Source organism: Flintibacter sp. SJQ-8, assembly GCF_054108085.1.
The window spans coordinates 56,757-114,122 of record NZ_JBPJWR010000007.1 but is presented as its reverse complement, the minus strand read 5'-3'; the positions used below and the strand labels follow the sequence as shown (position 1 = coordinate 114,122).

The 57,366-nt window shown below is 56.1% G+C and carries 56 protein-coding genes, 5 pseudogenes and 1 riboswitch (2 of these 62 running past the window's edge); of the genes and pseudogenes, 45 read left to right on the top strand and 16 right to left on the bottom strand.

The window, feature by feature from the left end; translation table 11 throughout:
- Positions 1–15, bottom strand: partial view of a sodium-dependent transporter gene (locus ACSAMP_RS04715; protein WP_457799701.1) — the start only. Its footprint begins 1,419 nt before the window's first position; only the first 15 of its 1,434 coding nucleotides appear in the window; the start codon lies at positions 13–15; its stop codon lies beyond the left edge, outside the window.
- A 203-nt stretch (positions 16–218) separates the two neighbouring features.
- Between ACSAMP_RS04715 and ACSAMP_RS04710 the strand changes: the two genes are divergently transcribed.
- From ACSAMP_RS04710 to ACSAMP_RS04690, 5 genes and pseudogenes are all read left to right on the top strand, one after another.
- The gene (locus ACSAMP_RS04710; protein ID WP_457799700.1) at positions 219–863 is read left to right on the top strand and encodes a hypothetical protein; all 645 of its coding nucleotides are present in this window, start codon (positions 219–221) and stop codon (positions 861–863) included.
- Positions 864–1,238: 375 nt separating this feature from the next.
- Complete coding sequence (locus tag ACSAMP_RS04705; protein ID WP_441795744.1) at positions 1,239–2,084, top strand: DMT family transporter; 846 nt, start codon at positions 1,239–1,241, stop codon at positions 2,082–2,084.
- A 34-nt stretch (positions 2,085–2,118) separates the two neighbouring features.
- Positions 2,119–3,189: a tyrosine--tRNA ligase gene (gene tyrS, locus ACSAMP_RS04700; RefSeq protein WP_457799699.1), complete on the top strand. Its 1,071-nt coding sequence runs from the start codon at positions 2,119–2,121 to the stop codon at positions 3,187–3,189.
- On the top strand, positions 3,161–3,343 hold the full coding sequence (locus tag ACSAMP_RS04695; protein WP_457799698.1) for a S4 domain-containing protein: 183 nt from the start codon (positions 3,161–3,163) through the stop codon (positions 3,341–3,343). The genes tyrS and ACSAMP_RS04695 overlap by 29 nt, the downstream gene beginning before the upstream one ends.
- A gap of 150 nt (positions 3,344–3,493) precedes the next feature.
- Positions 3,494–4,097: pseudogene (locus tag ACSAMP_RS04690) on the top strand (Type 1 glutamine amidotransferase-like domain-containing protein).
- A gap of 338 nt (positions 4,098–4,435) precedes the next feature.
- On the opposite strand, the gene ACSAMP_RS04685 reads toward ACSAMP_RS04690, so the two are convergent.
- The 4 genes from ACSAMP_RS04685 to asd all read right to left on the bottom strand — a co-directional run bounded on the left by ACSAMP_RS04685 (position 4,436) and on the right by asd (position 8,078).
- A complete protein-coding gene (locus ACSAMP_RS04685) occupies positions 4,436–5,104 on the bottom strand; it encodes a tRNA threonylcarbamoyladenosine dehydratase (protein WP_457799697.1) in 669 nt (222 codons plus the stop codon).
- A 165-nt stretch (positions 5,105–5,269) separates the two neighbouring features.
- Positions 5,270–6,025 (bottom strand): 4-hydroxy-tetrahydrodipicolinate reductase, encoded by a 756-nt coding sequence (dapB, locus tag ACSAMP_RS04680; RefSeq protein WP_441795748.1) that lies wholly within the window; start codon positions 6,023–6,025, stop codon positions 5,270–5,272.
- A gap of 12 nt (positions 6,026–6,037) precedes the next feature.
- Complete coding sequence (gene dapA / locus ACSAMP_RS04675; RefSeq protein ID WP_457799696.1) at positions 6,038–6,928, bottom strand: 4-hydroxy-tetrahydrodipicolinate synthase; 891 nt, start codon at positions 6,926–6,928, stop codon at positions 6,038–6,040.
- Between the two features lie 58 nt (positions 6,929–6,986).
- Positions 6,987–8,078 (bottom strand): aspartate-semialdehyde dehydrogenase, encoded by a 1,092-nt coding sequence (gene asd, locus ACSAMP_RS04670; RefSeq protein ID WP_457799695.1) that lies wholly within the window; start codon positions 8,076–8,078, stop codon positions 6,987–6,989.
- A 164-nt stretch (positions 8,079–8,242) separates the two neighbouring features.
- Positions 8,243–8,423, bottom strand: a riboswitch (Lysine riboswitch).
- A gap of 78 nt (positions 8,424–8,501) precedes the next feature.
- On the opposite strand from asd, the gene ACSAMP_RS04665 reads away from it, so the two are divergent.
- The 24 genes and pseudogenes from ACSAMP_RS04665 to ACSAMP_RS04550 all read left to right on the top strand — a co-directional run bounded on the left by ACSAMP_RS04665 (position 8,502) and on the right by ACSAMP_RS04550 (position 33,500).
- Positions 8,502–10,337 (top strand): SpoIID/LytB domain-containing protein, encoded by a 1,836-nt coding sequence (locus ACSAMP_RS04665; RefSeq protein WP_457799694.1) that lies wholly within the window; start codon positions 8,502–8,504, stop codon positions 10,335–10,337.
- Between the two features lie 42 nt (positions 10,338–10,379).
- A complete protein-coding gene (gene queA / locus ACSAMP_RS04660; protein ID WP_457799693.1) occupies positions 10,380–11,402 on the top strand; it encodes a tRNA preQ1(34) S-adenosylmethionine ribosyltransferase-isomerase QueA in 1,023 nt (340 codons plus the stop codon).
- A 23-nt stretch (positions 11,403–11,425) separates the two neighbouring features.
- Positions 11,426–12,564: pseudogene (tgt, locus tag ACSAMP_RS04655) on the top strand (tRNA guanosine(34) transglycosylase Tgt).
- A gap of 115 nt (positions 12,565–12,679) precedes the next feature.
- Positions 12,680–12,958, top strand: coding sequence for a preprotein translocase subunit YajC (yajC, locus tag ACSAMP_RS04650; RefSeq protein ID WP_457799692.1), 279 nt, complete (start codon positions 12,680–12,682; stop codon positions 12,956–12,958).
- Positions 12,959–13,031: 73 nt separating this feature from the next.
- Entirely contained in the window at positions 13,032–13,457 is a 426-nt protein-coding gene (locus tag ACSAMP_RS04645; RefSeq protein ID WP_441795755.1) for a TIGR04086 family membrane protein, read from the top strand.
- An 80-nt stretch (positions 13,458–13,537) separates the two neighbouring features.
- Positions 13,538–13,678, top strand: a complete 141-nt coding sequence (gene scfA, locus ACSAMP_RS04640; RefSeq protein WP_008980862.1) for a six-cysteine ranthipeptide SCIFF — start codon at positions 13,538–13,540, stop codon at positions 13,676–13,678.
- Positions 13,679–13,792: 114 nt separating this feature from the next.
- Positions 13,793–15,214: a thioether cross-link-forming SCIFF peptide maturase gene (gene scfB, locus ACSAMP_RS04635; RefSeq protein ID WP_457799691.1), complete on the top strand. Its 1,422-nt coding sequence runs from the start codon at positions 13,793–13,795 to the stop codon at positions 15,212–15,214.
- 516 nt (positions 15,215–15,730) lie between these two features.
- Positions 15,731–16,114 carry a stage II sporulation protein M gene (locus tag ACSAMP_RS04630; protein WP_457799690.1) on the top strand — a complete coding sequence of 128 codons (384 nt, stop codon included), beginning with the start codon at positions 15,731–15,733 and terminating at the stop codon, positions 16,112–16,114.
- A gap of 33 nt (positions 16,115–16,147) precedes the next feature.
- Positions 16,148–17,041 (top strand): site-specific tyrosine recombinase XerD, encoded by an 894-nt coding sequence (gene xerD / locus ACSAMP_RS04625; protein ID WP_457799689.1) that lies wholly within the window; start codon positions 16,148–16,150, stop codon positions 17,039–17,041.
- Between the two features lie 546 nt (positions 17,042–17,587).
- The gene (locus ACSAMP_RS04620; RefSeq protein WP_457799688.1) at positions 17,588–18,529 is read left to right on the top strand and encodes a DUF6017 domain-containing protein; all 942 of its coding nucleotides are present in this window, start codon (positions 17,588–17,590) and stop codon (positions 18,527–18,529) included.
- Positions 18,530–18,590: 61 nt separating this feature from the next.
- The gene (locus ACSAMP_RS04615; RefSeq protein WP_036630767.1) at positions 18,591–19,400 is read left to right on the top strand and encodes a ParA family protein; all 810 of its coding nucleotides are present in this window, start codon (positions 18,591–18,593) and stop codon (positions 19,398–19,400) included.
- Positions 19,357–20,298, top strand: a complete 942-nt coding sequence (locus ACSAMP_RS04610) for a ParB/RepB/Spo0J family partition protein (RefSeq protein ID WP_457799687.1) — start codon at positions 19,357–19,359, stop codon at positions 20,296–20,298. Before ACSAMP_RS04615 ends, ACSAMP_RS04610 begins: the two co-directional genes overlap by 44 nt.
- Positions 20,295–21,143, top strand: coding sequence for a hypothetical protein (locus ACSAMP_RS04605; protein ID WP_457799686.1), 849 nt, complete (start codon positions 20,295–20,297; stop codon positions 21,141–21,143). The genes ACSAMP_RS04610 and ACSAMP_RS04605 overlap by 4 nt, the downstream gene beginning before the upstream one ends.
- Entirely contained in the window at positions 21,140–21,586 is a 447-nt protein-coding gene (locus ACSAMP_RS04600; protein ID WP_457799685.1) for a DUF3846 domain-containing protein, read from the top strand. The genes ACSAMP_RS04605 and ACSAMP_RS04600 overlap by 4 nt, the downstream gene beginning before the upstream one ends.
- Positions 21,583–22,230, top strand: a complete 648-nt coding sequence (locus ACSAMP_RS04595; RefSeq protein WP_457799684.1) for a YodL domain-containing protein — start codon at positions 21,583–21,585, stop codon at positions 22,228–22,230. The genes ACSAMP_RS04600 and ACSAMP_RS04595 overlap by 4 nt, the downstream gene beginning before the upstream one ends.
- Before the next feature lie 94 nt (positions 22,231–22,324).
- Positions 22,325–23,047 (top strand): annotated as a pseudogene (locus ACSAMP_RS04590) (LPD28 domain-containing protein); the annotation flags it as partial.
- Positions 23,048–23,692: 645 nt separating this feature from the next.
- Positions 23,693–24,241: a TnpV protein gene (locus tag ACSAMP_RS04585; protein ID WP_457799683.1), complete on the top strand. Its 549-nt coding sequence runs from the start codon at positions 23,693–23,695 to the stop codon at positions 24,239–24,241.
- A gap of 68 nt (positions 24,242–24,309) precedes the next feature.
- Entirely contained in the window at positions 24,310–24,903 is a 594-nt protein-coding gene (locus tag ACSAMP_RS04580) for an LPD11 domain-containing protein (RefSeq protein WP_457799682.1), read from the top strand.
- A gap of 1,763 nt (positions 24,904–26,666) precedes the next feature.
- A pseudogene (locus ACSAMP_RS04575) lies at positions 26,667–30,414 on the top strand (DEAD/DEAH box helicase family protein); the annotation flags it as partial.
- A gap of 673 nt (positions 30,415–31,087) precedes the next feature.
- A complete protein-coding gene (locus ACSAMP_RS04570; RefSeq protein ID WP_457799681.1) occupies positions 31,088–31,345 on the top strand; it encodes a hypothetical protein in 258 nt (85 codons plus the stop codon).
- Positions 31,346–31,389: 44 nt separating this feature from the next.
- Entirely contained in the window at positions 31,390–31,593 is a 204-nt protein-coding gene (locus tag ACSAMP_RS04565; RefSeq protein ID WP_005936356.1) for a hypothetical protein, read from the top strand.
- The gene (locus ACSAMP_RS04560; RefSeq protein ID WP_005936359.1) at positions 31,590–31,730 is read left to right on the top strand and encodes a CD1375 family protein; all 141 of its coding nucleotides are present in this window, start codon (positions 31,590–31,592) and stop codon (positions 31,728–31,730) included. Before ACSAMP_RS04565 ends, ACSAMP_RS04560 begins: the two co-directional genes overlap by 4 nt.
- 277 nt (positions 31,731–32,007) lie before the next feature.
- Complete coding sequence (locus tag ACSAMP_RS04555) at positions 32,008–32,196, top strand: transposase domain-containing protein (RefSeq protein ID WP_457799680.1); 189 nt, start codon at positions 32,008–32,010, stop codon at positions 32,194–32,196.
- Positions 32,197–32,309: 113 nt separating this feature from the next.
- A complete protein-coding gene (locus ACSAMP_RS04550; protein WP_457799236.1) occupies positions 32,310–33,500 on the top strand; it encodes an IS256 family transposase in 1,191 nt (396 codons plus the stop codon).
- 513 nt (positions 33,501–34,013) lie between these two features.
- Here the strand turns inward: ACSAMP_RS04550 and ACSAMP_RS04545 are convergent.
- Positions 34,014–35,516, bottom strand: coding sequence for a xylulokinase (locus ACSAMP_RS04545; RefSeq protein ID WP_457799679.1), 1,503 nt, complete (start codon positions 35,514–35,516; stop codon positions 34,014–34,016).
- Positions 35,517–35,904: 388 nt separating this feature from the next.
- On the opposite strand from ACSAMP_RS04545, the gene ACSAMP_RS04540 reads away from it, so the two are divergent.
- The 3 genes from ACSAMP_RS04540 to ACSAMP_RS04530 all read left to right on the top strand — a co-directional run bounded on the left by ACSAMP_RS04540 (position 35,905) and on the right by ACSAMP_RS04530 (position 38,531).
- Positions 35,905–36,378 carry a sodium/glutamate symporter family protein gene (locus ACSAMP_RS04540; protein ID WP_457799678.1) on the top strand — a complete coding sequence of 158 codons (474 nt, stop codon included), beginning with the start codon at positions 35,905–35,907 and terminating at the stop codon, positions 36,376–36,378.
- Positions 36,379–36,385: 7 nt separating this feature from the next.
- Entirely contained in the window at positions 36,386–37,255 is an 870-nt protein-coding gene (locus ACSAMP_RS04535; RefSeq protein ID WP_457799677.1) for a sodium/glutamate symporter family protein, read from the top strand.
- 151 nt (positions 37,256–37,406) lie between these two features.
- Entirely contained in the window at positions 37,407–38,531 is a 1,125-nt protein-coding gene (locus ACSAMP_RS04530) for a tyramine oxidase subunit B (RefSeq protein ID WP_457799676.1), read from the top strand.
- A 188-nt stretch (positions 38,532–38,719) separates the two neighbouring features.
- Here the strand turns inward: ACSAMP_RS04530 and ACSAMP_RS04525 are convergent, their stop codons facing one another.
- Positions 38,720–39,820 (bottom strand): ROK family transcriptional regulator, encoded by a 1,101-nt coding sequence (locus tag ACSAMP_RS04525; protein WP_457799675.1) that lies wholly within the window; start codon positions 39,818–39,820, stop codon positions 38,720–38,722.
- Positions 39,821–39,962: 142 nt separating this feature from the next.
- Here ACSAMP_RS04525 and ACSAMP_RS04520 point away from each other — a divergent pair, with 142 nt between their 5' ends.
- Positions 39,963–41,039, top strand: coding sequence for an ethanolamine utilization protein EutH (locus tag ACSAMP_RS04520; protein WP_457799674.1), 1,077 nt, complete (start codon positions 39,963–39,965; stop codon positions 41,037–41,039).
- Between the two features lie 159 nt (positions 41,040–41,198).
- Here ACSAMP_RS04520 and ACSAMP_RS04515 read toward each other — a convergent pair whose 3' ends face one another.
- Positions 41,199–41,585: a hypothetical protein gene (locus tag ACSAMP_RS04515; protein WP_457799673.1), complete on the bottom strand. Its 387-nt coding sequence runs from the start codon at positions 41,583–41,585 to the stop codon at positions 41,199–41,201.
- 50 nt (positions 41,586–41,635) lie between these two features.
- Here ACSAMP_RS04515 and tnpA point away from each other — a divergent pair, with 50 nt between their 5' ends.
- The 11 genes from tnpA to ACSAMP_RS04460 all read left to right on the top strand — a co-directional run bounded on the left by tnpA (position 41,636) and on the right by ACSAMP_RS04460 (position 47,972).
- Entirely contained in the window at positions 41,636–41,953 is a 318-nt protein-coding gene (gene tnpA, locus ACSAMP_RS04510) for an IS66 family insertion sequence element accessory protein TnpA (RefSeq protein ID WP_457799672.1), read from the top strand.
- Positions 41,950–42,303 carry an IS66 family insertion sequence element accessory protein TnpB gene (tnpB, locus tag ACSAMP_RS04505; protein WP_457799671.1) on the top strand — a complete coding sequence of 118 codons (354 nt, stop codon included), beginning with the start codon at positions 41,950–41,952 and terminating at the stop codon, positions 42,301–42,303. The genes tnpA and tnpB overlap by 4 nt, the downstream gene beginning before the upstream one ends.
- A 189-nt stretch (positions 42,304–42,492) precedes the next feature.
- Positions 42,493–42,708, top strand: a complete 216-nt coding sequence (locus ACSAMP_RS04500) for an IS66 family transposase (protein ID WP_457799670.1) — start codon at positions 42,493–42,495, stop codon at positions 42,706–42,708.
- Positions 42,678–43,469, top strand: coding sequence for an IS66 family transposase (locus ACSAMP_RS04495; RefSeq protein ID WP_457799669.1), 792 nt, complete (start codon positions 42,678–42,680; stop codon positions 43,467–43,469). The genes ACSAMP_RS04500 and ACSAMP_RS04495 overlap by 31 nt, the downstream gene beginning before the upstream one ends.
- Positions 43,360–43,992: an IS66 family transposase gene (locus tag ACSAMP_RS04490; RefSeq protein WP_457799668.1), complete on the top strand. Its 633-nt coding sequence runs from the start codon at positions 43,360–43,362 to the stop codon at positions 43,990–43,992. Before ACSAMP_RS04495 ends, ACSAMP_RS04490 begins: the two co-directional genes overlap by 110 nt.
- A 292-nt stretch (positions 43,993–44,284) precedes the next feature.
- Positions 44,285–44,725: a sigma-70 family RNA polymerase sigma factor gene (locus ACSAMP_RS04485; protein WP_457799667.1), complete on the top strand. Its 441-nt coding sequence runs from the start codon at positions 44,285–44,287 to the stop codon at positions 44,723–44,725.
- On the top strand, positions 44,706–44,960 hold the full coding sequence (locus ACSAMP_RS04480; protein WP_457799666.1) for a helix-turn-helix domain-containing protein: 255 nt from the start codon (positions 44,706–44,708) through the stop codon (positions 44,958–44,960). Before ACSAMP_RS04485 ends, ACSAMP_RS04480 begins: the two co-directional genes overlap by 20 nt.
- Before the next feature lie 466 nt (positions 44,961–45,426).
- Positions 45,427–45,639 (top strand): helix-turn-helix domain-containing protein, encoded by a 213-nt coding sequence (locus tag ACSAMP_RS04475; protein ID WP_021750123.1) that lies wholly within the window; start codon positions 45,427–45,429, stop codon positions 45,637–45,639.
- A 109-nt stretch (positions 45,640–45,748) separates the two neighbouring features.
- The gene (locus ACSAMP_RS04470) at positions 45,749–47,044 is read left to right on the top strand and encodes a tyrosine-type recombinase/integrase (protein WP_457799665.1); all 1,296 of its coding nucleotides are present in this window, start codon (positions 45,749–45,751) and stop codon (positions 47,042–47,044) included.
- 142 nt (positions 47,045–47,186) lie between these two features.
- A complete protein-coding gene (locus ACSAMP_RS04465; protein ID WP_457799664.1) occupies positions 47,187–47,552 on the top strand; it encodes a hypothetical protein in 366 nt (121 codons plus the stop codon).
- 24 nt (positions 47,553–47,576) lie between these two features.
- Positions 47,577–47,972: a hypothetical protein gene (locus ACSAMP_RS04460; protein WP_457799663.1), complete on the top strand. Its 396-nt coding sequence runs from the start codon at positions 47,577–47,579 to the stop codon at positions 47,970–47,972.
- Positions 47,973–48,247: 275 nt separating this feature from the next.
- Here ACSAMP_RS04460 and ACSAMP_RS04455 read toward each other — a convergent pair whose 3' ends face one another.
- Entirely contained in the window at positions 48,248–48,616 is a 369-nt protein-coding gene (locus tag ACSAMP_RS04455) for an SdpI family protein (RefSeq protein WP_457799662.1), read from the bottom strand.
- A 2-nt stretch (positions 48,617–48,618) separates the two neighbouring features.
- A complete protein-coding gene (locus ACSAMP_RS04450; protein ID WP_457799661.1) occupies positions 48,619–49,629 on the bottom strand; it encodes a tyrosine recombinase XerC in 1,011 nt (336 codons plus the stop codon).
- Between the two features lie 407 nt (positions 49,630–50,036).
- On the opposite strand from ACSAMP_RS04450, the gene ACSAMP_RS04445 reads away from it, so the two are divergent.
- On the top strand, positions 50,037–51,377 hold the full coding sequence (locus ACSAMP_RS04445) for an Ig-like domain-containing protein (protein ID WP_457799660.1): 1,341 nt from the start codon (positions 50,037–50,039) through the stop codon (positions 51,375–51,377).
- A gap of 80 nt (positions 51,378–51,457) precedes the next feature.
- On the opposite strand, the gene ACSAMP_RS04440 is transcribed toward ACSAMP_RS04445, so the two are convergent.
- The 6 genes and pseudogenes from ACSAMP_RS04440 to ACSAMP_RS04415 form a co-directional block, all read right to left on the bottom strand.
- On the bottom strand, positions 51,458–51,988 hold the full coding sequence (locus tag ACSAMP_RS04440; RefSeq protein ID WP_441795763.1) for a hypothetical protein: 531 nt from the start codon (positions 51,986–51,988) through the stop codon (positions 51,458–51,460).
- 2 nt (positions 51,989–51,990) lie between these two features.
- Entirely contained in the window at positions 51,991–52,497 is a 507-nt protein-coding gene (gene coaD, locus ACSAMP_RS04435) for a pantetheine-phosphate adenylyltransferase (RefSeq protein ID WP_147562314.1), read from the bottom strand.
- Positions 52,494–53,051, bottom strand: coding sequence for a 16S rRNA (guanine(966)-N(2))-methyltransferase RsmD (gene rsmD / locus ACSAMP_RS04430; RefSeq protein WP_457799659.1), 558 nt, complete (start codon positions 53,049–53,051; stop codon positions 52,494–52,496). Before rsmD ends, coaD begins: the two co-directional genes overlap by 4 nt.
- 24 nt (positions 53,052–53,075) lie before the next feature.
- Complete coding sequence (gene uvrC, locus ACSAMP_RS04425; RefSeq protein WP_457799658.1) at positions 53,076–54,896, bottom strand: excinuclease ABC subunit UvrC; 1,821 nt, start codon at positions 54,894–54,896, stop codon at positions 53,076–53,078.
- A gap of 92 nt (positions 54,897–54,988) precedes the next feature.
- The gene (locus ACSAMP_RS04420) at positions 54,989–55,252 is read right to left on the bottom strand and encodes an HPr family phosphocarrier protein (RefSeq protein ID WP_441795767.1); all 264 of its coding nucleotides are present in this window, start codon (positions 55,250–55,252) and stop codon (positions 54,989–54,991) included.
- Between the two features lie 220 nt (positions 55,253–55,472).
- A pseudogene (locus tag ACSAMP_RS04415) lies at positions 55,473–57,366 on the bottom strand (endonuclease MutS2); it runs 475 nt beyond the window's last position.

The window sequence follows — 57,366 nt, the reverse complement described above, 5'->3', positions numbered from 1 at the left end:
ATGTTGATGTTCCATTTTTTCCTCCTAATTTCTTCTCCGGCATACAGCCGTCTTTTTCAATACATGTTATGTTACCAGAATGACTATAATTTCGTCAAGGAAAAATAGGCGTTTTTTATCGTTTCTGTACATTCTCTGCGGTCGGAGGGAAGATTTTTCTTGCCAGAGGGGAGCGCCTGTTGTAAAATTAGGTATCCAGAAAAATTGGAGGGAAGGATATGAAACGAAACGTGCTCCTGGCGATCCTGGCTGTTCTGGCTGTGTGCGTCTGCGCCGGGGTATACTTTTATCTTCAGGAGGATGGCTGTCTCGCTCAGACCTCCGCAAAACCGGTGATCTACCTCTACCCCAGGGAGGAGACCAACGTAGACGTGACGCTGGACTATGACGGACGTCTGACCTGCACCTATCCCAAGTACACGGGCGGCTGGTCCGTGACGGCCCGGCCTGATGGGACCCTCACCGATGGAGCCGGACAGAGCTACAACTATCTCTATTGGGAGGGGGAGGACCGGAATGAGTACGACTTCTCCCGGGGCTTCTGCGTGGCCGGGGCGGATTCCGCCGCCTTTTTAGAGGATGCCCTGGCCCGGCTGGGCCTCACCCGGCGGGAGGCCAACGAATTTATCGTCTTCTGGCTGCCCCAGCTGGAGGAGAACCCCTATAACCTGATCGCCTTCCAGACCGATGCCTACACCGACCACGCCCGGCTCACCGTCACCCCGGAGCCGGACACGGTGCTGCGGGTATTCATGGCCTGGAAGCCACTGGACGCTCCCGTAGAGATCGAGGCGCAGCCCCTCACTGCCCCAACTCGGGAGGGCTTCACCCTGGTGGAGTGGGGCGGCAGCCGGGTGGATTGAGCTTGTATTGACGGGACAAAAATCCCGCGAACTGTGTATTGACAACGCATCCAAACTGTGCTATAAATCTAAATACTGCATACTGCGACGAAAAGGAACAGTAGCGGCGGGCAGCCTGCGCAGAGAGCCTTCGGTCTGGTGCAACGGAGGAGAGGAGCCCGCGGTGAATACCCCTTGGAGCAGCCGCCCGAACCGCTTATGGATGCGCAGTAGGGGACAGGCCGGGCCGCGCCCGTTACCGCGCCGGAGTCAAGCACTCCAAAAGGCTCTGCCCTGCGAGGGGCCAGGCGACCAGAGGTGGTACCGCGTTTTCACGCCCTCTGTCCGATTTTGCCGGACAGAGGGCGTTTTTCGTTTGAAAAGGAGGCGTGTCCCATGCAGCGGCACACGGGAACCATATGTATTTTCCTGGCTGCGGTGCTCTACAGCATCGGCGGACTGTGCATGAAGGTGATCCCCTGGAGCGGCCTGTCCATCAACGGGGCCCGCACCGGCATCGCTTTGATCGTACTGGCCATCTATCTGGCGGTCATCCGTCACCCCCTGCGGATGAACCGGTGGGTGGCCCTGGGCACCATGTTTATCTTCCTGACCAATGCGCTCTTTGCTATGGCCAACAAGATGACCACAGCGGCCAACGCCATCGTGCTGCAATTCACCGCTCCCATCTTCGTCATCCTGTTCAGCATCTTCGTCTTCCGCAAAAAACCGGGGGCACTGGATCTGGCTGCCTGCGCCCTGGTCTTTGGGGGCGTGATCTTCTTTTTCTTGGACAGCCTGACCATGGGCGGGGGACTGGGCAACGTTGTCGCCCTCATCTCCGGTGCGACTTACGCCGGGGTGTTCCTGATGAACGAGCTGCCCGACAGCGACCCCATCTCCTCGGTGTTCTGGGGGGATGTGCTGTCCGCTCTCACCGGGCTGCCCTTCCTATTGAAAGAGACGGAGTTTCCCACCACGGCCCTGGTCAGCGTCGTGGTCCTGGGCGTGTTCCAGGTGGCCTTTGCCTATATCCTGCTGACCATCGGCCTGAAAACCACCCCGCCGGTGACGGCCAGCCTGGTCTCCGGCATCGAGCCGGTACTCAACCCCATTCTGGTGGCCCTGTTCTATGGGGAGACAATGGGGCGCTTTGCCCTGATCGGCGCCGCCATCGTCGTTTTCGGCGTGGTTGGCTATAACGTGCTGCTGGCGAAGAAGCCAGCCGAAGAAAAAAGTTGAAAATCCACACACATTGAGATAAGGAGAGAATCAAATGACTTGCTATGAGGAACTGAAAGCCCGCGGCCTGATCGCTCAGGTCACCAACGAGGAGGAGATCTCCAAGATGATCAACGAGGGCAAGGCCGTGTTCTACATCGGCTTTGACCCCACCGCCGACTCCCTGCACGTGGGCCACTTTATGGCCCTGTGCCTGATGAAGCGGCTGCAGATGGCTGGAAACCAGCCTATTGCCCTCATCGGCGGCGGCACCGGCATGATCGGCGACCCCTCCGGCCGTACCGACATGCGGAAGATGATGACCCCCGAGACCATCCAGCACAACTGCGACTGCTTCAAAAAACAGATGGAGCGGTTCATCGAGTTTGGTGAGGGCAAGGCCCGGATGATCAACAACGCCGACTGGCTGCTGAAGCTGAACTATGTGGAGGTTCTGCGGGAGGTGGGCTCCTGCTTCTCCGTGAACAACATGCTGCGGGCCGAGTGCTATAAGCAGCGCATGGAGAAGGGCCTGAGCTTTTTGGAGTTCAACTATATGATCATGCAGTCCTATGATTTCTACTATCTGTTCCAGCACTACGGCTGCAACATGCAGTTCGGCGGCGACGACCAGTGGTCCAACATGCTGGGCGGCACCGAGCTTATCCGCCGCAAGCTGGGCAAGGATGCCCACGCCATGACCATCACCCTGCTGCTGAACTCCGAGGGCAAGAAGATGGGCAAGACCGCCAACGGCGCGGTCTGGCTGGACCCCAACAAGACCTCTCCCTATGACTTCTATCAGTATTGGCGCAACGTGGGCGATGACGACGTGCTCAAGTGCCTGCGGATGCTCACCTTCCTGCCCCTGGAGCAGATCGACGAGATGGACAAGTGGGAGGGCAGCCAGCTGAACACCGCCAAGGAGATTTTGGCCTTTGAGCTGACCAAGCTGGTCCACGGCGAGGAGGAAGCTACCCGCGCTCAGAACGCCGCCAAGGCCTTGTTCGTGGGCGGCGGCGACATGAGCAACGTGCCCGCCACCACTCTGACCCAGGATGACCTGACCGACGGTGCCATCGGCGTGCTGGGACCTGATGGTCAAGTGCAAGCTGGCCCCCTCTAAGAAGGAGGCCCGCCGCCTGGTGGAGCAGGGCGGCGTGGAGGTCAACGGCGAGAAGGTCGCCGCCCCCACCGTCAGCTACACCGCTGCAGATTTGACCGGCGAGGGCCTGCTCATCAAGAAGGGGAAGAAGGTCTATCACCGGGCGCAGATGTAAGCCCCTGTGGGAAAATACAGCGCATGAGAAAAGAACAGCCGCAGCAGTTCAAAAGCTTGCTGCGGCTGTTCTTGTATTCAGCCGTGCTGTGTGATACTATGAGGTCAGAGAGAACGACAAACTCGAATTTATATATAAAGGAGAATATTGATGAAACTGTTTTTATGTTCGCACTTTTCAAGTGTAGGAAGTCTGATAAAGGAAGAAATTGAAAATAAAAAAGTCACATTTATTCCAACAGCTTCGCTGCGTGAAGGCTACACCGGTTATGTCGGCTCGGCTCGAAAATTATTCAAAAAGTTGGGAGCAATCGTAACTGAAATTGATATTTCAACGGAGGCTTATTCAACGATACAGTCTGTTTTTGAAGATGCGGATGTGATATATTTTACCGGCGGGAAATTCCTTTTTCCTTATAGACCAGCTCCGTAAAACGGGAACGGATGAGCTGTTGAAGAAAGAATTGGCAAAGGGAAAACTGATGATTGGTGAATCGGCAGGCGCGATTATATGCGCTCCAAGCATCCAATATATCGAGCAAATGGATGAAAAGCCGGAGGATTACTCACAAGAAGATGATGCAGGGCTTGATTTGATTGATTTCTATGTTCTTCCGCATTATCTTACAGCACCATTTAAGAAAGTTACCGAGAAAATAATGACTGAGTTTTCGGATTTGAATCTATGCCCAATTAACAACCGTCAGGGAATTGTAATTGATGGTGAAGGTTCAAAGGTTATTTGCAAAGACTAATTTGAAAATTCCAGTTTGTAACGCTGAAAAATCAAAATATAAGGAGGTCATATCAGCTTTTCAATATTATTGCTTCTCGTATAGGTTATAACGGGTGCGGGGGCCTTTGTCGCATTTAATGGAAGGCACACGCAATCGGCATGGCATTGCTGCTTGTCATGGCGCTTGGTATTTTGATTTTGGGATATCTGTGGGTCCATTCGCCAATGTGATAAATCTCGATGTTGTTATGCACACCCGGAGTGCTGTGGCCAGACGATATAATCAGGCAAAAAATGCAAACAATGCGGTTTTTCAGCCGCATTGTTTGCGCTTGTGCCATCTACAGGCCGGGAGTCTCAAAACTGCCCGATGTCCCGCACCACTGCGCTGGCCAGGACCAGGCCGGCGGCGGCGGGGACAAAGGAGATGGAGCCGGGGGTGGCCCGGCGGGCGGTGGAGCCGGGGCGGGTGTCCTGCCCGGCCGGGGCCTCCGTCTGGATGGGCTGGGCGGGGGAGAGGGGCTCCTCCTGGGAGTAGACCACCTTCAGGTGGTTGATGCCCCGCTTGCGCAGCTCCTTGCGCATCACCCGGGCCAGGGGGCAGCCCTGGGTCTTGCTGATGTCCGTGACCTGAAAGCCCGTGGGGTCCAGCTTGTTCCCCGTGCCCATGGCGCTGATGAGGGGGATGTTCATCCGGGCACACCGCTGGGCGATGTCCAGCTTGGCGGCCACGGTGTCGATGCAGTCCACCACATAGTCATACTGCCCCAGGTCCACCGCGTGGTCTGCGTTCTGGGGCAGATAGAACATGCGGATGGCCCGGACGGTGCAGTCTGGGTTGATGTCCGCCACCCGGCGTGCCAGCACCTCTGCCTTGGGCTGGCCGATGGTGGAGCGGAGGGCGGCCAGCTGGCGGTTTAAGTTGCTCTCGGACACGGTGTCGTCATCGTAGAGGTCCAGGGCACCCACGCCCGCCCGGGCCAGGGCCTCCACGCAGAAGCCGCCCACGCCGCCCACGCCGAACACGGCCACCTTAGCCCGGGCAAGCCGGTCCAGGGGTTCGTCCGATGAGCAGGCGGGTGCGGATAAAGGGGTCAGACATAAAATAGTATCCTCCTTAAAAACGTGGGACAGATAATATCCCCGCCCCGAAAAGCTGGGGCGGGGATATGCGTTTTCTGTAAAGAGCTTTTACTTTACAAGCATGCTCATGTCATACAGTCCGGGGGCGGTGACGCCGGAGATGAACTTGGCGGCCTCCACCGCGCCCTGGGCGAAGATTTCCCGGGAGAGGGCGGTGTGCTTGATCTCCATCACCTCGTCGTGCCCGGCGAAAATGATCTCGTGCTCGCCCACGATGGTGCCCCCGCGGACGGCGGAGATGCCGATCTCCTTCTTGTCCCGGGGCTGGCGGACGCTGTGGCGCTCGAACACATACTCGGTCTCGTGGCCGCAGCTCTGGGCGGCGGCGTCGGCGATCATCAGGGCGGTGCCGGAGGGGGCGTCCACCTTGCGGCGGTGGTGCCGCTCCACGATCTCGATGTCATAGCTGTCGCCCAGCACGCTGGCCGCCTTTTTCACCAGCTCCAGCAGGACGTTGATGCCAAGGGACATGTTGGCGGAGCGGAAAATGGGAGCCTCCAGCGCGGCGGCCCCGATCTGAGCCACCTGCTCCGGGGTATAGCCGGTGGTGGCCAGCACCAGGGGGGTCTTGGTGGTTTTGGCAAACTCCAGCAGGCCGTCCAGCGCGGCGGGGGAGGAGAAGTCGATCACCGCGTCCGCCTTGCCCTGGAACTGGGCGGGGGAGGCGTAGACGGGGAAGCTGCCGTCGCCCGCGCCCATCACGTCGAAGCCCGCCACCACCTCCACCTGGGGATCGGCGGCGCACAGCCCGGCCACCACCCGGCCCATGTGGCCGTTGCAGCCGGAAACGATTATCTTCAGCATGGCAAACGCTCCTTACTTCAGCAGGTCCATCCGCTCCAGAGAGGCGCGGAGCACCGCCAGGTTCTTCTCGGAGATGTCGCACAGGGGCAGGCGCAAGGGACCGGCCTCCATGCCCATCAGGTTCATGGCCGCCTTTACGGGGATGGGGTTCACCTCGCAGAACAGGGCGTCGATCAGGTCCATGTACTGGATCTGGATCTTAGAGGCCTCCTCGAACTTGCCGTCCAGGCACAGGTGGCTCATCTTCACCATCACGTCGGGGGCGATGTTAGACACCACGGAGATGACGCCCTTGGCGCCCAGAGACATCATGGGCACCACCTGGTCGTCGTTGCCGGACCAGATGTAGAAGTCGTCGGGGCAGACATAGCGGGTGTGGGCCAGGAGGGAGAAGTTGCCGCTGGCCTCCTTCACGCCGTTGATCTTGGGGTTCTCAGACAGGACCTTATAGGTGTCGGCGGTGAAGGACACGCCGGTGCGGCTGGGCACATTATAGAGGATAATGGGCAGCTGGGTCCGGTCGGCGATGTACTCATAGTGCTTGATGAGGCCGGTCTGGCTGGCCTTGTTATAGTAGGGAGTGACGTGGAGCAGGGCATCCGCGCCGGAGTCCTCCGCGTGCTGGGACAGATAGACAGCGGCGGAGGTGTCGTTGCTGCCCGCCCCGGCGATGACCTTCACCCGGTGATCCACCCGCTTGACGCAGAACTCCACGGCGGCAATGTGCTCCCGGATGGACATGGTGGCGGACTCGCCGGTGGTGCCGCAGACGCACACGGCGTCCACCCCAGCGGCGATCTGGGCGTCGATCAGACGGCCAAAGGCGTCGTAATTGATGTTTCCGTTCTGGTCAAAGGGGGTGGCCAGGGCGCAGCAGGAGCCGGTAAATACAGGCGTTCTCATAAAAAAACTCCTCTCTTTCAATGGAAAAATATCCCGCTCCGTGGGGAGAAAGGGCAGCTTACTTGTGGTCGATGTAGCCCTTGGCGCACAGCAGCTCGGCCAGCAGCACTGCACCGCCGGCGGCGCCCCGCAGGGTGTTGTGGCTCAGGCCCACGAACTTATAGTCATACTGGGTGTCGGGACGCAGACGGCCCATGGACACGGCCATGCCGCCCTCCAGCTCCCGGTCCAGCTTGGCCTGGGGACGGTCGGGCTCCTCGAAATAGTGGATGAACTGCTTGGGGGCGGAGGGCAGCTCCAGCTCCTGGGGACGACCCTTGAAGTCGGCCCAGTCGGCCTTGATCTGCTCCATGGAGGGCTTCTTCCCGTCGGCGAACTTGACGAACACGGCGGCGGTGTGGCCGTCGGACACGGGGACGCGCAGGCACTGGGCGGTGATGGCGGGGGCGTCGGCCTTGACGATCTTGCCGTTCTCCACGTGGCCCCACACCTTCAGGGGCTCCTGCTCGCTCTTCTCCTCCTCGCCGCCGATGTAGGGGATGACGTTGTCGATCATCTCGGGCCAGCGCTCAAAGGTCTTGCCCGCGCCGGAGATGGCCTGATAGGTGCACACCAGGGCCTTCTCGATGCCATACTTCATCAGGGGGTGCAGGGCTGGGGCATAGGACTGGATGGAGCAGTTGGACTTGACGGCGATGAAGCCCCGCTTGGTGCCCAGGCGGGCGCGCTGGGCGGGGATGACCTCCAGATGCTCGGGGTTCATCTCGGGCACCACCATGGGCACATCATCGGTCCAGCGGTGGGCGGAGTTGTTGGACACCACGGGGCACTCGGCCTTGGCATAGCGCTCCTCCAGGGTGCGGATCTCCTCCTTCTTCATGTCCACGGCGCAGAAGACAAAGTCTACCATGCCGGCGATCTTGTCCACGTCGGCCTGGGCGTCCAGGACCACCATGGACTTGGCCTGCTCGGGGATGGACGTTTTCATAGCCCAGCGGTGGGCAACAGCCTCTTCATAGGTCTTGCCGGCGGAGCGGGGGCTGGCTGCGATGGCGGTGAGCTGGAACCAGGGGTGGTTTTCCATCAGGGTGACAAAACGCTGTCCCACCATGCCGGTGCCGCCAATGACGCCTACTTTATACTTTTCCATACGAAACGACCTCCAAACTATAGCTATGACGGGGGCTTTCCCTTCGTGCGTCGAACGGGGGAGAGGGCTGCGAGGGGAAAAAATAAATCAGCGGCTTTTCAAGCGGCTGATTTTGTACTATAATGTCGGCGTAGGTGTTGTCCGCCGCCGGCAAAATATTCACAAAAGCAGACAGCGCTCCATCAGACCAAACTGATGACAGTCGCAAGGCTGTTAACCTGGCGACCAGAACTCACTCTGCCGGGTGAGGAGTCCTTCGGCGGCCGTCCCCTTTCGGCATGGCTGAAACAGGAACCGGCTCCCTGACCATGCTTACTCCTGTAAGCCGCGACCTCTATCTAGCTAAATTTGAATTTATCCTACCATGTTTCAAATGGGGTGTCAATAGCGCAAACCGGACGAAACAGAGAAATGGAGCAGACCATGAAGAAAAAAATTATGCAGCTTGCCGCTGTTTTCCTTGCAATGACAATGTGTGTGCCCACTGTATGGGGGGCGCGCACAGACAGCGCCGACCAAAAGGTCCGGGTGGGTCTGGCCTCCTCCAGCAGCCACAACGCCACGGGGGAGCTGGCCTGCGCCCATCTGCAGAACAACACGGGCTTTGGCGCAGGCTATCGCTTTGGCTATTATGACAGCGACCTGAACTTTGTGGAGCTGGCCCGCACTGGGCAGAGCACCGACCAGATCGCCGTGCTGAAGGCCCGGAACATGTACTATGGCTATGACTCCTCCGCCGGAAAGTATACCTATTCCGAGAGCAACCTGGGCGGCCCGGCGGTGGGCTGCTATCACATCCAGATCCCGGGCTCCTATGTCTCTTACAGCAACGCCGCGGCGGACGCCCAGCTGTACGGCGGTTTTGTGGCCTGGATCGACGGGGCCTATCAGGTGCGGGTGGGCAGCTATCTCACCAAGGAGGCGGCACAGGCCGCCCTGGCCGATCTGCCCCAGGGCACGGTGGTGGGCACCAGTGCCTACGGCATGAACGTGGTGGAGACGGGGACGGACCGCATCCTGTTCCAGTTTGACATGGGCAAGGGGGGCGCTCTGGGTATCCTGCCCGATGTCACCGGGGCCGGTGACGTGCGCACCTGGTTCTCCGGCTATAAATACCGGGGGGGCTTTACTTACCAGCGGGTGAGCGGCAACGACCTGACTGTGGTGAACGTGCTGCCTTTAGAGGACTACATCCGGGGGGTCATCTGTTATGAGATGGGCAACTCCTGGCCCTTGGAGGCCCTGAAGGCCCAGGCCATCTGCGCCCGTACCTATGTGCTGCGGCGGCTGAACTACCACGGCAGTCTGGGTTTTGACGTGTGCAACAGCGATGCCTGCCAGGTCTACCGGGGCGTGGGCAGCAACCGGGCCGACTATGGCCCCAGCGATACCAGCGACCGGGCCGCCTCCGAGACCGCCGGGCAGGTGCTGTGGTACAACAGCACCCTGGCCGACACCTATTACTCCGCCAGCCACGGCGGAGCCAGCGAGAGCGCCTATTATGTGTGGGGCACCAGCATGACCGACTACCCCTATCTGTGCGGCGTAAAGGACCCCTACGAGGCATCTGTGGCCGACCGGAACAGCTATTCCTCCTGGACGGTGACCTACTCCGCCCAGCAGCTCACCGCCCGGCTCCAGAGCTATGGCTTTGGTACCAACACCAGCCTGGACCATCTGGAGCTGACCTATTCCGACCTGGGCAACGTGATCCAGGTGAAGCTGTGCTATGCCAACGGCCAGAGCAACACCATCACCCCCCGCACCAAGCCCCGGGGCATCCGGGCGCTGTTTGGCCTGAACTCCATCCGCTTTACGGTGAACGGCCAGGGGGCGGACGCTGCCACCTCCACCGGCACCACCGGCGGACAGAGCACTGCTCAGACCAGCTCCGGCTACCCCGTCAACGGCAGCGGGTCCCTGTCTGACCTGGACGGGATCTATGTGATCTCCGGCAGCGGGACGGTTGCCAAAGCGGGGGAGAACCTGTATACTATCACAGGGAGCGGGACCACCGCCGCCCTCCAGCCCGCCGACAACAATAACGGCAATAACAACAATGGCAATAACGGCGGCTCCACCGGGGGCAAGGGCGTGGTATCCGTGTCCGGCAGCTCCTATGTCTTCAACGGCAGCGGAAACGGCCATCAAGTGGGCATGAGCCAGTTCGGCGCCAACGCCATGGCCCGCCAGGGCTTTGCCTATGACGACATCGTGGAGTTCTATTTCCCCGGCACCCACGTGGGGAGCTGCCGTTAAACCGGCTTGATACATTCTAAAGAGAAGAAAGGCGACATACGTTTGAAAACTTCTGATTTTGACTTTTACCTGCCCGAGGAGCTCATCGCCCAGACCCCCCTGGAGCGTCGAGACGCCTCCCGGCTGCTGACCCTGGACAAGCACACTGGGGCCACCGAGCACCATCACTTCTATGAGCTGCCCCAGTTCCTCCGCCCGGGGGACTGTCTGGTGCTGAACAACTCCCGGGTGCTGCCCGCCCGCCTCATCGGCCACCGGCCCACCGGCGGCGTGTGTGAGGTGCTGCTGCTCACCGACAAGGGGGAGGGCCTTTGGGAGTGTCTGGTCCGCCCCGGCAAGAAGCTGCGCCCCGGCGCTCAGGTGATTTTCGGGGAGGGCCAGCTCACCGCCACCATCGAGGCGGAGGAGTCCGACGGCAAGCGCCTGGTCCGCTTCCACTATCAGGGCATCTTCCTGGAGATCTTAGAGCAGCTGGGCAAGATGCCCCTGCCGCCCTATATCAAGGCGGAGCTGAAGGACAACGAGCGGTATCAGACGGTGTATTCCAAGGTGATGGGCTCCGCCGCCGCCCCCACCGCCGGACTGCACTTCACCCCGGAGCTGCTGCAAAAGATCCAGGACATGGGCGTGGATCTCTGTTACGTGACCCTCCACGTGGGCCTGGGCACCTTCCGCCCGGTGAAGGCGGAGGACATCCAGGACCACGAGATGCACTCGGAGTTCTGCCAGATCAGCCAGGAGACGGCGGATGTCATCAACAGCACCAAGGCCCGGGGAGGCCGGGTCATCTGCGTGGGCACCACCTCCTGCCGGACCATCGAGAGTTTTGCCGCCGAGGACGGCACCATGACCGCCCGCTCCGGCTGGACCAACATCTTCATTTATCCCGGCTATCGCTTCAAGGTGCTGGACACCCTGATCACCAACTTCCACCTGCCCCAGTCCACCCTCATCATGCTGGTCTCCGCCCTGGCAGGCCGGGAACACGTCCTGGCCGCATACGAAGAGGCCGTAAGGGAGAAATATCGGTTCTTCTCGTTTGGCGACGCGATGTTTATTTATTAAGCAAGAAGTGAAGGAGTTTTGTTGTGTTTGAAGTATTAAAAACGGAGGGGAAGGCCCGGCGGGGGGTGTTTACCTGCCCCCACGGCACGGCCCAGACCCCGGTGTTTATGAACGTGGGCACCCAGGGGGCTATTAAAGGCGCGGTAGACGCCTTTGACCTGAAGGAGCTGGGCTGTCAGATCGAGCTGTCCAACACCTATCACCTGCATCTGCGCCCCGGCGACGGGGTGGTGCGGGACATGGGTGGCCTGCACAAGTTCATGCGGTGGGACGGCCCCATGCTCACCGACAGCGGCGGCTTTCAGGTGTTCTCCCTGTCCGGTCTGCGGAAGATCAAGGAGGAGGGCGTGACCTTCGCCTCGCACATCGACGGGCGGCGCATTTTTATGGGCCCGGAGGAGTCCATGCAGATCCAGTCCAATCTGGGCAGCGACGTGGCCATGGCCTTTGACGAGTGCATTGAAAATCCCTCCCCCGGGAATATGTGGAGCGCTCCTGCGCCCGCACCGCCCGCTGGCTGGAGCGCTGCGTGGCCGAGCACAAGCGGCTGAACGCCCTGCCCGGCTGCGTGAACCCGGGCCAGATGCTCTTCGGCATCAACCAGGGGGGCACCTATCCCGATATCCGCATCCGCCACATGCAGCAGATCGCCCAGCTGGACTGCGACGGCTATGCCATCGGCGGTCTGGCGGTGGGGGAGACCACCCAGACCATGTACGACATCATCGACGCGGTGGAGCCCTATATGCCTCAGGACAAGCCCCGGTATCTCATGGGCGTGGGCACCCCCTCCAATATCATTGAAGGGGTGGCCCGGGGCGTGGACTTTTTCGATTGCGTCATGCCGGCCCGGAACGCCCGCCACGGCAAGCTGTTCACCTGGAAGGGCTTCATCAACATCAAAAACGAGCGCTTTAAGCTGGACACCCGGCCACTGGACGACGAGTGCGGCTGCCCCATGTGCAAAAACTTCTCCCGGGCCTATCTGCGGCACCTGTTCGTCTCAGGAGAGATGCTGGCCATGCGCCTGGCGGTGATGCACAACCTGTATTTCTATAACCAGCTGATGGCCCGCATCCGTCAGGCCCTGGACGAGGGGCGGTTTGAGGACTTCCGCCGCCAGTATTCCGACCTGCTGGACCGCCAGGCCCCGAAAGATTAAAGGCTTTTACCAGGCAATTTTGTAAAAAGGCTTGTCAATCGGCCTGCAAGCCGCTATAATAAAGGAAATGCGTCTGCTGAGAGGCGGACAGTCCAAACATTTGGAGGGAAACACTTTGGAAAGTATTATCTTGATCGCGGTCATGTTCGCCATGCTCTATTTCTTCATGATCCGCCCCGAGAACAAGCGGAAGAAGGAAGCGGACAACCTGCGCAGCTCCCTGACCGTGGGCGACAACGTGCTGACCATCGGCGGCATCACCGGCACCATCTGCGCCGTGAAGGAAGGCACCGTTGTCATCGAGACCGGCGCTGACCGCGTCCGTCTGGAGATGACCAAGGAGTCCATCGCCACCCGGTTCACCAAGGACGCCAAGACCGGCGAGTCCAAGTAAGACCGAAAAACCGCATAGCTCACGCCCTCTCCGCATAGGTTTAAAACAAAACCGTGGGGGAGGGCGTTTTTCTATGAAAAAACAGGAGAACAAGCGGGGCGAGGCAGGGGAGCGCCCCTGGCTGCGGGCGACGCTGGCCGCGCTGCGGGGCGGACTGCTGGCCTGTGGGGCGGCGGTGCTGCTCCTGCTGGCGGCGGCCTGTCTCATCTCCACCGGGGCAGTGGGGGAGCGGTGGCTGGACGGGGTAGTCCCCGGGGCCTGCGTGGCGGGCAGTCTGGTGGGCGGGCTGTACGCCGTGGGCCGTGCGGGCCGCCCGGCTCTGGCCGTGGGCCTGGGGACGGGGATCACCCTGTTTTTGCTGCTGCTGTGCGTGGGGCTGCTGGCCTATGACGCCGCTGGGCTGGAGCGGGACGGGGCCGGGACCCTGTGCGCCTGTCTGTGTGGCGGGGGCCTGGCCGGGGTGCTGGCTCTGCCCCGAAAGAAAAAACGCAGAAGATGATTGAAATGCGAAAAGACTTATGCTATAATAAGCGTAAATATTGCGGGGCTTGCCCCGACAACATCAGGAGGAGATACCAAATGAAGCACATCCAGACTCTGAACGGGGCCACTCTGAAGGCCAGCGCTGCCAAGGGCGGCTGCGGCGAGTGCCAGACCTCTTGCCAGTCCGCCTGCAAGACCTCTTGCACCGTTGCCAACCAGAAGTGCGAGAATCAGTAAGATAAATAGCCTTGACAAAAGGGTAGGCGTCAGCCTGCCCTTTTTTATGCCCACGCCCGGAGGACACGGGACAGAATAAAAGGGGCAGGAATTACAGAGGAGAGGAATTCAACAATGGTACATACCTTTACTGCACTGGGCCAGTATCTGGCCGCCGACGTGAACAGCGGCGCGGTCCATGTGCTGGACGAAATGAGCTATCGGCTGCTGTCAGCCGTGGGGGAGGAGGGGCCCATGGCCCCGGAGATGCCGGAGGCGCTGGCCGAGCAGCTGCCCCAGTATCCCGCCCAGGAGCTGAAGGAGGCCTGGCAGGAGCTGCGGGGCCTTCAGGACCAGGGCCTGCTGTTCACCAACGACGAGTATATCGACCCGGAGAAGGCCATGGAGCTGCCCCGCCAGGCGGTGGTGAAGGCCCTGTGTCTCCACGTGTCCCACGACTGCAACCTGCGCTGCCGCTATTGCTTCGCCTCCACCGGCGACTTCGGCACCGGCCACCGCATGACCATGGACTTTGAAACGGCCAAGCAGGCCATCGACTGGGTGGTGGAGAAGTCCGGCAAGCGCCGGAACATCGAGGTGGACTTCTTCGGCGGCGAGCCCCTGATGGCCATGGACACGGTAAAGCGCACCGTGGAGTACGCCCGGTCTCTGGAGAAGGAGCACAACAAGTGCTTCCGCTTCACCATCACCACCAACGGCATCCTGCTCAGCGACGAGAACATCGACTACATCAACCGGGAGATGTCCAACGTGGTCCTGTCCCTGGATGGCCGGAAGAATGTGAACGACCACATGCGCCCCACCATCAACGGCAAGGGCAGCTATAACGTGATCGTGCCCAAGTTCCAGAAGCTGGTGGCGGGCCGGGGCACCAAGGACTACTATGTCCGGGGCACCTTTACCCGGGAGAACCTGGACTTCTCCGAGGACGTGATGCACCTGGCCAGCCTGGGCTTCCGCCATGTCTCTGTGGAGCCCGCCAGCGGCCCCCTGGACGACCCCTTCGCCATTAAGAAAGAGGACCTGCCCAAGGTGGACGCCGAGTATGAGAAGCTGGCCCGGGAGCTGATGGGCCGCAAGGACGTGAACTTCTTCCACTTTAACGTGGACCTGGCCCAGGGCCCCTGCGTCATCAAGCGCCTGCGGGGCTGCGGCGCAGGCTGCGAGTATGTGGCCATCACCCCCGACGGCGCATCTATCCCTGCCACCAGTTCGTGGGGAAGGAGGAAGTACTGCATGGGCAACGTGTTCGACGGCTCCTTCAACATGGACATCTCCAGCGTCTTCGCCAACCAGAACATCTACACCCGGCCCGCCTGCCGGGAGTGCTGGGCCCGGTTCTATTGCAGCGGCGGCTGCTCCGCCTCTAACCTGCTGGTGAACAACGACATCTCCAAGTCCAACGAGGTGGCCTGCGAGATGGAGCGCAAGCGTCTGGAGTGCGCCATTGCACTCAACGCCATCGCCGCCGGGATGGGGGAGGCCACTTCCACCTGTAGTAATACAGACTGTAATCAGTGCGAAGACTGCCAGTAAGTGCTGATTTCAAACGCTTTTATCTGATTTCTGTGCAAAACAATTGAATTTTATTTCGAACGCCCTGCCGCCTGGCAGGGCGTTCTTTTGTGCTGTTTTACGTAGTTAACATAATTAAGTTCACATAAAACATATCCATAACGGAAAAATTTTTGCAAATTAGCAAAAAACACTTGCGAAATCCGCCGAAAACCGTTATAGTAATTATGTCACCCGTTTTGGTTCTGTTTTCCTCTCGCCGGACATACCCTGGCAGAGGGGTGAGCAGAATGGGAAAACGGCTGGGCAAACCTGTCGGCCTCTGTTCCGGCCAGGGCCTTTGTCTGATGGTCCTGTGCGCCGCCTTTTTGCTGGGCGGCGTGGCGGGCTGTCTGTTCTCCGGCGCAGCCGGACAGGCCACCGTGGCCGAGTTGACACAGTATTTGACGGACTATCTCACGGCGGCTCGAAAGTGGGACCGCCGCCCGGTGCGGCTTTTGGAGCGCCGCCTGGCGCTATGTCCGCCTGTGGTGCGCCGTGGCCATCATGGGGCTGACGGCCCTGGGCGTGGCGGTGATCCCGGGGCTGTTCTTTGCCCGGGGCTTTCTGCTGGCCTTTTCCACCGCCTGCTTTTACCGGATATTCGGCGGGCAGGGGGTGTGGCCCGCTTTGGTGCTGTTCGGTCTGCCCGCCCTGTTTTGGGCGCCGGCCTTCTTTCTGGCCGGGTGGCAGAGCCTGTCCGCCTCTTTGTGGCATCTGCGCCGCTGGCGGGGACAGGAACGGGGCAGCGGCCCCTTTTCCCCAGTCTACTGGCTGCGTCTGGCTGTGTTGTGTGGGCTGATGCTGTTGGCGGGCGGGGTGGAGTGCTCGGTTGCCCCCGGCCTGCTTCGGGCTGCCGCCAAGCTGGCCATGGGCACATAACTTTTATCACAACGATGGAGGGAGGGAACGGTGGTGTCCGACTGGATCGACGCCTATGAGGACTATTTAAAAACGGAGAAGCAGGCATCGGCCAACACGGTCAGCTCCTATCTCCGGGATGTGCGGCAGTTTGCCTCCGCTATGGAGGAGCAGGAGCACTCCCTGGCTCAGGTCACGCCGATGGAAGTGGAGGGCTATATCCACCAGCTCACCGTTCTGGGCAAGTCCCCCGCCACGGTGACCCGCTCTCTGGCCTCCATCAAGTCCTTTTATAACTATCTGCTCCTGCGGGGCCAGGTGACGGCCAACCCGGCCAAGTCTGTGGCCCCCGCCAAGGTGGAGCGCAAGCTGCCCCAGATCCTCACCAGCCGGGAGGTGGAGCTGTTCCTGGCCCAGCCGGAGCCCACCGACGCCAAGGGCTGCCGGGACCGGGCCATGCTGGAGCTGCTCTATGCCACCGGCATCCGGGTCAGCGAGCTGATCTCTCTGGACGTGGACGATTTGAATCTCCCCGGCGGGGTGCTGAAGTGCGTCAGCCGGAACAAGGAGCGGATCATCCCCCTGTATCCCGCCGCCATCCAGATCCTGAACGACTATGTCCATCACGTGCGCCCCCGGCTGGTGGAGGACCTGAATGAGACGGCCCTGTTCGTGAACATGAACGGGGAGCGGATGAGCCGCCAGGGCTTTTGGAAGCTCATCAAGCACTATCAGGAGAAGGCGGGCATCGAGAAGGACATCACGCCCCACACCCTGCGCCACTCCTTCGCCGCCCACCTGCTGGAGAACGGTGCGGACCTGCGTTCCATCCAGGAGATGCTGGGCCACGCGGACATCTCGTCCACCCAGATCTACTCCCACCTGGTGAATCAGAAGATCAAAGATGTCTACCGTAAGGCCCACCCCCGGGCCATGAAGGCCGTATAGAATTAAATCAAGTAGATATAAAAAAGGAAACATCAAGTCCCATGTCCGCACCGTCAAGGTGTTGGCATGGGGCTTTTTGTATATCAGAAGAGCAGATACACCTCGTAAAACGGCTAAGTTCTCCTATATAGGGGTGTTCTTTCTTTGTGGATATGGTATACTCGTTTTAGTTTAACAAATCGGAATTCGCACCGCCCAAATCTTTCACCCGTTATTAGCGGTTATAAGAAGCCGTCAAAATCGGCGCAAAGCACTGAAATCACTGGGTTTATTGAGAAATCAAAACCACCCGAAATTATCTTCTTTTATACGCTGTTACCCTTGACCGCGTGAGCTGATAAGGGCAAAATCAAGGGAAAACCCCATGCGGGAAATACAATTATTTGACAAACGGCTGACAGTGATGTGTTAAGTCAAACTGAATAAGAATCCACCGGCAGGTCCGGTTACGGTAAGGGAGCATTGCGTGTCAATGCTCCCTTTTACTATACCACAGACCGCCGTTGAGAGATAGATAAAATCTGTGGCAGAACGGAGGTGTCAGATATGCCGCAGGCGATCTTTGCATACCATCTCGGCATGGACGCCGAGCAATACGCCTTTTTCCGCATCCCCAAGCTCCTGATCACCGAGCCGTACTTTCGACGGCTCTCCACCGACGCGAAGCTGCTGTACGGCCTCATGCTGGACCGCATGAGCCTGTCCATGAGAAACGGCTGGATGGACGATGACGGCCATGTGTACATCTACTTTACGCTGGAGGAGGCGTGCGAACAGCTCTGCTGCAAGACGGATAAGGCGGTCAAGCTGTTCGCGGAGCTGGACAGCGCCAAAGGCGTGGGCCTCATTAGGCGGGTCAAGCAGGGGCTTGGTAGACCGGCGAAAATCTATGTTCTCCGCTTCATGGGCATGGAGGACGAACCGGGCGAGGATACGCCGGAATCGGAGCCTCCGAACTGCCAAAATCCAGACTTCGGAAAAACCGAAGTCAAGAGTTCTGAAAAACCGAAGTCTGGGCCTCGGAAAAACAGAAGTCAAGACCTCGGAAAAACCGAGTGTAATAAGACTGATAAGAATAATACTGAGTTGAGTAATACTGATTCATCTATCCATCCGGGCGCGCAGCCGGAGGAGGTGATCGAGAGATACCGAAAAGAGATTCGGGAGAACATCGAGTATGACCACCTGCGCCGACAGCATCCCTATGACGACATCGACGAGATCGCGGACCTCATGCTGGAGGTTCTCTGCACACAGGGCAGCTTCATGCGGATCGGCGGAAAGCAGCTCTATACGGCGCTGGTGAAGGAGCGTTTTCTAAAGCTGGATTCCTCCCACATCGAGTATGTGCTGGACTGCCTGCGGGAGAGCACCGCGGACATTCGCAACATCAAAGCCTATCTGCTGGAGACGCTGTTCAACGCCCCGGCTACCTGCGGCAGCTATTACCGCGCCAAAGTGAATCACGACTTCCACGACAGCGGATAGGCAGAGCGAACAGCCCTGCTTTTTTGAAACCCATTTTACGACTGAAAGGAGCATCGAACCCGTGAAAACAATCGCACTGGCAAATCAGAAGGGCGGCGTGGGTAAGACCACCACAGCCGCCAGCCTCGGCATTGGTCTTTCTCGGCAAGGTAAAAAAGTCCTGCTGATCGACGCCGATGCACAAGGCAATCTCACGCAGATGTTGGGCTGGCCGCAGCCCGACGAATTATCCCCCACGCTCTCCACCCTGATGGAGAAGATCATCGCAGAGCAGCCCATCGCTCCCGGTGAGGGCATCTTGCATCATCTGTCCGGCGTCCACCTTGTTCCCGCCAATATCGAGCTGTCGGCACTGGAGGTCACGCTGGTCAACACCATGAGCCGGGAAACGGTACTGCGGCAATATCTGTCCACAGTAGCAGATCGCTATGACTACGCGCTCATCGACTGTATGCCGTCCCTCGGTATGCTGACCATCAACGCCCTGACTGCGGCGGACAGCGTGATCATCCCCGTGCAGGCGCAGTACCTCCCAGCGAAGGGACTGGAGCAGCTTTTGCGGACCATTACCCGCGTGAAACGCCAGCTCAACCCGAAGCTGGAGGTGGACGGCATTGTGCTGACCATGGTGGACAGCCGTACCACACTGGCGCGGGAGATCAACGCACTTGTCCGCAAGACCTATGGCGGTCATGTGTTCGCAAGCGAAATTCCCCGTTCCATCAAGGCAGCGGAGATCAGCGTGGAAAACAAAAGCATTTACGACCATGACCGCAGCGGCAAGGCGGCGCTGGCGTATGAAAATCTGACGAGGGAGGTGTTGAGCCTTGGCAAGCAAATTAAGCGGCATCGAACTGACCCGGTACGATGACCTGTTCAAAACGGACGCAGAGCGTGAAGCCGACCGGCAGGAGCGGATTCAGATCGTTCCCGCAGCAGAGGTTTTCCCGTATTCCCGCCAACCGTACACCATCGACCGTCCCACACCTGATTTGGTGCGCCTCATGGACAGCATTGAGCATATCGGCATCGCGGAGCCGTTGATCGTCCGCCCCCGCGATGCTGGCGGATATGAGATCATTTCCGGTCACCGGCGCGATTACTGCGCGAAGGCTGTGGGGCTGGATACCCGCCCCGTCCTCGTCCGCAATTACAGTGACGAGGAAGCGGACATCCTCGTGGTGGATTACAACATCAACCGTGAGGACTTACTGCCCAGCGAGAAAGCCAAAGCCTACAAGCTGAAGCTGGACGCCATGAAACGGCAGGCTGGACGGCCTTCAAGAGAAAATGGGGACCAAGTTGGCCCCCATTATTTTCGTGGCAAGTCAAAAGAAATTTTGGCAGAGCAAGTCAACGAAAGTACATCGCAAATTCAGCGCTATGTGCGCCTGAATAAGCTGATCCCTCCGCTGTTGGACGCGGTGGACGCGGGAACGCTCAAGTTCGTTCCCGCGGCGGATTTTCTCTCTCACCTGTCCGAAAAAGAACAGACCTACCTTCTGCTGGTCATGGAGCGTGACGAGGTATCCCCGTCGCTGGGACAGGCCCAACGGCTCAAGCAGCTCAGCGGTGAAGGCAAGCTGGAGAATAACATCATCGACCTCATCATGCGGGAGGAAAAGCCGTTGGAGCGCAAGGTCACCATCCGCAACGACCGCCTGCAAAAATACTTTCCCGCCAGCTACACCCCGAAGCAGATGGAGGATGTCATCATCAAGCTGCTGGAGGGCTGGCACCGCAAGCGGCAACAGGAGCAGGCGCGATGAGGAATGAACCGATGCGCAGGAACGAGCTGCCGGAAACCTGTTTTTCCATTCTGCCGTCCAGCGGGCAGCTTATTATCATCCGGTGCGGTGAGCACGGCTATTATCCCTCTGAGTGGGATACCGGAAGCCGGGAGGAAAACCGCGAGATCGCCAGCAGCCATAATGTGCGGCGCGGCATCACGGATATTCAGGAAGCGGCAATGCTGGCAGGCTCCATGTTCGGCTGGAATACACCAGGCGCGAACCCGCAATGGTATTTGGACAACGCAAGATATGTGAATTCCAACATCGTCCAAGGCCATATCAAAGACCCAATCATGAGCGTGTACTATCCCGTCAGCAGTTTCTTACTGTGCTATGAGATCATGGGCAAACAGCACTTTTATCTGCCCATGGACAAACTGCCGCAAGAACTGATGAGCCAAAGGTCGCAGTTCATCATGCTGCCGGATCTGGTGCGTGGAGTGCCGGTCATGCCGGTGGCAGCGACCTTTGCACAAAACGAGAGCTGCACCATCCAGTTAGAACACGGCAGCTATGTAGTGGGCGAAGCAGTCAATCAGGAATACCACATCACCGCTCGCGTTCACGTCGGCAGCGCGGAGTTCGTCATGGGAGAGTGCGATAAGGCCCCAGATTCATTTGTCACATGGCAGCGCAACTGCAAAAACGATGGCGATGGTCCGCCCAACTTCTTTTGGGGCCATTACCGCTCTGACCGCAGCTTCTGCATCGAGGATTTCTGTGAACGGGCCGGAAATGAATACAAAAAGCAACAAAATCGCACGGCGCAGCAAGAACAAAATCGCACCACGCCGAAAAAAGAAAGAGGTGAATCACGATGAGAGACCGTGAGCCGGTAGACATCACGAAAGAAAAGATGACCGTTTTGCGTATCAAACCAGGGGAGAAACCCAAGTGTATTGAAATTGAAAACGACCTTGATGCATTGCAGCGAGCGGTTGGCGGCTATATCGAAGCCGTATACCCGTATGAAGATCCTGTGGCTCTGATTGTAAACGAAGAAGGAAAGCTGAACGGTTTGCCGTTGAACCGCGCGCTCCGGGATGAGGATAACGATATTTATGATATTGTGGCGGGGCCTTTTCTGGTTGTCGGCCTTGGGGAATCTAATTTTACGTCCTTAGCACCTGCACTGATGGAGAAATATAAAAAGTTATTTCATTGCCCGGAAGCCTTTATTAAGATGGGTGAACGTTTGACCGTCATTCCCATGCCGGAGCCGCAGGTGAAAAAATCCACAAAAGAACGAGGTGAAGCACGATGAGTGACCGTGAGCCGGTCAATATCATGGGCGTTATCGCCTTTCCAAACCCTAACAAGGATGGGCGCATGATCCGCTTCATCGATAGCGAATACCACACGCTCTTTACCATCAAGGACGGGGAAAGCATCGTCATTACCCGCTTTGACGGTGAAAAGATGGTTTTGCCCTGTAAGTACATTGACGATTGCCATGTCTGCATCGGCAACTCCGCCTATCATATTTGCGAGTTTGCGGAAATGCAGGAACGCAACGGCAACACCTATGTTCCCAGAACGCCGAAAATCAGCGCCGAGATCGGCACCTATGAAATCTACCAAATCCCTGCAATCGCTGATGTAGACTACTGTTTCCGGCCTTATGCAGAGGCAAAGGGAAAACTCCAGAACTCTGATTATCAGCGTTCTTACGCCGGTATGTACGCAAAGGAAAACTCGCTGGAGCATCTGTGGACAAAGCACAACAGCGACCACCGACCCTTTGCCCGTCGGATGCGCTCTCTGTCCGTAAGCGACATCGTGGTACTGACGCAAGGTGGAAGGAAAACCGCCTACTACGCAGATATCATCGGTTTCAAGGAGGTCCCGGAGTTTTTAGCACAACAGAGAGTGCAAAAGAAACACAAAGAGCGAGGTGAAGCCAGATGAGCTATGACGCGCAGAAAGTGACCTACCAGGAGGTCACGATTTTTGACCGACCGGCGTTGTTTACGGAATGCCGCATTGACCGAGCACCGTACCAGAAGGCGTATATCGCTACGAGCTGCGCCATGGCGATGCAGATTGGGGTGAGCCGATAGAACTGTCACGGAGTCTCATGGTCAACTTCTATGGCACCGTTCTCACCCGTGAGCCATTCCAGCTTCCCCTTGACGGGTGGATTCCGCTGGAGAGCGGCAGCCTTTCCTTTCAAGATGGCGGATGCCGTACCCTTGCGGAATTTCAGGAGAAATATCCCGCCAGTGATAAGGATGTCATTGACTTTTACAGCGTCAATGAGCCTGCGCTGCACGCTCTCTATTTCTCCCGCAGTGAGGATCAGGACAAGACCACTGGCTGTATTGGACACCTGCGGGGTGATTTTGGCAGCGGCAAGCAGTTTTACACAACATGGTGGCCCCACCAGGCAGACAGGCTGAACACGCCGGAGTTTAAGGCCGATATTGACCGCACTGTAAACTGGCTGCGGGAACAGCCGGATTCTCCGCTGCACGATCTCAATGCCATGCAATTTTGCTATAAGCGATACCGAAATAGCTGTGAGATCAAAAATGCAGTGCTTCCGTCCTGCGCGTTTCTGGTGGAAAGCAAGCAGTATGTGTATATGCTGCGCTGTACGCCGACAAAGGGCGATTATAATTTTTATATGTACTGCTATCAGCGTGCTACCTTCGAGAAATACCGCGCACAGCTGAAAAACAAAGCGCGCTCCCATGCTAAGAAGCGAGCGGAGCCGGAGAGATAGGAGGTGCCAACTTGCCAACCAAATTTCAGCTTATCACAGAGCTATATGACCAGACCGTGCAGAGCGTCACCGGCAGCTATCAAAGCTGGACGGTTTTTCTCCGCGCAGCCTGCTATAACTACAAATGCCCCTTCGATGAGCAGCTTTTGATCTACGCACAACGCCCGGACGCCACGGCGGTCCTTGAGATGGAGCGCTGGAATCGTCAGTTTGGCCGCTGGGTCAATCGCGGGGCCAAGAGCATTGCCGTATTTGGTGATGACGGGCAAAACTGTCTGAAGCTCTACTTCGACGTGTCGGATACCCATGCGTCCCGTTTTGCCCGTCCACTGCCCATCTGGACGATGCACCCGGCCTTTGAGCCGGAGGTCATTGAAACATTAGAAGCCACCTTCGGCAACCTGACCGAAAAAGAAAATCTTGCGGACGCCGTGCGTTCCGCCTGCCACAACGCCGTAGCGGACAACATCACGGATTACCTGCAAGACCTGCGGGAGTGCCGGGAGGACAGTCTGCTGGAGGAGCTGGATGACCTCAACCTGGAGGTGTTCTACCGGGACGCGCTGGAGGTCAGCGTGGCATATATGCTGATGACCCGCCTCGGCTTACGGGCAGACGATTATTTCACCGCTGACGAATTTGCCCATGTCTACGAATTCAACACGCCGCCCACCATCAACGCCCTGGGCATCGCTACCAGCGACATCGCGGAGATGGGCCTGCGGGAGATCAGCCGAACGGTCATGCAGGCCCAGCGGGATCAGTTTTTTGCAAACCGCACGAGAATCAGTTATGATGGCCGCACAGAACAACACGAAACACCCCATGAAAGGAGCGAACAGCATGGAGGTCACTTACAGGATGCAGAACGGCTTTCAGGTGCCGAACCTGCTGATGCCGCAGACGCCGGAGGTGCATCTGGGCAAGTACGCGGAGCTGCGGAGAGAATATCTGATGAAGCACCGCAGGGTGCTTTACACCAACCTCAAGACCAGCGGCAAGCTGACGGAGCATCTGGCAGAGATCGAGCAGACCGCGCGGAAGATGGTGGAGCAGACCGTGGCGCAGATGGCACAGAACGAGGGCGTGACGGAGGAATTGAAGGCGGCCGATCCCCTGCGCTGGACGGGCCTGATGAACAATCTCCGGCACAGCGCGGAGGAACTGGCGCTGACCGACCTGATCTACGCCTGACAACCGAAGAACCCACAGAGGCAGGAAGTGATGAACTTCCTGCCTTTGTCGATCACAGCGGGGATTATGTGCTGCTGGACCGTTTGCGCGCCGACTGTGACTACTTCCTCGGCGCCGGTGGCCGGAGTGAAAAGCATTTGTGGGCAGGCAATGTCCACGCGCAGATCAAAAAAATGCGGGAGCTGTATGACGCCCTCCCGGAAAAACCGGAATGGCTGACCGCAGAAGCCATTGACCGATATGCCGCGCAGATGGCCGCACCCTATCAGGTCGCAGCCTATCACCATATTGAAAACGGCTTTGACGATAAGCTGGACTATCAAACGTTGGAAGAAGCGGAGGCTGCGGCGCAGGGCTATGTTGCCGGTACGATGGAGGAAGACGGCTTTGCATACGACGGCGCTGCCGTCTATGATGCCGAAACACACCAGTGCCTCCGCGTCTACGGTGATTACCCGGACGAAAAGGCACAGGAACAGGCAGCAGCCTTTGCACTGGAGCATGACACCGCACAGCAAAATGCCGCAGAACTGCCCGCCTTTCTGGATATGCACCTCATTGAAGCGAATCTGCTGGACAACGGCGGGCGCAAGCACAAGCGACAGGAGATTTTTGAATACTTTAAGCGCACAAGAGCCTTGCGGAACGCACGGAGTTCTTAAAAAACAGCTACAACGATATATGGGTGGAGGTACTGACCGACGGTGTTCGGACAGGCTACCATGCCGAGAAAGACGGACTTTTGATGTGGGAGGGCAGCTATCTCTCCCGCACTTCGGAGTCTGTTTTTTCATGGCCGGTCATCACCGAAATGACCGAGGGCCTGATCGAGCGCGGTGAGTACAAGATCAAGCTGGGCCTGCAAAACGCCCCAATCGTCGTAGAGCAGCTTGCCCTATTCGACATGGGCGGCGACGCTCCGGTGTACGAGGCTCCGGCAGATGCGCCCTCCGGCATTCTGGCCCCGGCGCGCACGGTTCCGCAGGAGGTCATTGACCAGGTGCTTTACACGGCCGGAAACGAACCCGGCAGCGCCGAACGCATTGCGATGTTCTATATGCGGGAGCATTCTGAACAGGAAAATATAGCGTTTCTGCGTCGGGAGTTTGGCACAGAAAATGGGCGCGGCATCGAGTACGAAGGCCGCAAATATGCCGTTTGGTTTCTGGAGGACGGCATCCACCTCGCCCAAGGCGACAGCGTCCGCACCGGATACAGCAAAACCGTGGTCTCATGGGGACTGGCGGCGGGCCGCATTTTGGGGCTGCTACGGGCCGGGATCTATCTCTCCGCCGCCGAACTGACACAGGCCCCTGACAAGGTGCTGCACGAAGCAATGGACGCCCTCCTGATGACAGCCCGTGACCTGACCAAGGAAGGCCGGGACATGGGGCTGCTCCCGCAGACTTTGGCCATCCACGACCAGCACAAGGGCTACCCGGAACTGGACGAGGACATGGTCGCGTTCGCAAAGACGGATGGTGGCCTACAAATGCTGGCGCAGGAATACCACGCTTTTCTCGACGCTTATTATGATGATCCATCCATTCTGCGTTACCGTCTTTCAGCGTATAACACCCACCGCATCGGCATCATCCTCAACGACCTGCCATACGAGGAACGACACTTTGATGCTCAGCCCAGCTTCCTGCGGCAATGCAAAATGTTCATCACGCAGGACGAGCTCGACCAGCACTTTTTGCGGGAGGGCGTCGAAAGCCGGCTGACGATCTATTCCCATTTCTGCTATCCTCACACGCCGGAGGAACGCCAGAAATTCATCAGGGGCAGCTTTGGCGAGTACAGTGGCGGAGCCCGCGCCGGGTATGGATACACCAAGACTTACAAAGGGCTGGACTACGAACGGGACTACAATTCCAAGAAATATGATACCGTCCATCTGACGATCCCCAATGTGGTCAAGGAGTATGAGCGCCTGATCGCGCAGAAACGATTCCCCGGCGAGGATGCTATCGCCAAAATCCCGGAATATGAGCGTGGGCAGTTGGCTCGGACCGTCTATAACGGTTTTTACAATGCGCCCGACGATGTTCCGCGTCCCTATCCCAAGAGTGCGGATTATTACGATGCGCTTCCCATGATCGAGGAGCAGCTGCAAGATAAGGGCAAGACTGCGGATATGCTGGCGGCACTGACTTCCCGGCTGGATGACTTGCCGGAGGATGACCGCCATTACAGCTCCGTTCAGCGCGCAAAGGATCGGCTTTCGGAGTATGTGGACGGCACTTTCAGCCTGTTCAACCATCGGCACGATACGCCACAGCAGGAACAAGCTGAATTTTCTGCTGAACCCGTGCCGCAGGAAACCACACCGACTATCGAACCAGAGCCACCGCAGGCAGGCGAACCCACCGTGGTACTTACGCCGCCGAGGAAGGAAAAGCGGAACACACTGGCGTATCCTCTGGACACGAACGGCAGCAACTATCGCATCACCGATGACCACATCGGAGAGGGCGCGCCGCTGGAGCGTTTTCAGCGCAATCTGGACGCCATCCGTACCCTGAAAACCGTGGAGGCGGAGAACCGCAGCGCCACAGCGGAGGAACAGGCGGTGCTGGCGCAGTATGTGGGCTGGGGCGGTCTGGCGGACTTCTTTGACGAAAAGAACCCACGCTACAATGAGTTGAAAGACCTGCTGACGGACGCCGAATACGCCGCCGCCCGCGAATCCACGCTGACGGCGTTCTTTACGCCGCCTGTGGTCATCCGCGGCATCTATGCCGCCTTGGGGCAGATGGGCTTCACGCAGGGCAACATTCTGGAGCCGTCCTGCGGTATCGGCAATTTTCTCGGTATGCTGCCGGAAAGCATGAGCGGCAGCAAGCTCTACGGCGTGGAACTGGACGATCTCTCCGGACGCATCGCCCGCCAGCTTTATCAGAAAAGCAGTATTGCGGTGCAGGGCTATGAGAAAACTGCCTTCCCGGATAACTTTTTTGATGTTGCCATTGGCAATGTCCCCTTCGGCCAGTTCCATGTGCCGGACAAACGCTATGACCGGCTGAATTTCCCCATCCATGAGTATTTCGTGGCCAAAGCGCTGGATCAGGTCAGACCGGGCGGTGTCATCGCCGTTGTGACCTCCAGCTACACCATGGACGCGCACCGCCAGCGCGCGAAAATACATCGCACAGCGAGCGGAACTGCTGGGGGCGATCCGCCTGCCCAACAATGTGTTCAAGGCCGCGGCGGGCACCGAGGTCGTTTCAGACATTCTGTTTTTGCAAAAGCGTGAGCGCATGGTGGATATAGAACCGGAATGGGTGCATCTTGCCACCAATGAAAACGGCATCCAGATGAACAGCTACTTCATCGACCACCCGGATATGATCTTGGGCGAGATGAAGATGGTGTCCGGGCCGTTCGGCCCCACGCCCACCTGTGAGCCGTACCCGGAGCAGCCGCTGGAAGCACTGCTGGCGGAGGCCGTTCAGAATATGCCCCAGGGCACCCTCTCTTTTGCCTTCGGCAAAATTCACCTTGTCCACGGCGAGATCACCGCCTATGACCGGGAGGAGGAGCTGGAGGGCGAGGATCATTCCATTGAGGCCGATCCTGCCGTCCGCAATTTTTCCTATACACTGGTGGACGGCCAGATCTACTACCGCGAAAACAGCCGCATGAACCCGGTGGAGGTATCCAAGACGGCAGAGAGCAGAATCCGCGGCATGATCGAGCTGCGGGACTGTGTGCGGACGCTGTTGGAATACCAGACCGAGGACTATCCCGATGAGGAGATCAAGGCGCAGCAAGCCAAGCTGAATACCCTCTACGATGCCTTTACCCGGAAATATGGACTCATCAATTCCCGCGGCAACGCCATCGCGTTTGACCAGGATAGCTCCTATTTTCTGCTGTGTTCGCTGGAAATTCTGGACGAGGACCGGAACCTGAAAAGGAAGGCGGACCTGTTCACCAAGCGCACCATCCGCAGTCACAAACCCGCTGAAAAGGTAGACACAGCTGTGGAGGCGCTGGCGCTGTCTATCGGGGAGAAAGCCCATGTGGATATGGACTATATGGGCAGGCTCACCGGCAAGGATGAGGAAACGCTGTTTTCTGACCTCAAGGGCGTGATTTTTTTGAACCCCGCTTACACCGGCGAGAACGATGGGCATGAGAAATACCTGCCCGCAGATGAATACCTCTCCGGCAATGTGCGTCAGAAATTGGCTGTTGCCCAAGGCAAGGTGGAACAGGACCCGCAGTATCAGATCAACGCCGAGGCATTGGCGCGGGTGCAGCCCACCGACCTCACTGCCAGCGAGATCTCCGTCCGACTGGGCGCAACATGGCTGGACACCGAATATATCCGCCGATTTATCTTTGAAACGCTGGGAACACCGCGCAGTGCCCAGTGGAGCATGAAAGTCCACTATTCCGGCATCACCGGTGAATGGCGCATTGAAGGTAAAAGCACGGATCGCGGCAATGTCAAGGCCATCAGCACCTACGGCACCAAACGCATCAACGCCTATGAAATCATCGAGGACACTTTGAACCTGAAAGATGTCCGTATTTTCGATTATGTGTACGATGCCGATGGCAGGAAAACCGCTGCCCTCAACAAGAAGGAAACCGCCATCGCACAGAGCAAGCAGGAGCTGATCAAGGATGCCTTTGCCGAGTGGATCTGGAAAGACCCGGACCGGCGCGAGGCTATCTGTAAGACCTATAATATTCTGTTCAACAGCAACCGTCCCCGTGAGTATGATGGCAGTCACATCAGCTTTTCAGGCATGAACCCGGAGATCACGCTCCGCAAGCACCAGGTCAACGCCATCGCCCACATTCTCTACGGTGGAAATACTTTGCTGGCTCATGTAGTGGGTGCCGGTAAGACATTTGAAATGGTCGCGGCGGCGATGGAGTCAAAGCGGCTGGGCCTGTGTCAGAAGTCCCTCTTTGTGGTGCCTAACCACCTGACGGAGCAGTGGGCCACTGAGTTTTTGCAGCTCTATCCGGCAGCGAACATCCTTGTCGCTACCCGTAAGGATTTTGAAACCAAAAACCGCAAGAAATTCTGTGGTAGGATCGCCACCGGCGACTACGATGCCATTATTATCGGGCATAGCCAGTTTGAGAAGATCCCCATGAGTGTAGAGCGCCAGCGGGCCATTCTGGAACAGCAGATCGACGAAATTATGATGGGCATTTCCGAAGCCAAGCGAGAAAAAGCGGAGAAGTTCACCATCAAGCAGATGGAGAAAACCAAGAAGGGCCTGCAAGCCAAGATCGACAAGCTGAACGACCAGAGCCGCAAGGACGATGTGGTCACCTTTGAGGAATTGGGCGTTGACCGTATCTTCATCGACGAGAGCCATTATTTCAAAAACCTCTTTCTCTACACGAAAATGCGGAATGTGGGAGGTATTGCCCAGACCGAGGCGCAGAAAAGCTCAGACCTCTTTATGAAGTGCCGCTATTTGGACGAAATCACCGGAGGGCGCGGCATTATCTTTGCCACCGGCACCCCCATTTCCAACAGCATGGTGGAGCTTTACACCATTCAGCGATATTTGCAGATGAACGCCTTGCAGGAGCAGGGCTTGCAGCACTTCGATAGCTGGGCGGCGAACTACGGCGAGACCGTCACCGCCATCGAGCTGTCTCCCGAGGGAACCGGCTACCGCGCCAAAACAAGGTTTGCGAAGTTCTATAATCTTCCGGAGCTGATGAGCGTATTCAAAAATGTGGCGGACATTCAGACGGCGGATATGCTCAAACTCCCCGTGCCGGAGGCGCATTACCACAACATCGCCTTGAAGCCATCGGAGTATCAGAAAGAGATCGTGGCGTCGCTGGCGGAGCGCGCTGAGAAAGTCCGCAACCGCGAGGTGGACAGCAGCGTGGACAATATGCTGATGATAACCAACGATGGCCGCAAGCTGGCGCTGGATCAGCGGCTCGTCAACCCCATGCTGCCCAGTGACCCCAACAGCAAAGCCGCCAAGTGCGCGGAAAATGTGTTTGAGATCTGGCAGCGCACCGCAGACCAACGCTCCACACAAATGATTTTTTTGCGACCGTGTAGCGATACGTTGCTACAAATAAACTTTATGTGGGCGAAAGCCTGTAAGGAGGTAAAAGTAGCGGGGAAAACAGAGTTTTCCCTAACTGATATTCTGAAGAGTGGAATGATGGGGTAACGCCCTGAAACGCTCACCTGATACTACGTTGGAAGCAAAGGAGTGCAATATCCTGCGCTGACACAGCACGTTGAAGTCGGCTGAGAACCGTCCAAACAGAGCCGTAAGGCAGATGTGGAAAGCTGTCCAGAGGTGGATAGTGCGGTCTATAGGTCGGGGGTCTATAAAATGCCTATGACAAGAATGTGGCTGACAACCACTGACGAAAGTCCGAATGTATGGGTCAAGAAGAAAGAACGGTAGAAATGCCGTTGCCATGAAAATGGTGTATGTGGGGTAAAGTAAGGCGGTCGCAATGAAATTCCCTATAGCATTACAGGTGCTATCCAGCATACTGGCCAAAAGGATAGTCTAAGGGCATCATGTACAGATAGGAATATCGGAACGTAGAAAGTCCCGGATGTGGAGCGATTGCACGCTATGAAGCATGAAAAGGAAATCTGTGTCGTCAGGAATGAAGGTGCAGTATAACTTTTCTTAATCCGGGAGGAAGGTGCAGCCATGGTACCGTATTCAGTCAGCGATGGTTGAATTTAGAAGCCGTGAAAAAAGTAAGCGGTGGAGGGACGGGCTGTAGTCAAGAGTAAATTGAAAATATCATTATTAACAAACACGCATAGGTTCGAGTAGGACTAAGAAAGGTTAAGCCCACGAAAGTGAGTGATGACCGACTATGGCAACAAAGAAAAAGGCTTTGAAGAAATCGAAACTGCGCCATGCTGAATATTATGATTTCCAGAAAATTCAAGATAAGCTGTATGCCGAAAGTATGGATGGCAAGATGTTCACCAAGCTGGTGGAAATTATCACCCTGCCGGAAAATATCAAATTGGCATACCGGAACATCAAGAAGAATAAAGGAAGCAAAACAGCAGGCACAGATGGCAAGACCATACAGCACTTAGATCCGTTTCACCATCACAAAGAATGAGGGCTTCGAGGGTGAAGTCTCCATCTCGGGTTTCGGAGGTGCGTATGAATAAAGCTATGAAGTATTTGACTCCGAAAAAACCTATCTCCAAGATCGCCCGTGACCGGGCAGAGGAGATGGAAGAACGGAATGTCGACCTCTACGAGGCGATCGCTGGACTCTTTGAAGAGCTGGCTGCGCTGGAACAGTCCAACGCGGAGCTGAAAGCCCGTGTTGAAATGCTTGAAAAAGGAGGTAAGCAGAAATGAAGGTTAAGACCTATATGATCGCCGTCTATGCCGTTCTCGTCAAGAACGGCAAGCGCGAGATCGAGGAGCTTCCCGAAGCCTATATCATTCCTGTTGCTGAGTATTTGGCTACTCAGGAAGAAGCTACCAACGAATGAGATAAGCGGTGAAGCAAAAACCCCGAGGTAAAGGCAGTTTGCATCTTTCCCGGGCAACCACAAAGGCTCGTCCCGCAGTACACGCAGACCACCTTGAAGGGGGGGCGCGTTTGCTGTGGGACGAGCCTAAGATTTTCTTCTTAGAACGGCGCTATTTTTTCTCAATTATCCTGTCCGAATTTCTCAAAAATCGTGTCGCGCTACAACCGTAGGGCGAAAAAACTGGCTGTTCTGTGATACGCCGAAGGGGGCAGACGCCAGTGCCATTGTTTACACAGTGGTAGAGACTGCCAAGGCGAACGGACTGGAACCGTATCGTTATCTGAAACTGCTTTTGACAGAACTGCCCTATTTGGGCAAGACTCCGAGCCAGGAGAATCTGATGCAGTTTCTCCCATGGTCCAAGACCATGCAGGCTGCCTGCACGGAGCTGAAAACAAACATCAATGCACCGAGGGATCTCTAACGGATAATGTACAATAACTTGCGCAAATTGGAAAAAGCATAAAAGAAGACATAGCTTGCAGGCTCTGGTAGAATGAAGTTACCACACAAACATTCGAAAGGAGACAGCAAACTATGTCCGAGAAAATTGTACAGCTAAACGAGGAAGTAATCAAGGGCCAAATCAAGGAATTGGTTCGCGGCAGCGTGGAGGAAACCCTGAACGAGCTGCTGGAAAAGGAGGCGGAGTCCCTGACGCAGGCGGCCCGCTATGAGCGCAGCGAGGCCCGTCAGGGCTACCGCAGCGGCCACTATGACCGTAATCTTACCACCACTTCTGGCGATGTCACGCTCCACGTACCCCGGCTCAAGGGCGTATCCTTTGAGACTGCCATCATCGAGCGGTATCGCCGCCGGGAGAGCAGCGTGGAGGAGGCCCTCATCGAGATGTACCTGGCAGGCGTCTCCGTGCGCCGTGTGGAGGACATCACGGAGGCACTGTGGGGCAGCAAGGTCTCGCCCGCCACCATCAGCGAACTGAACAAGAAAGCCTACGTTCACATCGAGGACTGGCGCAACCGCCCCTTGCGGGGCGGCCACTATCCATACGTCTACGTGGACGGCATCTACCTGCGCCGCAACTGGGGCGGAGAGTACGAAAATGTTGCTGTTTTGGTGGCGATCGCCGTGAATGAGGACGGTTTTCGTGAGGTTTTAGGCGCTGCCGAGGGCATGAAAGAGGACAAGGCCAGTTGGGTCAGTTTCTTCCAGTGGCTTCGTGGACGCGGACTGGACGGCGTGAAGCTCATCGTCGGGGACAAGTGTCTGGGTATGTTAGAGGCCGTGGGCGAGGTGTTCCCGGACGCCAAATATCAACGCTGCACGGTGCATTTCTACCGCAATGTTTTCTCTGTTGTGCCCAAATCCAAGGTCAAAATTGTAGCGAAAATGCTCAAGGCGATCCACGCCCAGGAGAGCAAAAAGGCCTCCCGCGAGAAGGCAAAAGCCGTGGTCGCCGAGCTGCGCGCCATGAAGCTGAAGGAGGCCGCCAAGAAAGTCGAGGACGGCATTGAGGAAACGCTGACCTATTGTGACTTTCCCAGCGAGCATTGGACGCGCATCCGTACCAACAACGTGATCGAGCGGCTGAACCGTGAGATCCGCCGCCGAACCCGCGTGGTGGGGACGTTCCCTGACGGCAACTCCGCCCTGATGCTGGTCTGTGCCCGCCTTCGCCATGTGGCAGGTACCCAGTGGGGCTGCAAGAAATACATGAATATGAAGCACCTGGAGGCGGCTCTGGATGACGCCTCTATTGCCGGCTGACTTCACTCAGCCGGAGCCTGCAAACAATTTTGCGCATAAATCTTGACGGGACCCTCTAACGAGATCCCTCGGCTGTCTTTTATCCCGTACGGTTATTAAGCGCTTACTCTGCTCCTGAGTGCAGACCGGGTTCCTCGACAGACTGGAAGAGGGATACCCATTTACTGGGTATCCCTCTTTTTCATTGGGCTAACAAGCTCATTATCATGATGTAGAAACTTGCACCTTTGTTTTTGCATTTCGACCAGTTTCTTTAGTCACTGGATTCCCTTTGTGAGTCAGTCGTACTTATTAAAGGCCTCTACGACCTGCTTACCATCTTCAATATCTTTATCTTTTGCTTCCTACTACTACAATATCGAGGGCACGGATTGTTCCTTCTTTGACACCATAAATCCTGTGAAGGAACAATTACTGAAAATGGGTGAACCCTTTGGGCGGAGGAGATTCTGCCGGTTTTCTCAGATGGATATGATAAAAGACGCTCATTAGGAAATCATGAAAGAGCAACGGCTACAGTTGACCGAGATGCTTACTGATGTCGGCCAATGCATAGTAACAGTCTTCAAAGGCAGGGAAAATTTCTTGATACATTTTAACATTTTTTTCGATTGGGAGAGTGATGGTTGGATTTTGCCTAAAATAGTAAACGTCCGAGTAATTGTTCAATTCGCCGAGCGCGACGCCGCAGATTACAGCGCTGCCGATACAGCCAATAAGACTGGAATGGTCAAAAGCCGTGATCTCAACTTCAAGTACATCAGACAGAATTTGCTGCCATGCCTGTGATGCGGCACTACCAACTAAGCACATACTGGAAAAAGGCTGTATCGTCGAAATCTGGTTTTTGATCTGCGCAAGCTGAAATGACACGCCCTCGAGAATGCTTCGGCACAGGTCGTACCTCGTGTGTCGGGAATTGAGACCTATGAAACCACCGCCTGCGGAGCTGCTCCACCATGGAGCGCGCTCTCCGCGAAGATAAGGCATGAACAGGAGACCGCGACTCCCGACCGGAGAGTTTTCAAGTTGTTCTTGAAGAAACAAGTCAAGGGAATCAGACTCCATATTACCCTGCTTGAGAAAAGTATTGCAAAACCAGTTGAGGCAAAGGCGACCGGATAGGGTGGTTCCACCATTAACATATAGGCCGGAACTGAGATAAGATGCCTTAGTGATCGAGTGCATGGAATCAAACTCGCGACTGTCTGTGCATTGAGAGATCCACGAGCAGGATCCTAGGTTGATATAGGCATCACCTGGAGAAAGTAGTCCGCACCCAACGGCGGGGGCACGCCCGTCGCCAACGCCCTGCACGACTGGTGTATTGACTGAAAGCCCTGTCTGCGAGGCGGCCCTTTCGGTCAATGTGCCGATAATAGAGCCGGCACGAAGTACATCGGGAAGCTTCTCCTCGTCTATGTCAAATGCGGTGAGGATTGATTTTGACCAGCACCCACTATAGAGATCATACATCTGCGTAAAGCCAGCGCAGGTCTCGTCGGTACAGAGAATGCCGGTCAGCATATAGCAGACATAGTCCTTACAGGTAATGAACTTATAAGCTTTTTCATAAATATCTGGTCGGTTTTGCTTTATCCAAAGTACCTTGGGAAGGGAAAATGAGTCACCGATACAGGTTCCGGTTATTTTATGGATCGTTTCATTTCCAAGTTGCCGCTCGATTTGCATAACCTGCCGTGATGAGCGTCGATCATCCCATGTAATGGAATCACAGATCGGGTGCAGGTCTTTGTCAACAGGCAGGCACCCCATCATTTGCCCGCACATACTTACACCTACGACACTTTTGGAAGGAATATTAGCAAGGAGTATGCGGCAGTTTTGGCAAAAGGCACTCCACCACAAATCGGGCGACTGCCATGCCCAGCCTTCGTTGCTATTTTGTGGAGAGTAATGAACAACGTTGCTTTTGATAAGAGTGCCATTCACTGAAAAGAGTGCGGCTTTACAGGAGAACAGCCCGATATCTTGCGTCAGAATATACTTTTGCATACGTGTAAACAACCTCCATTCCTTAAAGCCTTAGAATAATATCATTATAATTATTTCATTTGTAATAAGTCAAGTTATAAATATATAAAAATCAATAACAGTGGGCGAAACAAAAACAGGAAAGAGGATGTGTGATTTTAGACAAGGCACGGTGGATTTTTCAGCCGAGAGATGGTTAATTTGACGTATTCAACAAAAAATAGACCGATTTTTGTGCACTGAAATTGGGAAAGACATCTTTACAAGACTTATTATAATGATTATAATAATGCCAATAAGAAGTTGGCTGCAGACGCTTCTTAAGCATAATGCTTATGCCTAGATGAAAACACGAATACTTCGCAAAACCTTTTTTCCAATCCCATAAATAAAGAAGGAGGAGAAAATAGTGACCGTTTACGATCTATTAGTTGACTTTACTATTGCATCAGCACTTATTCTCGTTGGCCAATTTCTTCGCGCAAAAATCAAGTTTTTCCAAGAGTTTTTCATGCCAGCCAGCATGATCGCAGGCTTTTTGGGACTCTTCCTCGGCAAGCAGTTTCTCAATGCTCTCCCTTTTTCTGCCAGTGCAGGTTCCTATACGGGAGTGCTGATCATCATTATCTTTGGTGTTGTTGGACTTAACGGCTTTTCTGGATTTGGCGGCGGTATGGGTAAGCGACTTCTTGGCTTCACTATGTACCGCAATGTTATTTACTTTATGCAGTTTGCACTTGGTATCGCAGTCTGCTTAACTATTGTCAAAGCAATCGTGCCTGATATCAACCCTGCGTTTGGTATGCGGCTTTACCGGCGGACATGGTACGGCTGCCGCAGTCGGCAAGACTCTCGTGGATCTTGGCTGGGCGGAAGCTGGTGACCTTGGCATGACCTTTGCTACTGTTGGCATTCTGACAGGTATCTTTGGCGGCCTTGCATTTATTAAGATTGGCACGAAGCGCGGCTGGACGGCTTATATCAAGGATTTCAAATATATCTCAGGTGACATGAAAACCGGTATGGTTGCTAAAGAAAATCGCGGCTCCATGGGTGAGGAGACTACATCTTCGGTCAGCTTGGAGAGCCTTGCCTTCCATCTCTGCCTTGTGCTGCTGATCTCCGGCGGCGGTTATCTGGTCAATTCAAAGATTATCGCGGTCTACCTTGTCGCGGGAGCGCCGGATTTCACTGTAGCCTTTATTGTGGGCTTGATTTTCTTCTTGATCTTCAAGAACACGCCAGTCTACAACTATATAGATAAAGACGTTAACAGCCGAATTTCCGGTACAGCAACAGACTATCTGGTATTTTTCGGTGTTGCGATGATCAATGTTCAAGTTATTATCGACTATGCGGTTCCTCTGCTTATTGAGATCATTGTTGGCTTCGTTTGCGTATTTTTGACAATGATCCCGCTCGGCTCCAGCATGAATAACAAGAGCTGGTTCGAGAGATCCATTTTCTGCTACGGCTATTCTACGGGCGTTTTTGCTATTGGCTTCGTGCTGCTTCGAATCGTCGATCCGGAAAACAGATCTCTTACGGTCGATGATATTGCCTTGTCCCCGTGGATCAGCTTTGCTGAGATCGTTGTTTGGTCTCTGGTGCCAGTGATGCTTATTAACGGCAAGGGCTGGACAGTCGTGGGGGGTGCAGCTGCGATTTGCATTGTATCTCTGCTCGTGTCGATCGTTTGCAAGGCGTGGTGGGGGAAGGTTCCTCTTGCAGGCCGCGGCGGCTACGGTTTGGACGAGTAATGTGCCCTCTCTAAACCACTTGGAGAGGCGGCAATGGTTGGATTGCCGCCTCCAGGGATAGAGAAACAAAGAGCTTTGCACAATACAGTTCCATACAGGTCTATTCAGCGGAAGCTGTTGGATAAATTATGATAATGAAAGGAAAATGACTATGAGCTATCCGAAAGTTGACTTCTTATACCTTGATGAACCCTCAATGCTTAAGGCTGGCGTTTGTGATATGCCTGCTTGCATGGATATTGTAGAGGAGTGCTATCATCTGCTCGGGCAGGGCGACTATGTCATGGGCGGCAAAAATCATGACTCGCACGGCGTTAAGATCGTGTTCCCCAAAACATCCCCGTTCCCCAATATGCCGATTGAGGGTCCTGACCGCCGCTTCATGGCGATGGTAGCCTATGTTGGCGGACGCTTTAACGTTGCTGGTGAGAAATGGTATGGCTCCAATATTGCGAACAAGGCGAAGGGCCTTCCGCGTTCCATTCTGATGGTCATGCTCAACGACCCCGATACCGGTGCACCGCTTGCACTCATGTCTGGCAACCAGATCAGTGGTATGCGTACGGGCGCGGTTCCGGGCGTCGGCGCACGCTATCTTGCCCGTAAGGATGCAAAGGTTTGCGGTTTGATTGGTTCCGGCCCGATCAATCGTAGCTGCTTCATGTCCCTTGTAGAAGCGTGCAAGGAGCTTGATGAGGTCAAGATTTTTGACGTGTTTCCCGAGAATGCCGAAAAGCTTGCCAAGTGGATACTTGAAACCTATCCACAGATCAAAAAGGCGTATGCAGTTGCTACCTGCGAGGAATGCGTCCGCGGCTCGGATGTTGTTAACTCGGCAACCTCCGGAAAATCTCTACCATATATTAACGGAGAGTGGATTAAGAAGGGAGCCTATGTATCACTTCCTGCCGGGATCGTAATGGATCAAGAGTTTGTTCTCCGCGACGATATTCTGCGTGTTGTTGATAATTGGGGAATGTACGAGGCGTGGTCTGAGGAATTGACCTATCCGTGGCATGATTCTATCGAGCTGATCGGCGCTTATTATCTCGACTGGATCAAGGAGGGAACTATGAAGCGCGATCAGCTGTGTAATTTGGGTGAGATTGTCAACGGACATCGCCCGGGGCGCACGAGCGACGATCAGATCGTTATCTTCGGCCAGGGCGGTCTGCCTATCTATGATGTTGCATGGGGCAAGCAGTGCTATGACAAGGCTGTTGAAATGGGCCTTGGTGTTAAACTGAACCTCTGGGACGAGCCTTATATGCACTGATTCGGCATCGAGTGGGTCAATGTTTGATCTGCGATAAGGGGGAAGGGGGCTGCGATAAGCAGCCCCCTTCTTCGGTGGAGAAAAAGTCTATATGAGAAAAGAAATACTCTGTATAGTTGCAGCATTGTGCGTCTTCTTTGGAAAAGACACAGCGTCAGTGCATCAAAACAGTAGAAACTGAAAGAGCTTCACATCGGATTCCAATTTTTGTAGACAAGCTGGTTTATCCCGCGCTGTACCGTGTCCGCGCTATTTCTGTCGTGCTCGATATGCAGTCCATTATCGAATGCAGATGGTGACCGAACCCTCAAGACGGATAGCGCATAAGGCTCAAGCAGCTCATAAATTTCAAAGCCTCTGCCGCCGATATAGACGGTTTGGGGATCAAACAGGTTGATAAGAATAGACAACAGCTCACCAAGTTTTTTTCCACGATCTTCTAATAGCCTAGTGCGCTCATCTTCCGAAAGCTGTGGAGCCCAAAATATATCCATGCCGCGTTGTGCGAGATCATTTTCAATGCAGCCATGCGCCCCGCAGCGGGGACAAACGTTATCAGGGGCTCCGATCGGGATATGGGCGATATCCGCGGCGTTCCCATTTCTGCCGCGCAACAGGTTTCCCTCGCAAATAACGCCTACGCTGAGGATAGTCGAGGAATGAAGATAGAGGATATTTTCGGAATTATGACCTGCCTGGCTTACTGAAACAACGCAAAGATTTGCTTGGCTTTCTGTGTAGCAAGGCAACCCCGTACGCTGGCGGATTAGTTCTTCCAATGAGGTATTATCAAAATTAGAATGAAGACCATTGGTGAGCTGCCTGTTTTTATGCCCCTGCCCACCGGAAACGGAAAGCCCTACACCAACAAACACAATACCGCTAAACCCCTGAGAATGGGCCAGATCTTCATAGACCTGCTGGATATAATTGGATATGGACATAGCATCGTCATCTGCTGTAAGTGGAAGCTCTGTCTGGAACAAAAGCTTGTTTGCAAAATCCAGTGCGGATATTCTTAAAATATCCTCCTGCGGCCGCTCTACACAAAGAGAACAATACCCACCACTGTTAAAATGAAATTTGTCGGGGGTACGTCCGACAGTGGTATCACCACTCTTGGTTTCGTAGAGAATATGGAGATCTTCTAAAGCGTTACATACATTTGAAACGGTTGAGAAGCTTAGACCGGTATCAGAGGCTATCTCACGCTTTACCATTCCTGAGGAAAAACGGAGCGCATCAAGAATTTTTCGAACATTTGCTCCTTTTATATCGGTTATATCCATAGGAATACCTCCCTGCGGCAACGATTGGTCAGATCAAATGTAATATTTATGATAATAGCAGGATTTTTACTATCCTGCAAGGAAAGATTTTTGCTTTGAGTATTTTGGGTAAACAATTCTTGAGGAATTTAGGTGGAGTACAGTGGATTTGAATCAAATTATTATCAACCTTATGGTCGTATTCATGGTTGTCGCTGTTTTGGATAAGTGCATCGGATCACAGTTCGGCCTTGGAAATAAGCTGGATGAGGCCCTCGATACGATCGGGCCAATGTGTATACCAATGGTGGGGATGTTTTTGCTTGCTCCTGTGATTGGTGAGTTGCTCAGTCCTGTCGTGGGTCCTCTTTTTACTGCGATGAAGGCCGATCCAGCGATGTTTGCCGGTACAGTTCTCGCCTGTGATATGGGCGGTTATTCGCTTGCGCTGAATATGGCACAGGATCCGCAGGCAGGGCAACTCGCGGGCTGCATTCTCAGTTGCTCACTTGGTGGCGTTATTTCATTTACGATTCCTGTAGGAATCACCATGGTAAAAAAGGAGAACCTCCCTCCTTTTGCCATCGGTGTGCTTCTTGGAATTGTCACTGTTCCCATCGGCCTGCTCGCGGGTGGACTAGTCATGGACTGCTCGTTAGCGATGCTACTGCACAATGCACTCCCCGTACTTTTGATTTCGCTTATCATCGCCGTCGGCCTGTGGCGGGCACAAAAGCAGACGATCTTCGTGTTCAATGTTTTTGGCAGGGCACTTACGGCGATAGCGGCAATAGGTTTTGCAATCGGCATTATTCAGGAGCTTACACCGGTTGTGATTCTTCCAGAAATTGCGTCAGTCCTTGATGGCATTCGCGTGGTTGGCAGTGTTGCGATTGTTTTATGCGGGGCGTATCCGATGCTTGAGATAGTTAACCGTGTTTTCGGAAAGAGCATAAAAAGGGTGGGCAGCCTAATGGGAATTGATCAAGTTGCGACCCAAGGCATCATAGGAGGCTTTGCCAATATTATGCCAATACTTGGTTCGTGCAATCAAATGTCACCGGCGGGCATTACGGTAGCATCGGCATTTGCAGTAAGTGCCTCCTGCGTCTTCGGAGATCATTTGGGGTTTATTGCCAGCGTGGACAAGACTATGCTTATGCCGATGATTGTTTCCAAGTTGGTGGGCGGCGGTGCGGCGGTGCTTTTGGCGATCCATGTTAACAAGAAGAAAAGCTGAATCCTGAAAAGAGATGGTGCAGTGGAAGGAGAAAGCTTGCCTTGATAATGAAGAATCTGCCAAAGCACAATGCCTCGATAATACATTGGGAAATCATTCAACACGTCTTTGTACAGATGGATCATCTCATGTCTGTCCAGCCGCTGTCTGCTTTTACGCTTACTTTGTTTCGCTCAGAGTTGGTGCATTTCGCAGGACCCGAAGCAGATATCGGTACGGATCTAAGGTGTTCTCCTTCGCCGTTTCAATTTGGTTGTAGATTGCAGCGCTGGCCCGCACGCCTCTGAGTGGATTGGCAAACAGTCGGGATTTTCCGCCCAACACAAGTAGCTTCAGGCTGTTGTGCTGCTTGTTGATGAGATTGTTCAGGCAGGTGTCTCTTTTTACGACCGTGCTTCCGTGCCGCTTATTGAAAAATTTTGCGGGTACCCGCATTTTTTGCAATAGAATAGCCGCAGCAAAAACGAGAGCAACCCAAAAGCTCCGTAAGCGCTCAATAATGGCACGGCTGGAACAAAGGAGAAAGGTGTGCGAAAATCTTCGCATATGTCGAAAAACTTCCGGTAAGTTTTTCGAGAGAATGGGAGGAATAAGGGATGACAGAAGTCATGCAAGTACGAGAAGCATACCGAGTGGAACAGTGGCGGCAGCTTATGCAGCAGTGCAAAGATAGCCCCTTAAATAATCGGGAATTCTGTGCGCAGCAGGGGATCAGCGAAAAGAGCTATTACTATTGGCTGAAAAAACTGCGCGAGTCCGCAGTGGAACACGGGATCCCGCAGCTTGTGGCGTTAGAAGATCGTGAGAAGCCGGATGAACTGCGGATAGAGTATCATGGAGCCAGCATGGTACTGCTGGGACATGTGGACATCGATGCAGTCGCCGCAGTCCTGCGTTCGCTGCAGCAAACATGATAGACCTGAGTCGGGTAGAGAAATACTATGTGGCTTGCGGCTATACGGATATGCGCCGGGGCATAGACGGTCTTGCCGCCATCGTGTCACAGCAATTCGGGGCGCCACTGTGTGAGGACAGCCTGTTTCTGTTTTGCGGGCGGCGGACAGACCGGATCAAAGCGCTGTATTTCTCAGGGGATGGGTATGTACTGCTCTACAAGCGGTTAAACAATGGTGCGTTTCAGTGGCCAAGATCGGAGCAGGAGCTTCGGTTGTTGGATAAGCGAAGCTTTCGGTGGCTCATGGAGGGGCTGAAGCCGGAGCAGCCGAAGGCCATCCAAAAGTGTAAAAAACAAGATCTATTTTAGAGAAAGTGCTGTGCTTTAAGCTCATTTCATGGTACAATATAGCCAAGAAATGAGAGAAAAGGCGGTGGTGTTAAATGGGCAGAACAAATCCTTCTGCAGCCAATAACACTGCCGCTTTTTCGCAGCTGCAGGCAGAGAACGATGCACTGAAAAAGGGAAAACAGGGATCTGCGCCAGAAGCTCGAGCGAATGAATGAACTCCTGCTCAACGCGCAGCGTGCCCGCTTCGGTTCGTCCAGCGAGAAGCAGGACTATGTCATGCCGAATCAGGTCGGTATTTTCAATGAAGCAGAAGCGGAGCAGGATCCAAAGGCGCCGGAGCCTACGGAAGAAACGATCCTCGTGCCGGCACATACCGCAAGCCGAAGCGGACGATGGACGAGCTGGCTGCCGGTCTTCCGGTAAAGGAGATCCTTATCACCCTGCCGGAGGAAGAACTCATTTGTGATGTATGCGGCAGTAAAATGGCCATGATCGGGAAAAAGCTGGTATCCAGATGTCTGGAGGTCATTCCGCGTCAGTGCAGTCTTTTGGAGTATTATGCGGTGACCTATGCCTGTAAGCCCTGTGAGGAAAAGACCGGGTATGCCCATTTGGTAACCACGGTAACGCCGCCCTTCCTGCTCAAGCACAGTCTGGCATCGGCCAGCACAGTAGCGGATATTATGGTGCGGAAGTATGTGGACGGTCTGCCGCTGGCACGCCAGGAAAAGATCTGGGCGCGCGAAGGAGTTGCTCTGTCCCGCGCCACCATGGCCAACTGGGTCATTCGGGCGGCACAGACTTGGCTGAAGCCGCTATACCGCACGCTGAAGAAGGAATTGCTCGGCAGCAGTACCATTTATGCGGATGAGACCGTTGTTCAGGTCCTGAAGGAGGATGGAAAGGCAGCGGTCTCAGAATCGCGGATGTGGGTCTATGCCGGCAGCGAGCGGAGCGGTCAGTCGGTGCGGTACTTTGAGTATCAGCCCAACCGCAGCGGCAAGCACGCAGCAGCCTTCCTGAAGGGGGTTCCATGGCTGTCTTGTGACAGATGGCTATGCCGGATACAATCAGGTGGAAGGCGTTACAAGATGCGGGTGTTGGGCGCATATGCGGTGCAAATGGCGGGAAGCCATGCCGCCCGGTGCGACAAAGGAGAATTCCAAGGCAGCAGTAGGCTATGACTATTGCAGCAAGCTCTTCGCCGCAGAGCGAAAATATGCGCATTTGAGCAGTTCGGTGCGAAAGACAGCGCGTCAGGTGGAGGCGGAGCCTCTGCTTGAGGCTTATTGGTGGTGGGTAAATACGCTGGAGCCCACACTGGGCAGCAAGCTGGCGGAAGCCGTGACCTACGCCAAGAATCAGAAGGAATACCTGAATTCCTTTCTGGAGCATGGCGAGGTAGATATTTCCAACAATTACGCAGAGAATGCGATCCGCCCGTTCACCGTAGGGCGAAAAAACTGGCTGTTCTGTGATACGCCGAAGGGGGCAGACGCCAGTGCCATTGTTTACACAGTGGTAGAGACTGCCAAGGCGAACGGACTGGAACCGTATCGTTATCTGAAACTGCTTTTGACAGAACTGCCCTATTTGGGCAAGACTCCGAGCCAGGAGAATCTGATGCAGTTTCTCCCATGGTCCAAGACCATGCAGGCTGCCTGCACGGAGCTGAAAACAAACATCAATGCACCGAGGGATCTCTAACGAGATCCCTCGGCTGTCTTTTATCCCGTACGGTTATTAAGCGCTTACGAAAAGGGAATCACCTCTGCGCTGTCCTTTGCGCTCTTTTGCTCATATACCGTCGGCTTTCGGTGCGGTATAGGGGCGGTAGTTTTCTGCCTGATTTCTGCTTTCCAGCGACTTTTTATGTCGTTGGAAAATTTTTTTGAATTTTTTTGCCGAAAAGTGCGCAAAACCGCCCCTCCCAATCGGGATATAAGCAAAGGGGAAAATACACCGCCTCCCGCGGTTCGGGAAGGAGGTGCAAAAACTCATGGAGCTGACGCCGTCCCAGAAGGAAACCGTTCGGCATGAATTCGACAGGCTATGCAGGATGGTGCTGCGCGGAGAGACCATCGATTATGACAATCACATCGCATGGCGTTCCAAGCATGAGACTTCCCTTTCGTGGTTGTCAGAAAGTCAGGAGGGACAGTTTGGCGTACTGGACGAGTACCCATGCGAGCGGTTCTGCTTCCAGGTGCAGGGTTATACCATCCCTATCCGCAGCGAAATCCTTGCCAATGCCCTTGTGAAGCTGTCTGAGAAAAAGCGGGATATTATTCTGCTTGCGTATTTTCTGGATATGACCGATCAGGAGATTGCGGATAAGCTGGATATGGTCCGATACACCGTGCAGCGCAGACGCGCAAAGTCTCTTAAGGAATTAAAGAAGGAAATGGAGGTTGATAGCAGTGGCGAACAAACCGGGTAATGCGAATGTATCCCTGCTTCCTTTTTCCACCATTGAAGCAGCATCTTCCGGAGATGTGGATGCGATCAATGCCGTGCTGCGGCACTACGAACGCTATATGGCGGCTCTGGCGACAAGGCGGCTCTATGATGAGAACGGCGTTGAGCATCTTTGCATTGATGAGGAAAAGCTATGCAGGATGCGGACGAAGCTGATCACCAAAATCCTTGAATTCAAGGTGATCCGAACCGTGTGAATACATCTGCCGCGCAGGAATGTGTTTGCCCCTTTCCACGCTTCTGCGGCGGCATCTCCGTGCATCTGCGAGGAAAGGCTCTTATCTCAATGGATAAGAGCCTTTCCCGGCTGATACACAGCCTGATATATGCACCTTGACAATGCGCTTTGCGCTGCATAGGCAAACGGATAACGTTTCGAGCCGGACGAGCCGGCAGGCGGTGCGCCAAGACCCATCCAGATAACTGGACAGGCGAGCGAGCAAGCCGGTCTGCAACCGTGCGTGGCAGCACGGCGGCCATGACTCCGAGTTTGGGATAATGATACTCCCGCGTTGAACGCCCTCAAAGCATTGCGCGGCGCACCCATCAGCATGGGCCGGGGTGAGATTCCCGTGGGCGGCTGCCAGCCGCCGTCCGTTCTTGCCACTATTTATAGCGTGATAATAACAACTTATAACTTTTACTATTTTGGGAGGTATCCCCATGACAGATAAAATCGGCTTAACGATAGAAGAAGCCGCCGACTATACAGGCATTGGCAGAAACACCATGCGGAAGCTCGTGGAATGGGAGAAGATTCCCGTACTGCGGATCGGGCGCAGATACATCATCCGCATAGACGTTATTCATAAGTTCATGGAAGCCAACCAGGGTGCAGATCTTCTGGTGCGGGAACAGGTCCGCGCGGTCAGATGAAGGACAGTGCAACATGGAGCTTTTTATTTGCCGGTTTGTGTGCGGTCTGCTATAATAGCAGACAACACATCATAACAGCTCCGTTTGCCGCTATGAGAGGAGAAGCACTATGGCAAAAGGTTCTGTAAGAAAAAAGGGGAAGAAGTGGTACTATCGGTTCTATGTAGAGGATGCCAGCGGCAACAGCGTCCAGAGGGAGTTTCCCGGTTCTGAGAGCAAGAGCGAAACGGAAGCCATGCTCCGCAAGGCCATGGCAGATTATGAGGAAAAGCAATTCGTAGCAAAATCTGAAAATCTGACCCTTGCAGGGCTGCTGGACAAGTGGATTGAGGAGGAACTGAAGCCCGGTTCTCTGAGCAACGGCACGGTGGCCGCCTACATCGACACAGCCAGACGCATCAAGAAGCACCCCATCGCCGACCGTAAGCTGAAGAAGATCACACCGGATTATCTGCAAAGCTATCTGGACCTGTTGAGCCTCGGCGGTGAATGGCCGGACGGCACGGTGAGGAAAGCGCTGAGCAGCGGCTCCATGCGGCAATACTCCGCTGTGCTGCAAGGTGCGTTCCGCTTCGCAGTGTTCCCAAAGCAGTATCTCTCCTTCAATCCCATGCAGTATATCGTGTACCGCAAGAGGACGGAGGACTACGACCTGTTTTCGGAGGACGGTGCGGAGGAGGATGTTCCCATTATCCCGACGATCTCCTACGAACAGTTTCTTGAACTGAATGAGATGCTGTCCAAAAAGAAAAATCCCGCCCTTCTGCCCATCCAGATCGCGTACTACACCGGACTTCGCATTGGCGAGGCTTGCAGCCTGACCTGGCAGGACATTGATTTGAAGGAGCAGCGGCTGATGGTGAGACGCAGCATCCGCTACAACTCAGCGCGGCACAGGACGGAGATTGGCACCACGAAGCGCAAAAAGATCCGCTCAGTGGATTTCTGCAACACACTGGCGGAGATTTTGAAAGAGGCAAAGAAGGCGCAGATGCTTGACCGCCTTGCCTGCGGGCCGCTATACAGCCAGAATTACTACTTGAGCATTGAAGAAAAGAACCGCACCTACTATGAGGTTTACAGCCTGCCGGTTTCGGAGCATCCTCCAGAGGGTTATCAGGCGATCAGCTTTGTCTGTGTGCGGCAGGATGGCAGGTATGAGTCTCCGGCAACGGTTTCCAATATGTACCAGACAGCGAAGAAAAGAGTGGACGGTATGGAGAGCTTTCATTTCCACCAGCTTCGTCACACCTTCACCAGCAATCTGTTGTCCTACGGCGCAGCGCCGAAGGACGTGCAGGAGATTCTTGGTCATTCGGATGTGACGACCACAATGAATATTTACGCACACGCCAGTAAGGAAGCCAAGCGAGACGCCGCAAAACTGCTGGACAAGGTGCAATAAGACTTTCCCTTGTTCTTTCCTGACAAGGGAAAAAACAAGGGAAATTGAGAGCAGAGAAACATCCAGACGCCTTGAAAAGCAAGCAATTTCAGCACTTTTGAGAAAAATGATTTACAAATCGGAATTTGCGGGAGAGGTTGATATGAAAGATGTGAAGAAGCTGCTTTGGATCGCGGCTGGTATTATTCTTGCAATAGCCTTAGCTTGCGGAATAAACCTTTGGCAGAACGCTCAGGTGATCAGATGGCAGACAGACCATATGCCTGAGCTTCAGCACATACTGACCTTTGCAGAGAACAAGGGTGCGGACTGGGCAACGGATGAGTTGATGATAAGCGGAGTAGACGGATTTAGAAAAAAGAGCCTGTATAAAAAATGGGGAAATCCAACCGAGAGCGTGGAGACTGCAGAGGAAGATATTTGGGTCCTGTCGGATCAATTCCAGCTTGTCGTTGATTATGACAAACATGAACGAATTGAGAGCGTGAAAGTAGTTCCAAGCACATAGACAAATTAGAATTTGGAGGAACTTATGATGAAAAAAATGATAATGGCATTATGTATATTTATTTGTGTGTTTACTTTAGTTGCGTGTTCTGGACAACAAACAAACGAACCACTTACTTTAGGTGTCAATGCGATAATAACAGAAATTGATAAAGAAAATAAAATCATAACCACAAAAGATAGCGGAGAAGAAGGTGTTTTAGGGGATGATTGTCTTATTGATTGTTCCAAAATTCCTATGATTTATTGTAATTATGATACACAAGATGTTGTAGGTATAACACTTGATGATTTACAGGTGGGGGACGATATCATTTTGACTATTCGGAGTTCGGAAATAGAAAATCTTCAAAAGGAAGATGACAATAAAGCAAAAATAGCAGTTGAACAATTACAATTAGGTACACAAAGAATTAAATAATTTCCAGGTTGTCGTACTCGTTCCTAGCAGTGTTTGGGGCAGGCACGCCCCAACAAGAAGCAGTCCCCAAGAGGCAGAAAATTTTCAAGAATTGAAAATTTTTGGCCACGGGATGATTCTTGCTCTTACGAACAGCAGAAAACCCAGAACTGCACAGCTGATTCAGCTAGCAGTCCTGGGTTTTCTGTTATCAGATTAGAATATGTTTTACGAAGTCCCTGCATAAAAACGGCAGTCCGTTTTCATATAGAAGCACGATGGAGAAGGGGAGAGGCTCACTGCTTTTTCGCCGGGCTCCCGTCCTCGTTGAAGTTGGCCTTCAGCAGGCCGTCCACCAGAAAGGCGGACAGGCACAGAAAGATCATCTGCCCCCCGATGAGCCACAGAAACAGCGTCCCCAGCAGGCTCCGGCCAAAATACGCCGCCCCGGCGGACACCACCGCCAGGGCCAGGCCCAGCCGGACCCACAGTTTGGACAGGTGGGCGTGGGCAAAGCGCCAGGTATCCTCGTTTTGCTCCGACAGGGCGGTGCGGTAGGCCAGCCCGTTACCTTCCCGACGGGGCGGATGCTTCCGCCAGCGCAGGCCCACCACCAGCATGGCCACGGGGGTGAGCATGGTCAAAATCACTTGAAACCACATCATTTTCACTCTTTTCTATTATCGTTGTTTTCCCCTGAGTCCAAAACTTTTCGGCGTTTTTTGACACCTGCCAGGGGATTGGCCCGGGCGGCGGCCCGGAGATCATCGTTGTCCACGTGGGTGTAGATCTGGGTGGTGTTCAGGTGGTCGTGGCCCAGAACTTCCTGCAATGTACGCACGTCCACGCCGTTTTGCAGCATCAGGGTGGCCGCCGTGTGGCGCAGCTTGTGGGCGGAATACTGGGTGCTGTCCAGCCCCGCATCTGCCAGGTGCTTTTTCACCAGCTTGTGGACCGCCGCCACCGAGATGCGCCGCCGGTTTTGCAGGGTGACGAACAGGGCGTTCTGGTCGATGAGGGTCAGGGCGTTCCGATCTGTCATCCAGTCCTGAATGGCTTTGACGCAGGCGTCGTTCAGGAACAGGATGCGCTCTTTATTGCCCTTGCCCAGCACCCGCAGCTGGTTGTCTCGAACATCCGTTACATTCAGGTTCACCAGCTCAGAGATCCGCAGGCCGCAGTTTAAAAACAGGGTGAGGATGCAGAAGTCCCGGGTGGCGTTTTTGCCGTCCACAGACTCCAGCAGGTCGATGCTCTCGTCCAGACTGAGGTATTTGGGCAGGGATTTTTTCTGCCGGGGCGAGTCCAGGTCCTGGACCGGGTTTTTGGTCAGCAGCTTGGCCTTGTTGGTGAGGTATTTATAAAAGGAACGGATGGTGGCAACTTTCCGAGCCCGGGACGCGGCGTTTAAGCCACGGTCACGGTTAAGAAAATCCATATAAGCGTACACGTCGCTGAGTGTCACAGAGCCAACCAGGTCCAGCGTTACATCATCAATGGAGATGTGGTCCATGGGAACGGACTGGAGTGATTTGTCCCGTGCGCGTTTTAAGTAACGAACAAAACTGCGTAAATCTAAATAGTATTCATCCACCGTTTGTTTGGAGTGACCCTGGACAGTGGCGTGATAGCTCAAAAAGTCCCGGATCAGGGGTGGAGCCTCGGTTCGATAGTCCATTTCGCGTTTTAGCCTCCACTCAGGTCAACAAAATCTTTATTTTGTTGACCTTACACAATGTCTCTTTAAGGGCCCCGCAGGCCCCCCCTCCGGCCCTTGGCCGGTCAGTTCAGTATAACACAGCCCAGGGAAAAAATCCACGGTGAACTGTGTGCGCGAATCTCTGCGCTTAAGCTGACGCCGCTGCGCTTTAGCGCACGGTCAGCCTCGGCGTTCCTGTTGGGGTTGCTTCACGGGATCAGTATTTGTTTTTCTCCTTCGGCGATGGGATGTTTCTGTCGGAGCTGCTGTGGTCCGTTTTCTGGGTCCGATCCTGCGCTGATTTTGGCTCCGTCCTGGTTTCGCCGCATAATCCAGGCCCCGGACCTCCAAACTAATGACATCTCATTTTAAGGAGGTCCCCTTCCATGAAACGTCCCCTTTTCCCCGGGTCCCTCAGGGCTTCGGGCCGGGCGTTGGCGCTGCTGCTGACGCTGGCCCTGCTGTGGCCTGTCAGCACCCCCGTCTCCGGTTTCTTCTGGAACAAAAAGGCCGACGGGCCGAAAATGGAGGATTTCTCCAAAAACGGCCTCATCGGCAGTGTCATCGTCTTTGAGCCGGAGGACTTTGTGGTCCAGTCGGGCAGCCAGGCCGTGCTGGACAGCATCACCATCCTCAGCCTGCCCGATTCCGGCTCCGGCGTGCTGACCATGGGCGGCCAGCCTCTGGAGGAGGGCGCGACAGTGGAGCGCAGCGCCCTGGGCGGGCTGCGGTTCCAGTCGGCCCAGGCCCCCACCGAGACCACGGTGAATTTCACCTTCTCCCCCACTTTCTCCGGCTCCGGCCCGTCTGACCAGGACCCGGTCACCGTCACCCTGTATCTGCTGACCCAGGCCAACCGCGCCCCGGAGGCCCGGAACATGGACCTGTCCACCTATAAAAACGTGGCCATCACCGGCTATTTCGACGCGGCGGACCCGGAGGGCGACCCCCTCACCTTTCAGATCTCCGACTCCCCCGCACGGGGCGGCGTGACGCTGGCGGAGGACGGCTCCGGCCAGTTCGTCTATACCCCCTATGAGAACAAGACGGGCCGGGACTCCTTCACCTATGTGGCCCTGGACCAGGCGGGCAACGCCTCTGAACCCGCCACCGTGACCCTGCGCATCGAAAAACCCGGCACCAAAGTCCGCTACGCCGACATGGACGGGGACCCCGCCCACAAGGCGGCCCTGCGTCTGGCGGAGACCGGCGTCTATGTGGGGCAGCAGGTGGGTGACCGCTACTTCTTCCAGCCTGACGCCACGGTGAGCCGGGCCCAGTTCCTCACCATGGCCATGGCCGCCGTGGGGCTGGAGCCTCTGGACCAGGTCTCCCTCACCGGCTTTGCCGACGATCAGGCCATCCCCACCTGGGCCAAGGGTTCCGTGTCCGCCGCCTTGAAAGCCGGGGCGATCCAGGGCGAGCGGGACGCCTCCGGCGCGCCGGTGTTCCAGGCGGGGGCGGCTGTCACCATGGCGGAGGCCACCGTGATCTTAGACCGCCTGCTGGACGTGGCCGACGCCCCGGTGGAGACCTTCTCCTCTGACGCGGAGCACTGGGCGGCCCAGTCCGCCGCTAACTTGACCGCCTGCGGGGTGCTCCCCGCCGTGGACGCCGACCCCCAGACCCTGTTTGCTCCCCTCACCCGGGGCGAGGCGGCGGAGCTGCTGGACGGCGCTCTGGACGTGCTGGCGGAGCAGGACAGCGGCAGCTGGCTCCCCTGGTGATCTCTCATAGACAGCAAAAGCAGCCCCGGAGCGCGTCTTGCTTCGGGGCTGCTTTGAATGTCGTAAAGCCGTGGATATGGTCAGTCCTCGTCTGCCGCGGCGTCGTACATGGGCCGTCCACCGGCGGGACCGGCGGCAGGGGCGGCTCCGCCCACGCCGGACAGGGCGCGGAAGCGGGCGCGGGACTTTTTGATCTCGTCATAGGCCTCGGCCACTGCCTCTTCGGTGCGGCGCAGGGCGTCCTCGCAGTATTCGTTGGCGGAGCGCTTCAGTTCCCGGCTGCGCTCCTCCACCTGCTGCATCAGCTCGTTGGCCCGCTGACGGGCCTGGAGGGAGATGGTGTTCTCCTCCAGCAGCTGGCGGGCCTTGTCCTCCGCCGCCTTGCGGATGGTGTCCGCCTCTCGCTTGGCCGCCGCCAAGGTCTCCGCCCGGCTGGCCATGACCTTTCTGGCCTCGCCCAGCTCCATGGGGAACTGGCTGCGAATGTCGTCGATCAGGTCCAGAGCCCGGTCGCGCTCGATCACACATTTATCGCTGGACAGCGGGGCGTTCTTCGCCTCGTCAATCATTTCAAATAACATGTCCAGCAGCTCTTCCACACCGCTTGCCATGGTTATCCTTCCTTTCCTTCGGTTCCTTCCAATTCCCGCATCCGCTGGTTCACCGCGTCTACGATCTCCCGGGGGACAAAGTCCGCCAGGTCAGCTCCATAGCGGGCCATCTCCTTGACGATGGTAGAGCTGAGATAGGTGTACTTCTCGCTGGAGGCCAGAAACATGGTCTCCAGGCGGGGGTTCAGCTTGCGGTTGATTACCGCCATCTGTACCTCCTGCTCAAAGTCAGACACCGCCCGCAGGCCCTTTACCACCACGTGGGCGCGGCGGCGCTTGGCATAGGCGGCCAGCAGCTCGTTGGAGAAGTCTACTTCTACATTCTGAAACCGGGCCGTGGACCGGCGCAGCAGCTCCACCCGCTCCTCCGGGGTGAACATGCCGTGCTTTTTAGAGTTGACCATCACACAGACGATCAGCTTGTCAAAGCAGGCGCTGGCCCGCTTGATGATGTTCAGGTGGCCCAGAGTCACCGGGTCAAAGCTGCCCGGATAGATGGCAATACTCATTGGCGTTCTCTCCCCGCCCGGTGGAACAGTGTCAATTTGATCTTGCCGTATCGATACTCCCGGCCCCGCTCATAGGGGGCTTCCAGTTGGGGAATGGTCCGTTCCGCCGCAGATTCGCATACTATTATACCATGTTCCCGGAGAATGTCAAACCTTGCGATGGCCTCCAGCGCCCGGTCCAGTAGGTCGCTCTGATAGGGCGGGTCCAGAAAGATCAGGTCGAATTTCTCCCGGCAGCCAGACAGGAAGGAGATGGCGTCTCCCTGGACCACATGGGTCTGGTCCTGAAAGCCGCAGGCCTTGATGTTCTCCCGAATGAGGGCGGCGGCCTCCCGCCGCTGGTCGGTGAAGGTGCAGCGCTCCGCGCCACGGGACAGAGCCTCCAAGCCAAGCTGGCCGGTGCCGCCGAACAGGTCCAGCACCTGCCGCCCCTCGATGTCGAACTGGATGATGTTGAACAGGGCCTCCTTCACCTTGTCGGTGGTGGGACGGGTGTCCATGCCCTGGAGTTCTTTTAACCGTCTGCCCCGGGCAGAGCCGGAAATGATGCGCATATGCTCTCCTCACTTTATTCTGCGTTATTTGTTGGTACGAAAGTGCTGATACACGGCCTGGGCCGCGTTTTTGGGCAGCGTCTTCTGGAGTTCCTCCAATGACGCGGCCCGGATGGTCTTGATGCTCTTGAACTGCCGCAGCAGCTGGGCGCGGCGCTTCTCCCCCACCCCCGGGATGTCGTCCAGGGCGGAGGTGCGCATGTGGCCCGCCTGGAGCTGGCGGTGATATTCGATGGCAAAGCGGTGGGTCTCCTCCTGGATCTGCCCCACCAGGGCGAACACCGCCGGGATGGCCTGGATGCCGATCTCCCGCCCGTCCGGGTGGACCAGGGCGCGGGTGCGGTGCCGGTCATCCTTCACCATACCGAAGGCGGGGATGGACAGGTTCAGGGTCTCCAGCACCCGGGCGGCCACCTTCACGTGCTCCTGTCCGCCGTCGATGAGCAGCAGGTCGGGCTTGTCCGAAAACTTCTCGTCCCCGTCCAGATATCGCCGGAACCGCCGGGTGAGCACCTGCTCCATAGAGGCGTAGTCGTCCGGCCCGGTCATGTTCTTCAGCTTGAACCGGCGGTAGTCGCTCTTTTTGGGCCGCCCGTCCACATAGACCACCATAGAGGCCACGATGTCGCTGGCCCCGGTGTTGGAGATGTCGTAGGACTCCATCCGCTTTGGCGGCTCGGCCAGACTGAGCATCCTGGCCAGCACCTCCAGCAGCTTGTTCTGCCGCTCCTCCCGGGTGGTGGCCCGGACCACCTCTTCCTTGGCGTTTTCATTGGCCAGGTGGATGAGGTCGGTCTTGGCCCCCCGCTGGGGGCTGACCAGCTCCACCCGCCGCCCGATCTGCTCTGACAGCATCCGGGTCAGGGGCACCTGGTCGGGCAGCTCCCAGGGCAATAATATCTGCTTGGGCAGCCGGTCCCGGCCCACGTAATAGGCCCGGACCAGGGCGGACAGGGCGGCGGCGGGGTCCTCCTCCATGGGGGACTCGAAGAGCTCAAAGTCCTTGGCCGCCAACTCTCCCTCCATATAGTGTAGCACCACAAAGCAGCTTTTGGCCGTGCCCCGGAAATAGCCGGTGACGTCGGTGTCGGCCAGGGAACCGGCCACCACCTTCTGCCGCTTGCTCAAAAGCTCGATGGCCCGCAGCCGGTCCCGAATCTCCGCCGCGTGCTCAAAGCGCAGCTCCTCCGCCGCCTGCTCCATCTCCGCCGTCAGGTCGGCCTGGACCTCTTTAAACCGCCCCTCCAGCAGAGAGACGGCCTGGGCGATGGCCTGATCGTGGGCGGGCTTTAATTCGTCCCCCCGGCAATAGCCGTCGCACTTGTTCATGTGGAAGTTGAGACAGGGCCGCTCCTTGCCTATATCCCGGGGGAACTTCTTCCGGCAGGAGGGCAGGCGCAGGGCGGTGCGCAGGGCGTCGATGATGGCCTGGGTGTTTTTCCGACTGGCGTAGGGACCGAAATACCGGGCCCCGTCCTCCGCCACCTTGCCGGCCAGGGAGAAGCGGGGGTAGGCCTCGTTGGACAGGCGGATATAGGGATAGCCCTTGTCGTCCTTGAGCAGGATGTTATACCGGGGCTGGTGCCGCTTGATGAGGGCGCACTCCAGCACCAGGGCCTCGAACTCGCTGTCGGCGATGATGACGTCGAAGTGGTCGATCTGGCTGACCATGGCCCGGGTCTTCTCCGTGTGGGCGGCGGAGTCCTGAAAATACTGGGACACCCGGTTTTTCAGGGCCTTGGCCTTGCCCACATAGATCACGGTGTTCTTGGCGTCCTGCATGATATATACGCCCGGCTTTAAGGGCAGACTGTGGGCTTTTTCTTTCAGTTCGTCAAAGGTCATGGCCGTCTCTCCCCTCTCCCGCGGACGTTTTTCCTTCCGGACACGTCAAAAAAGGCGCCGCAGCGCGGCGCCTTTTTCCTTGACAATTTGGCTTACTCAGAGAAGTCGGAAGAGATCATCTTATACAGAGCCTCGACCGCTTCCTTCTCGTCGGGGCCGTCCGCGATCAGCTTAATGGGGGTGCCCTTCACGATACCCAGGGACAACACGCCCAGCAGGCTCTTGGCGTTGACCTTCCGCTCGTCCTTCTCCACCCAGATGGAGCTTTTGAACTCGTTGGCCTTCTGAATGAAATAGGTAGCGGGTCTGGCGTGCAGACCGACCTGATTATTCACGACTGCTTCCTGACTATACATAAGCTGTACCTCCGCCTCGTCGTTTTGGTTTGTGTAGCTTTAGCATACCAGATTTAGACCGTTGCCGTCAATGACAATTTTCACAAATATCGCATGGTTTTCACCAGAAACGGGAAGCAAAATCTGTCGTTTTGCGCAAAGTAAAATAAAATCAATCCCGTTTTCTAAAAAATTTAACAATTTGGCCGGGAATTTTCCGCTCCATTTCCCGGGAAAACGCTCACCGCAGCTCGGCCACGGTCACGCCGTCCTCCCCCTCGCCATAGCGGCCGGGGCGGAAGGATTTGATATAGCGGCTGCGCTTGAGATAGGTGCGCACGGCCTTGCGCACCGCGCCGGTGCCCTTACCGTGGATGATGGTCACCGTCTCCAGCTTGCCCATCATGGCCGTGTCCAAAAAGCGCTCCAGGACGGAGATGGCCTCGTCGGTCATCATGCCCCGCAGGTCGATCTGGCTGGGGACGGCGGCGGTGCGCAGGGTGTGCTGGGCCCGGGCCACGATCTTGCGGGCCTCCCGCTGGGTGCGGGTCTCCCCTTCCACCACCCGGACCTCCTCCTGCTTGGCGGAGATCTTCAGAATGCCCGCCTGCAGCTGCAACGAGCCGTCCTTGTTCACCGACAGCACCGTGGCCTTTGTCCCCATGGACACCAGCTCCACCGTGTCCCCCGCCACGGCGGGACGGGTGGGCGGCGGGGCCTCGGTCTGGGGGGCGGAGCCGCCCAGGTTCCGCTCTGCCTCGTTTAGCATCCGGCGGGCCTCCGCCCGGCTGTCGTTCACCTGCTGCCAGTCCAGGCGGTCCTGGCGCTTTTGCATCTCCTTCAGCTGGGACAGGGCCAGGTCGCTGGCGGCACGGGCCTCCTCGATGATGCCCCGGGCCTCGGCCTGGGCCTTCTCCACCACCTTGGAGCGCTCCTCCTCCAGCTTCTTCCGGTATTCCCGGGCCTTGGCGGCGGACTGCTCCATCTCCAGTTTCAGGCGGCGGGCCTCGGCGCGCTCCTTCTCCATCTCCTGGCGCTGCTGGTCCAGGCGGGTGAGCACATCCTCAAAGCGCACATTCTCCGCGTCCAGCCGGGCGGCGGCCTTGTCGATGATATACTCCGGCAGCCCCAGGCGGCGGGAGATGGCAAAGGCGTTGGACTTGCCCGGGATGCCCAGCACCAGGCGATAGGTGGGGGCCAGGGTGTCCACGTTGAACTCGCAGGAGGCGTTCTCCACCCCGGGGGTGGTCATGGCGTATACCTTCAGTTCGGCATAGTGGGTGGTGGCGCACACCTGGGCGCCCATGCCCCGCACCGATTCGATGACGGCAGCGGCCAGGGCGGCGCCCTCCACCGGGTCGGTGCCCGCCCCCAGCTCGTCGAAGAGGATCAGGCTCTCGTCGTCCGCCTCCTTTAAAATGCCCACGATGTTGACCATGTGGGAGGAGAAGGTGGACAGGGACTGGGCGATGGACTGCTCGTCGCCGATGTCGGCCAGCACCCGGCGGAACACCCGCACTGTGGAGTCAGACCCGGCGGGGATGTGCAGGCCGCACTGGGCCATCAGGGTGATGAGACCGATGGTCTTCAGGGTCACCGTCTTGCCGCCGGTGTTGGGGCCGGTGATGACCAGGGTGTCGAACCGGTCCCCCAGCTCCAGGTCGTTGGGCACGGCCTTCTTCTTGTCAATAAGGGGGTGCCTTGCCCGGCGCAGGCGCAGGAACTTGTCAGACAGCTTGGGTTCGCTGCACTCCAGCTTCAGCGACAGCTGGGCCCGGGCGAAGATGGTGTCCAGCCAGACGATGAGCTGATAGTCCTCCAGAATGTCCTCTTTGTGAGCGGCGCAGTCGGCTGACAGCTCGGCCAGGATGCGCTCGATCTCCTTCTTCTCCTTGGCGGCCAGCTCCCGCAGCTCGTTGTTGGCCTTCACCACGCCCATAGGCTCGATAAAGAAGGTGGATCCGGAGGAGGACACGTCGTGGACCAGGCCGGGAATGGCGTTCTTGTGCTCGGACTTTACGGGTACCACATAGCGGTCAGACCGGATGGTGATGATGGACTCCTGTAAATACTTGGACTGGTTGGAGGAGATGAGCCGCTGCAAAATGTCCCGGACCTTGGCCTCAGACGCCCGC

Coding starts and splice junctions, on each gene's coding strand:
- coaD (WP_147562314.1), bottom strand. CDS start 52,497: ATGAGTATTGCCATCTATCCGGGCAGCTTTGACCCGGTGACTCTGGGC.
- rsmD (WP_457799659.1), bottom strand. CDS start 53,051: ATGCGCATCATTTCCGGCTCTGCCCGGGGCAGACGGTTAAAAGAACTC.
- dapA (WP_457799696.1), bottom strand. CDS start 6,928: ATGAGAACGCCTGTATTTACCGGCTCCTGCTGCGCCCTGGCCACCCCC.
- ACSAMP_RS04500 (WP_457799670.1), top strand. CDS start 42,493: ATGAATGAACTCCTGCTCAACGCGCAGCGTGCCCGCTTCGGTTCGTCC.
- ACSAMP_RS04465 (WP_457799664.1), top strand. CDS start 47,187: ATGAAAGATGTGAAGAAGCTGCTTTGGATCGCGGCTGGTATTATTCTT.
- ACSAMP_RS04605 (WP_457799686.1), top strand. CDS start 20,295: ATGAGGAATGAACCGATGCGCAGGAACGAGCTGCCGGAAACCTGTTTT.
- ACSAMP_RS04460 (WP_457799663.1), top strand. CDS start 47,577: ATGATGAAAAAAATGATAATGGCATTATGTATATTTATTTGTGTGTTT.
- ACSAMP_RS04475 (WP_021750123.1), top strand. CDS start 45,427: ATGACAGATAAAATCGGCTTAACGATAGAAGAAGCCGCCGACTATACA.
- ACSAMP_RS04420 (WP_441795767.1), bottom strand. CDS start 55,252: ATGTATAGTCAGGAAGCAGTCGTGAATAATCAGGTCGGTCTGCACGCC.
- ACSAMP_RS04535 (WP_457799677.1), top strand. CDS start 36,386: ATGACCTTTGCTACTGTTGGCATTCTGACAGGTATCTTTGGCGGCCTT.
- ACSAMP_RS04495 (WP_457799669.1), top strand. CDS start 42,678: ATGGACGAGCTGGCTGCCGGTCTTCCGGTAAAGGAGATCCTTATCACC.
- ACSAMP_RS04710 (WP_457799700.1), top strand. CDS start 219: ATGAAACGAAACGTGCTCCTGGCGATCCTGGCTGTTCTGGCTGTGTGC.
- ACSAMP_RS04450 (WP_457799661.1), bottom strand. CDS start 49,629: ATGGACTATCGAACCGAGGCTCCACCCCTGATCCGGGACTTTTTGAGC.
- tyrS (WP_457799699.1), top strand. CDS start 2,119: ATGACTTGCTATGAGGAACTGAAAGCCCGCGGCCTGATCGCTCAGGTC.
- ACSAMP_RS04600 (WP_457799685.1), top strand. CDS start 21,140: ATGAGAGACCGTGAGCCGGTAGACATCACGAAAGAAAAGATGACCGTT.
- ACSAMP_RS04455 (WP_457799662.1), bottom strand. CDS start 48,616: ATGATGTGGTTTCAAGTGATTTTGACCATGCTCACCCCCGTGGCCATG.
- uvrC (WP_457799658.1), bottom strand. CDS start 54,896: ATGACCTTTGACGAACTGAAAGAAAAAGCCCACAGTCTGCCCTTAAAG.
- ACSAMP_RS04595 (WP_457799684.1), top strand. CDS start 21,583: ATGAGTGACCGTGAGCCGGTCAATATCATGGGCGTTATCGCCTTTCCA.
- ACSAMP_RS04530 (WP_457799676.1), top strand. CDS start 37,407: ATGAGCTATCCGAAAGTTGACTTCTTATACCTTGATGAACCCTCAATG.
- ACSAMP_RS04445 (WP_457799660.1), top strand. CDS start 50,037: ATGAAACGTCCCCTTTTCCCCGGGTCCCTCAGGGCTTCGGGCCGGGCG.
- dapB (WP_441795748.1), bottom strand. CDS start 6,025: ATGCTGAAGATAATCGTTTCCGGCTGCAACGGCCACATGGGCCGGGTG.
- ACSAMP_RS04515 (WP_457799673.1), bottom strand. CDS start 41,585: ATGCGAAGATTTTCGCACACCTTTCTCCTTTGTTCCAGCCGTGCCATT.
- scfA (WP_008980862.1), top strand. CDS start 13,538: ATGAAGCACATCCAGACTCTGAACGGGGCCACTCTGAAGGCCAGCGCT.
- ACSAMP_RS04550 (WP_457799236.1), top strand. CDS start 32,310: ATGTCCGAGAAAATTGTACAGCTAAACGAGGAAGTAATCAAGGGCCAA.
- asd (WP_457799695.1), bottom strand. CDS start 8,078: ATGGAAAAGTATAAAGTAGGCGTCATTGGCGGCACCGGCATGGTGGGA.
- ACSAMP_RS04470 (WP_457799665.1), top strand. CDS start 45,749: ATGGCAAAAGGTTCTGTAAGAAAAAAGGGGAAGAAGTGGTACTATCGG.
- ACSAMP_RS04440 (WP_441795763.1), bottom strand. CDS start 51,988: ATGGCAAGCGGTGTGGAAGAGCTGCTGGACATGTTATTTGAAATGATT.
- ACSAMP_RS04565 (WP_005936356.1), top strand. CDS start 31,390: ATGAATAAAGCTATGAAGTATTTGACTCCGAAAAAACCTATCTCCAAG.
- ACSAMP_RS04570 (WP_457799681.1), top strand. CDS start 31,088: ATGGCAACAAAGAAAAAGGCTTTGAAGAAATCGAAACTGCGCCATGCT.
- ACSAMP_RS04545 (WP_457799679.1), bottom strand. CDS start 35,516: ATGCAAAAGTATATTCTGACGCAAGATATCGGGCTGTTCTCCTGTAAA.
- ACSAMP_RS04560 (WP_005936359.1), top strand. CDS start 31,590: ATGAAGGTTAAGACCTATATGATCGCCGTCTATGCCGTTCTCGTCAAG.
- ACSAMP_RS04695 (WP_457799698.1), top strand. CDS start 3,161: ATGGTCAAGTGCAAGCTGGCCCCCTCTAAGAAGGAGGCCCGCCGCCTG.
- tnpA (WP_457799672.1), top strand. CDS start 41,636: ATGACAGAAGTCATGCAAGTACGAGAAGCATACCGAGTGGAACAGTGG.
- ACSAMP_RS04620 (WP_457799688.1), top strand. CDS start 17,588: ATGCCGCAGGCGATCTTTGCATACCATCTCGGCATGGACGCCGAGCAA.
- ACSAMP_RS04585 (WP_457799683.1), top strand. CDS start 23,693: ATGTCTACGAATTCAACACGCCGCCCACCATCAACGCCCTGGGCATCG.
- ACSAMP_RS04525 (WP_457799675.1), bottom strand. CDS start 39,820: ATGGATATAACCGATATAAAAGGAGCAAATGTTCGAAAAATTCTTGAT.
- ACSAMP_RS04645 (WP_441795755.1), top strand. CDS start 13,032: ATGAAAAAACAGGAGAACAAGCGGGGCGAGGCAGGGGAGCGCCCCTGG.
- ACSAMP_RS04705 (WP_441795744.1), top strand. CDS start 1,239: ATGCAGCGGCACACGGGAACCATATGTATTTTCCTGGCTGCGGTGCTC.
- ACSAMP_RS04665 (WP_457799694.1), top strand. CDS start 8,502: ATGAAGAAAAAAATTATGCAGCTTGCCGCTGTTTTCCTTGCAATGACA.
- tnpB (WP_457799671.1), top strand. CDS start 41,950: ATGATAGACCTGAGTCGGGTAGAGAAATACTATGTGGCTTGCGGCTAT.
- ACSAMP_RS04485 (WP_457799667.1), top strand. CDS start 44,285: ATGGAGCTGACGCCGTCCCAGAAGGAAACCGTTCGGCATGAATTCGAC.
- scfB (WP_457799691.1), top strand. CDS start 13,793: ATGGTACATACCTTTACTGCACTGGGCCAGTATCTGGCCGCCGACGTG.